This window comes from Streptomyces flavalbus (assembly GCF_042674625.1).
Classification (GTDB): Bacteria; Actinomycetota; Actinomycetes; order Streptomycetales; family Streptomycetaceae; genus Streptomyces; species Streptomyces flavalbus.
Genome location: NZ_JBHTEB010000001.1, coordinates 2,840,166 through 2,896,710, shown reverse-complemented (window position 1 = coordinate 2,896,710; position 56,545 = coordinate 2,840,166). Strand labels below are relative to the sequence as shown.

The window sequence follows — 56,545 nt, the reverse complement described above, 5'->3', positions numbered from 1 at the left end:
GATCGCGGCCGGAACCCTGCTGTACCGACGCGGACGCGCCACCTCCCCCAGGTAGGCACCCGCACCCCGACGCCCCGGGCGACGGCCACCCCACCGGCCGCCGCCCGGGGCGCCGTGCGTCGCCGGGACGGTGAGCGACGCCCACCGCCCCCCGGCGCCCCGGCTAGCCCCGCGTCGCCGTCTCCCGCTCCCGCTCCCGCGCCGTCCGCCGCCCCGGCACCGGGATCGCGCCGACGCCCGCTCCCGCGCCCCCGCCCGCCGCCAGTCGGCGCCGTACCCCCCGTACCAGCGTCGGTGCGGTGAACGCCGTGCCGTGGACGAAGCGCATGGCCGGACCGAAGGCGCTGGCCGTGACGAGCCCGGCGAGGAACAGGCCGGGGTGGGACGACTCGAAGTCACGGCCGACCGCTGGGGACCCGTCGGGCAGCCGCAGCAGGGAGCCGCGCAGCTCGGCGGTGAGCGGGGCGAGCCGGTCGGCGGTGGCGCGGAAGCCGGTGGCCGCGATGACGTGCTCGGTCTGGAGGGACCAGGCCCGTTCACCGGAGGCACCCGGGCCCGGACGGTGGCGGACCACCTCAAGCCGTACCCCGTTCCCTTCCGGGATCGCCGCCGCGACCCGGTGGCCGAGGTGGATCTCGACGGACGGCTCGACCCGGTCCCGTACCCACCACGCGCCCGCCGGTCCGAGGGCGGTGGCGGCGATCCGGGCGCGGGTCGGCGCGGGCAGGTGGTGGACGAGGCCGGGGTGCTCGGCGTACAGCCAGTTGCGCCAGCCGCGGCCGAGGGCGGTGTGCGGGGCGCGGACCGCACGCCACCAGGGCCGCGGCCGGGGCGGCGGCGCGTCGTTCCAGCGCAGTTGGTCCGCGCGGGCCAGGATCCGCACCCGGCTGCCCTGCTCGGCGAGGAGCGCCGCCGTCTCCAGGGCGGCCTGCCCGGCGCCGACGACGGTGACGTCCCGGCCGCGCAGCGGGCCCAGGTCGGCGTGGTCGCCGCTGTGCGTGACGAGGTCGGGCGGCAGTCCGCGCAGGGCGGTCGGGACCTCCGCGAAGGGCATGACCCCGACCGCGAGGACGACGGTCCGGGCGGTGAGCGACCGCCCGTCGTCGAGGCCCGCCTCGAAGCCGCCGGGGCAGGGCGCGAGACGGGTCACGGCGCGCTCGTCGACGTCGGGGACGGCGTGGCGCGCGAACCACAGGCCGTACTCGGTGAACGTCTCCACCGGCACCGGCTCGCCGTGCCGGGCCACCGTGCCCCGGCCCGCGCAGTAGGCGTCCAGGCGCCAGCGGCCCTCGGGATCGGACAGGTTGGACGCCCAGGGCTCCGACTTCAGGAACATGCCGCGGGGCATGTGGTCGCGCCAGGACGCCATCGGGCGGCCCAGCACCCGCAGGGAGAGCCCGGCGCTCGCGGCGTGGGCGGCGACGGACAGGCCGTAGGGGCCCGCGCCGACCACCAGCAGGTCGTACATCAGTGGCTGCTCGCTTTCTCGTCGGTGGGCCGGGCCGCGGGGGCGTCCCCCGCGTCGTCGGCCGGGGCGGTGGCCTGCCGGACCACGCGGGGCTGGGTGCGCCCGCCGCCCGCCGGGGCCCGGTGGCGCAGCCGGGTGCGCAGCCGCCGGGAGACGTGCCGGGACCACAGCCCCCACAGCTCCCGGCCGGGCCCCCGGTCGTCGTCGGCGTGCCAGGCCAGCTCACGTCCGGCGGGCGCCGGGCGCAGCGTCGTCAGGGGCGCGTAGTTCTCCACCACGAACGTCCGCCCGTGCCGCGGCGCCCCGACCGGCAGCGGACGGTGGGTCAGGTCCAGGTGCAGGGCGCGTACGACGTCCAGCTCCGCGGTGTCGCTGAACAGCCGGAACTGGGCGCCGGGGCGCGGGTTGAAGTCGAGCAGGTGGTAGCGGCCGGTCCGGCCGCAGCGGCGGAAGTCGAGGTCGAAGACGCCCCGGAAGCCCACCTCGGCGGTGAGGCGTTCGGTGAGCGCCAGCACGTCCAGGTTCGGCGTCCACTCACCGACCGCCGTCAGGCCCGCGCCGCGCGGCCAGGAGCGCAGCTTGCGGCCGGGTCCGCCGCCGCGCACCGCGCCGGAGCGGTCGGCGTAGCCGTGGCAGAACCAGTCGAGGCCGGAGCCGGGCGGCAGGAACTCCTGGAGCAGCAGCCTGCTCCCGGCGTCCGCGGCGCGCCCGTACAGCTCGCGGGCCTGCCGCGGGGAGCGGAGCAGGGTCGTGCTGCGCAGCCCGGACCCGGCGGGCAGCAGCCAGGGGCGGCTCCACTTCGCCACCACCGGCACCCCCAGCCGCCAGGCGGCGTCGGCGGCCTGCCGGGCGCTGTCGGGGACGACGGTGTGCGGGTGCGGCAGGTCGAGGGCCGCGCACAGGGCCGCCAGCTCCGCCTTGTCGGCGAGCCGCTCGGGCAGCGCTGCGGGGACGGTGGGCAGCAGGTAGGCGGGCGCGAGTTCGGCGTGCAGCCGCCCCACCGCGACGGCGCTGGCGTCGTCCATCGGGATCAGCACCGCGGGCCGGGCGATCCGGGCGGCGACCCGGCGCAGCGCCAGCGCGAACTCGTCAGGGCCCGCGCCCGGCCGGGGCGGCGCGTGCACCTGCCGTACGTAGCGGGAGGCGCGGACGGGACTGTCGGCGCAGTCGGCGACCACGTGCACGTCGAGCCCGGCGCGGCCCAGGGAGCGGGCGGCGCCAAGGGTGCCGTGGTGGAAGGGGTTCCGGTCGGTCCGCAGCAGGACGGCGGGGACGCGGGTGTCGAACAGCGACACGGTCGTACTCCTCGGGTCGGTTCACCCGTGCGGGCGCGCGGAACGCTCCAACGCCGCAGCCGCACTGGCGGACCTCGTAGTGATGTGACTGGGTGTCAGTGAGTGCCGGACATCAGTGGAGAAGACGGAGCAGGTGGAGAAGGGAGCGGGCATGGCCCCACAGCGACGAGGGGCGCGGTCCCGGCGGCTCGCGCTGCTCGCGGCGACGGTCGCCGCGTCGGCCGCGCTGGCGTCGGTCCCCGGTTTCGCCCTGGGGCTCGGGGTGGTGGCGGAGGCCGAGCCGCCCGCCCCACCGGCGTCCGCCGCGCCCGCCGAGCCCGCGGCACCCCCGGCTCCCACCGCGCCCGTGGCGGCTCCCGCCTTCGGCGCCTACCTCGACTACGGTCCGCGCGGGGTGGCCCGGATGGCCGAGCTGAGCCGCTGGCTGGGCGGTGCCGACCTGCGCGTCGGGCACACCTATCTGCCCGGTGACCGGTGGAGCAACATCGCGGGCGCCCCGGCCTTCCTCGACGACTGGGCGCGCTGGCGGAACGAACGGGCGGACCGGGTGTTCGTCCTCAACGTGCCCATGCTGGAGCGCAACGAGGAGGGCCTCCCCGACGACGAGGTGCGGCGGCACCTGCGGCGGGGCGCCGCCGGGCGCTACGACCACCACTTCCGCGCCCTCGCCGAACGGCTGGTCGCGCTGGACGTGCCGGACACCGTGATCGTGCTCGGCTGGGAGATGAACGGCTCCACCTACACCCACCGCTGCGGGCCCGACCCACAGGCGTGGAAGGCGTACTGGAACCGGATCGTCGCCGCCATGCGCGCGGTGCCCGGCCAGCGGTTCCGCTTCGACTTCACGCCGAGCCGCGGCCGGGACGCCGTGCCGTGGACCCGCTGCTACCCGGGGGACGGCGTCGTCGACATCGTCGGCATGGACGCCTACGACCAGCCCGCCGGGCTCTCCTTCGACGAACAGGTCAGCGAGCCCTACGGCCTGAGGGACCACGTCGAGTTCGCCAAGGCGCACGGCAAGCCGGTCTCGTACCCGGAGTGGGGGCTGTTCCGCAACGGCGACAACGCGGAGTACGTGCGCCGCATGATCGCCTGGATGGACGAGCACCGGCCGCTGTACAACACGCTCACCGACTACTGCCCGCACGGCGTCTGGCAGTGCGACGACAACCCGAGGTCGGCGGAGGTCTACCGGGCCGCCCTCTCCGGGAGGGGGGAACAGCCCGCACCGACCCCGACACCCACCCCGACTCCCACTCCGACACCGACCCCGACGCCCACTCAGCCTTCGGCGGACTGCTCGCCCGTCGACCTGGGGGAGTGGGTGGAGCACTGGCTCGGCGGGAAGGTGTGCGTGCGGCCCGCCTGGTGGTCGCGGCGGGGCTGATCCGGGGCGCGGGCGGCGGTCCCGCTCAGGAGCCGCCGTCACCGTCGTGTCCTCTCCGTCGGCGCCACTCGGCCTGGCGGCGCAGCAGTTCCTTGCCGTGCCGCCGTACGGCCACGTCGCACGCGGTGGCGGCGAGCAGCGGGGCGGTGCGCCGCCGGGCCAGCAGCAGCCGCTGGTTGACGACGGGTTCGGGCCGCCAGTGCCGTTTGTACGGCTCGTCGCCGCGCAGCAGGCTCAGCGTGCCGCGCGCCTGCTCGGCGCAGGCGTCCAGCAGCATCACCGCCACGTCGGCCCGGCTCTCCCGCAGGCACGGGTGGGCGCCGTACAGGTAGCCGCCGGTCAGACAGCGCGAGCGCAGCGTCAGGTCGACGGCGACCACGTCGTCCGCGAGTCGGAACTCGGTGACGACCGCGTCGCCGGAGCGCACCATGGGCCCGACCGAGCGCACCAGGTGCTCACGGAACCGTGTCCGCAGGTGCTCGGGGGTCACCTTGCGGTCCTGCCACTGCAACCGGTGCAGTTCGAGGAGGCGCCGCAGGGCCTTGTCGACCTCGTCGGCCCCGACGACGTGCCGTTCCACGCCGAGCGCGGCCAGCCTGCGCAGCTTGGCGCGCGCCCGCTGCCGGGCCTTCGCCGACGGCAGCCGGGCGACCAGCTCGGCCATCGGCGCGGCGGGCAGTTCGAGGCAGAGCGCGTCGGGCACCCGGCGCCGGGGCCCGGACCAGTGGTCGTAGACGCGTTCGGCGGCGCCGCCCGGCCGGACCTCGCGCAGGTCGATCAGGGCGCCGCGGGCGGCCCGGGTGAGGGCCCCGGTGAGCGCGGCGACCGCCGCCGTGCCGTGCGCGTCGTCCAGCAGCACGTCCCCGTAGTCGGAGATCGCCCCGCCGAGCGGCACCAGCGACGGCACCGGCGTGTGCACGAGCGTCAGCGGCGCGGCGGCCACGAGGTCCGTCCCGTCCCGGACGACGACCAGCCGCAGCCGACCGGGGCGGCCGTACGACAGCCACCAGGAGTGCAGCCAGGCGTGGCTCTGGAACGGCGTCGCGGCCCGGCAACCGCCGTACAGGCGGGCCCAGTCGGGGGCCAGGGCGGCGAAGGCGCGCTCGTCGGTGACGAGTTCCGTCGTGTACGTCACAGCGGCCGGTGGGCGTCGGCGGCCAGCGCGGGTCCCGGTACGGCGGCGGGGGCGCCACCGCCGTCGTCGGCGGACCCGCGGGGCCGCACCAGCAGCGCCAGCCCGCCGAGCAGCCCGCCCGCGCTGGCCCCGACCAGCCCGGTCAGCCCCGCCGAGGCGGAGGACGGCTCGGTCGGCTCCACCGCGCGGGCGAACTGGCGCAGTTCGACGCGGGTGGCGTCGGCGCTGTCGTCGGCGTGCCGGGTGAGGGCGCGGGCGACCGCGTTGGCCATGTCGGCGGCGAGGTCGGGGCGGGCGGAGCGGGCGGTGACGGCGACCATCGGCGCGTCCGGCGAGGTCGCCGTGCGCACGCTGTCCCTCAGGGTGCCGACCGGGACGCCCGCCCACACCTGGGCGTCCCCGAGCACCGCGAGCTGGGTGGCGACCCGGCCGTACGCCTGCGCGAGGCCGAGCGCGGCGGACGGGTCGGACTTCTCCTCCGGTACGGCGACGACGTAGCTGGTCGCCGTGTACTCGGGGGTGCGCAGGGCGCCGTACGCGCCGCCGAGCAGTCCGCCGGTGAGGGCCCCGGCCACCAGCAGTGACCAGGGCGGCAGGGTCCGGGCGCGGTCCAGGGCGGCGCGGGCCGGGTGGCGGCGCGCTCCGGTGGGGTTCTCGGTCATGAGGGGGTGACTCCCTGGGGGGACGGTTGCGGGGTTTGCTGCGGCGGGGGCGGGACGCGCACGCGGCTCGGCGGGAGGCGCAGCGGCTCCGCCGGGTCCGGGGCGAGCGTGGTCCGGTACACGCCGAGGAGGCGGGCGGCGCTGCGGGCGATGCCGTAGTGGTGGGCGGCGTCGGGGGCGGTGCGGGGGTGCGGGCCCGCCGCGCGGACCTCGGCGAGGGCGTGCGCGAAGGCGTCCGGGCCCGCGTCCCCGGCGACCCGGCGGGCCCCGGGCGCGGCCCGCGCGGGCAGGTCCTCGACGGCCGGGCAGGAGGCGTACCGCACCGGCAGCCCCGAGGCCAGCGCCTCCACCACCGCGAGCCCGAACGCCTCCTCCGGGCAGGGCGACGCCAGCACGTCCATCGCGGAGATGAGCGACGGCAGGTCGGGGCCGGGTGAGCCGTCCGGCACGGCGGGGCGTTCGCCGGTGAACAGCACCCGGTCGGCGACGCCCGCCTCGTGGGCGGTGCGGCGCAGCACGTTCTCCTCGGGGCCGCCGCCGACCAGCAGCAGCCAGTGGTCGGCGGGCAGCCGGGCCAGGGCGCGCACCAGCACGCCGAAGCGCTTGGCGGCGGTGAGCCGTCCGACGCCGCCGATGACGTACGCCGTGTCGGGCAGGCCGAGCCGTTGCCGGGCGCGCAGCCGGGCCCACGGGTCGAAGCGGAAGCGGTCCAGGTCGATGCCGTTGGGCACCACCTCGATCCGGGGCGCGGGCACCCCCCACCGCTTCAGCCGGTCCGCGACGGTGGGGGAGACGGCGACGGTGGTCCGGCCCAGCCGCTCCCCGGCGAGGTACAGCGCCCGCACCCCGGCCGTCAGCGGGCGGCCCTCCATCTGGGAGTCCCCGAGGGAGTGCTCGGTCGCCACGATCGCCCGCACCCCGGCGATCCGGGCGGCGATACGGCCGTACAGGCAGGCCCGGTAGAGGTGGGTGTGGACGAGGTCGTAGCCGCCGTCCCGGATGACCCGCACCAGCCGGGGCAGCGCGCCGAGGTCGCGGTTGCCGGTCATGCCCAGGTGGATCACCCGCACGCCGTCCGCCTCCAGGCCGTCCGCGACCGGCCCCGGGTTGGTGAGGGTGACGACGTCGCAGTGGACGGGCAGGTGCCGCAGCAGCAGCCGCAGTTGCTGCTCGGCGCCGCCGACGCCGAGCCCGGTGATGACGTGCAGCGCCCTCACCGCACGGCCTCCGCCCCGGCCACGGGCCGTCTGCGCAGCCGGTGCAGCTTGTACTTCAGCAGCAGGCGTACGGCGGTGTCCCGCTGGCCGACGTGCAGCCGGGGCAGGGCGTGCGGGCCGGTGAGGGGGCCGGGGTCGATGGCGCAGGCGTAGGCGTACCCGGCGGCGCGCACGGCGTCGACGGCACGGCGGTCGAGGGTGCCGTACGGGTAGCAGAACCCGGCGACCGGAGCGCCCGTCAGCTCGGCCAGCAGCGCCCGGCTTTCGCTGACCTCGGCGCGCAGCGTGGCGTCGTCGGCCTTCGTCAGGTCGACGTGGGTCAGCCCGTGGGAGCCGATCTCGACGCCGTGCGCCGCCGCGTGCCGGACGCCGTCGGCGGTCAGCAGCGGCTTGCGCGGGCCCAGCGGGTCCCAGGCGTTGTCGCCGCCGAGCCGTCCCGGCAGCACGAACAGGGTCGCGCCAAAGCCGTGCCGGTCAAGCAGCGGCAGCGCGTCGGTGACGAAGTCGGCGTACCCGTCGTCGAAGGTCAGCCCCACCAGGTCGCCGCCCTCCCCGCGCGCGCGGGCCGCCAGCAGCTCCGCCACCCCCACCCCGCGCAGCCCGCGCCGCCGCAGCCAGCGGAGCTGGGCGTCGAGCCGGTCGGGGGTGACGGTGACGCGGTACGGGTCGTCGGTGGGGTCGCCGACCGAGTGGTACATCGCCACCCACGGCACCGGGCCGGGCGCCGGGGCCGGGCGGCCACGTCGGCGGACGTCAACGGGAACGGACATACGGGAGCCTCCGGATCGCGGAACGCAGGGAAGTCACCGCCAGCGCGCAGCCCCGGTCGCCCAGGGCCCGGCCGAGCGGCACGTAGACGACGGCGACGGTCACGGCACCGGCGGCCAGGCCCAGCACCGCCGAGCCGGGCCAGTCGGCCGCGCAGGCGCCCGCCGCCGTCGCGGCCACCGCCGCCCACACCGGCCTGCCCAGCTCGGCCAGCACCGCCCGGCGGCGCAGCGGTACGACACCGGAGGGACCGCCCGGCCGGGCACCGGCCAGCAGCAGCGCGGCGGTGGCGGTGATCCCGGCCGCGTTGGCGGCGGCGATCCCGGCGGTGCCCCAGGGGCCGACCGCCCAGGTGCCGAGCCAGGCGGTGGTGACGATGCCGACGGCCATCGCGGCCAGCGGGTACCAGGTGGGGCGGCCCGCGCCGAAGTAGCAGCGGACCAGCGCGCCGACCAGGGTCTGGCCGAGCAGACCGAGGGCGTACACCCGCATCACGGACGCCGTCGCCGCCGTGTCGCGGGCGGTGAACGCGCCGCGCTGGAACAGCACCTCGATGATCTGCGGGGCGCAGGCGACGACCACCGAGGCGCCCGCGAGCACCACGCACGCGGCCAGCGCGAGGTCCCGCTGCACGCGCTCCCGGGCCCGCGCGGTGTCGCCCTCGGCGAGCGCCCGCGCGACCACCGGGAAGGTGACCGTGCACAGCATCAGCGACAGCGTCATGGGGAGCTGCGCCACCTTCTGCGCGTAGTTCAGGTGCGAGATCGCCCCGGCGGGCAGGTGCGAGGCGAGGAACCGCTCGATGAGCACCTGCGACTGACGGCACAGCGCGAACAGCAGCACGGTCCCGACGAGGGCGAGCCCGACCCGGGTGGGCGCGGCGGGGGACCCGGGCGCCGCGCCGACGACGTCCGCGCCCTCGCGCAACCGCCGCCACAGCACCGGCAGTTGCACCGCCACCATCAGCAGCCCGCCCACCGCGACGCCGACCGCCGCCGAGCGCACCCCCCAGCCTCCGCCGAGCAGCAGCATCGCCGTGATGACGGCGGTGTTGTACGCCACGTAGATGCCCGCCGGGGCGAGGAACCTGCGGTGCGCGCGCAGGGCGGCGCTGGCGTAACCGGCGAGCCCGAAGCTGAGCAGGCAGGTCGCGGTGAGGCGGGTGCAGTCGACGGCCAGGGCGCGGTCGTCCAGGCCGGGGGCGAGCGCGGCGACCAGGTGGGGCGCGGCGACGACGGCCAGGACGGCGACGGCGACCAGGGCGAGCGCGAGGCGGGGCAGGGTGCCCACGACCAGCGCGCGCACGGGGTCCCCGGCGGCGCCCCGCGCCCGCTGGGCGAGGGCCAGGCTGAACGCCGGGACCAGCGCGAAGGCCAGCCCGTCCTCGATCAGCAGCGTCGCCGCGAACTCCGGCACGGTCCAGGCCACCAGGAACGCGTCCGTGTCGGCCCCGGCCCCGAACAGCCGCGCCAACGCCTGGTCCCGCACCAGCCCGAGCCCGGCCCCGGCGACGGAGAGCCCGGCGGTGAGGAAGGCGGCCTTGGCGAGGAAACCACGGGAGTCCTGCGGGGGGACGGTCTCGGGGGCGGCGTGGGGTGCGTGGGGTACGTGGGGCGGGTGGGGCGCCAGGTCGGCCGGAGACGTCACGTCGGGCGCGGGCATCACGTCGGGCGCGGGTGCCGCGTCGGGCGGAGACGTCACGTCGGGCGCGGGCATCACGTCGGGCGCGGGTGCCACGTCGGGCGCGGCCATCCCGTCGGGTGCCTCAAGGGTCTCCTGAGCGGGCGCCTCCCGCCCCGCCCCGGTCGTCACCGCGCCCCCGCCCTCGTTCCCCGCCGTCACCGCGCCCCCACCCCCGCCACCGCACGCCCGCCCCCGACGGCGACCGCCTCGCCCGCGGCCCCCGGCTCCCGCCCGCCGACCAGCGCCCACCACGCCGCCACCCCGAAGGTGACCGCCGTCAGCACGGTCGAGGGCCCGCCGATGTCGGCGTAGGCGAAGTCGGTGAGCTGCCAGGTCAGCAGGCCGAAGGCGAGGAGGGCGCAGTCGAGGCCGGACCCCGTGCGGCGGGCGCGCACCAGCCCCCGTACCGCGCACACCAGCAGCGCGAGCCAGCTTCCCGCGAGGGTGAGCAGGCCGATCAGCCCCTGCTCGCTCAGCACCAGCAGGTACATGTTGTGCGGGGACAGCAGCGGCTGGCGCCGGAAGCCCGCGCCCGCGCCCTCCGTGTCGCTGGCCGAGGACAGCGCCAGGGAGGCGTGCGCGTCCCGGTACTCGGGGAACCGCTTCAACCCGACGCCGGTCAGCGGCCGTTCGCGCCACATCCCGGCCGCCGCCCCCCACAGCGCGTACCGGTCGGTCACCGACTGGTCGGGCGCGTCCGCGACCTGCGTGATGCTCGCGATCCGCTCCTCGAGCAGCGCCGTACCGACCCCGAACCCGCCCACCAGCAGCACCCCCGCCGCGACGGCCACCGCGCCCACCGCCACCGCCCGCCGCGCCCCGGCGAGCACGAGCTGCGCCGCGCAGGTCACCGCCGTGGCGATCCACGCGCCCCGGCTGAAGGACAGCGCCAGCGGCACGAGCAGCGCGACCGCGCACCCGGCGGCCACCACCCGCCGCCGTACCGGCGCCCGTCCCAGCGCGAGGGCCAGCGCGCAGACCAGGCCCACGGAGACCGCACCGGCCATCCCCATCACGTCCTGCGGCCCGAAGGTGCCCACGGCCCGCACCGGCTGCCCCTGGTACGAGGCACCGGTCCCGGTCAGGTACTGGTGCACGCCGACCGCCCCCTGCCATACCGCGAGCCCGACGCACGCCCAGGCCAGCGCCCGTACGTCCCGCCGGTCGCGGATCAGCAGCAGTACCGCGGCCGGGACCAGCACGAAGACCTGCGCGTAGCGGACCAGACCGCCGACCGCCGACTCCGCGGACGCCGCCCCCGCCGCCGCCAGCGCCAGCCCCGCCACCGGCAGCCCGAACACCAGGGCCGCCGTACGGGACAGGGGGCGTCGCCGCTGCCGTAGCAGCCGCACCGCGCACCAGCCGACCAGCAGCGCGGACGCCGCGTCGGCCGGGGTCGGGCCGCCGTCGGGTGCGTGCGGGAGCGCCAGCAGGGCGACCACGGCCACCACGGGCAGGACCGGCACGGCGAGGCTCATCCGCGTTCAGCTCCCCGTGGGCCGGAGCAGCGCGGCGGCGGTGCGCAGCAGGATGCACACGTCCTGCCAGAGCGACCAGTTGTCGATGTAGGCGTTGTCGAAGCGGGCCCGGTCCTCGATCGAGGTGTCCCCGCGCAGCCCGTGCACCTGCGCGAGGCCGGTGATCCCGGTCGGCATCCGGTGGCGGGCGGCGTAACCGGGGTGGGCCTGGCTGAACCGCTCGACGAAGTAGGGGCGTTCGGGGCGCGGCCCGACCAGGCTCATGTCGCCGCGGAAGACGTTCCAGAGCTGGAGCAGCTCGTCCAGCGACGTGCGCCGCAGGAAGCGGCAGAACCACGGCATGTCCCGCTGGTCGGCCACGCTCCACCGGGTCGCCGACTCGTGCGCGTCGGCCGGGCGGTGGGTGCGGAACTTCAGCAGCGTGAAGGGCCTGCCGTCCCCGCCGATCCGCTCCTGCCGGAAGACCACGCCGGGCCCGCCGGTCAGCCGCAGCACCGCCGCGCACGCCAGCAGCAGCGGCGCGCAGGCCAGCAGCAGCACCCCGGACACGGTGACGTCCAGCGCCCGTTTGCCGAGGCCGCCGCGCCGGGCGGGCGCCAGCTCCAGGCGGCGGCAGGCGAACCCGGCGAGCCGCTCGGGCGTCCGGTACGACGGCGAGTCGGCGTCCAGCTCCCACACCGCGCACCCCGACACGGCGAGCCCCCGCAGCAGCGCGGCCCGCTCGGACCGTACGGCGGGGTGCACGGCCAGCACGTCGCGGACGCCGTTCTGGATGAGCGCCCGCTGCACCTCGTCGTCGGTGGTCAGGACCGGCAACCGCTCGGCGCCGTCGGCGGTGCCGGGGTGGTCGTCGTCGGCGACGATCCCCACCGGCCGCACCCCGCACGCCGGGTGGCGCAGCACCGCGGCGGCCACCCGGCGGGCGGTCGCGGCGGGGCCGACGACGAGCGCGGCGCGCGGGTGCCGCAGCAGCGCGGCGCGCCGCCGCCGGTGCACCAGGGCCCGCCCGGCGCAGTCCGCCGCCGTGTGCAGCAGCAGGCCGGTGAGCAGGGCGCGGGCGGACAGCAGGTGCTGCGGGGCGTACGCCGCGACCAGCGCGGCGAGCGCCAGCCACAGCACGGTGATCCGCCCGCACAGCGTGGGCAGTTCGTCCAGCACGCCCTGGCCGCGGCGCGGCGGCCGGTGCGGACGCAGCAGCATCGCTCCCGCCAGCAGCAGCGCCCCGAGCAGGGGCCGCCGCCCGGCGAGCGCGACGGCGCCGGGCAGGGCGGCGCCGAGGTCCACCAGCAGCAGCGGCACGGGGGAGGCGTACGGGGCGGCGGCGGACCGCGGCACGGGGAACCGGAGACCCGGCACCCGCGCACGCCCCCGCGCCTGACCACCGGGGGAGGGGACGGTTCCCGCCGCCGCGGTGTCCGCCGCTGCCGCCGGGCTGGCGGCCGTACCCGCCGCAGTGCTTTCCGCAGTCACGAGTGGATCGACTCCTCGAACTCGTCCCCGTACGCGTACTCGTCGGCTCGCGCCGCCGCCCGTTCCGCCGCCCGCCGTTCCGCGAGCACCTCGCGGTACACCCGCGCGACCGCCTCCGCCGTGTGCCGTACGTCGTGCGCGGCGCGGACGTGGTGGTGTCCCGCCGCGCCGAGCGCCGCCCGCAGGGGCGGGGCGTCGAGCAGCGCGGTGACCGCGCGGGCCAGCGCCGCCGGGTCGGCCGCCGGGACCAGGCAGTGCGCGACGGCCGACGGCGGCAGGCTCTCCCGGGCGCCGCCGACGTCGGTCACCACCACCGGCCGCCCGCACGCCATCGCCTCCAGCGGGGCCAGCGCCATGCCCTCCCAGCGGGACGGCAGCACGACCAGGTCGGCGGCCCGGTACCAGGGCACCGGATCGGCGACGGCCCCGGGGAACAGCACCGACTCCGGCGCCCGGGCGCGCAGCCGGTCCCGGTCGGGCCCGTCGCCGACGAGCGCGAGCCGCGCCCCCGGCACCGACCGCACGACGTCGTCCCACGCCGTCAGCAGCACGTCCTGCCCCTTCTGCGGGCAGAGCCGCCCCACGCACACCACCAGCGGCGCCCGCGTCCGGAGCGCCGGGACGAGCCGGGCCCGCAGGGCGTCACCGGGCGCGGGCCGGAAGCGCTCACCGTCGACGCCGTTGGGTACCACGGCCCAGGCGGCGCGGATTCCGGCGCGTACGCCCGTCGCACGCTCCGCCTCGCTGACACACACCACCCGGTGCGCCCAACGCGCCCCGAACCGCTCCCAGCCGACCGCCAGCGCCGCGGTGACCCCGCCGACCGCCTCGAACGACCAGGCGTGCGGCTGGAACACCGTCGGCACCCGCCCGCGCACCGCGAGCCGCCCCGCGAGACCGGCCTTCGCGCTGTGCGCGTGCACCAGGTCGGGGCGTACGGCGGCCACGATCCGGGCGGCCCGCCGCACCTCACCGGCGAGCGCCGCCCCCGGCGCCCGCGTCGCCGCCCAGCACCGCACGTCCGCGCCCAACCGCCGTACGGTGTGCGCGAGTTCACCGTCCGGGCAGCCGACCGTCACCCGCCATCCGGCGGCGAGCTGGGCCCGCGTCAGCGCGGCGACGACCTCGGCGACCCCGCCGTGGGCGGGCTGGGTGAGGTGCAGGACCCGCGGCGGGGGGTCGGTGGCTGGCTGGTGCATACGCGGGCCTTCTCGTTCACGGGGGTGCTCGGGACGGGCGGAGGAGGCACGCCGTTCAGTCGCGGGCGTCGACGGCGGCGAAGAGCACCCCGGCCCAGGCCGACTCGCGCCGGGCGACGAGCCGCGCCCCCGGCAGGTCACCGCGGCGCCGGGGCGCGGCCCCGAGGTCGTACACGTCGGAGTCGTAGCCGAGCGTGTGCGCGTACGACGGGACGCGGGCGCCCGTGGCCCCGCTGATGGTCGAGTTCAGTACGTCGTCACGGGGGTTGGCGGCGTCCGACAGCGTCGCGCCGGAGACGGTGAGGGAGTCGCCGGTGCGGCCCCGGTCGCCGTTGTAGGCGACGAGACCGGCGTGGCCGCGGGAGCCCTCCGGCAGCCACGGGCCGGGCAGCCGGAGCCCGCGCCGCCCGTCCAGCGACTCGAAGCCGTCCCACACCGACAGCCGCCGCAGCGGCTCCGCCGCCTTCTCGTACGCCGCGACCAGCGTCCAGCCGCCCCACGCCCCGGCCGCCGACCTGCCCATCGCCACGTTCACCTGGGCCACCGTGTAGAGCCCGGCGCCGCTGTCCCGTACCAGGTCGGTGACGTCGGCCGACGCCTGGAAGGCATCGGCGCCGCGCGCCACCCGGTGCCCGACCACGGTGTCCGCGAGGACCTCCTTGTACGCGCCGCCCGGCTCCGCGACCAGCACCCGCCCGTTGTCCGCGGGCGGCTTCTGCTCCCCGACGCGCAGGTTGCCGCCCCAGTACAGCCGGGCGTACGTCACCCGGGCGCCCGCGGGCAGCCGGACCTCGGCGCGGGAGGAGTTGTAGGTGTTGGGGTCGCGGTCGACGTCGACGTAGAACATGTCGAAGTCGCCGTTGGCGGCCACCGCGCCCCGCCGCGCGGACGCGCACCCGGGCGCCGTCGTACGGCAACTGATGGAGGTGTTGGCGGCGCGGACGATGCCGCCGTGCTGGGTGGCGCGGTAGCGCTCGGTGAAGGGCAGCCGCTCCGCCTCGGCGGCGGACGCCGGGCCCGTGGCGGAGGTCCAGAAGGTGGCGAGGGCGAGGACGCCGACCGTCGCACGGCGCAGCAGCGGACCCGGGGAATTGCGCATGACCGGCAGTGCCCTTTCGGAAAACGACAGTGCGATTTGCTGGCTATAGGGATGCGTCGGACGGTCGGCAACTCTAGCCGCGATACGGATTAATGCGGCGAAACAGACAAGTGTGTCGGAAGGGTGAAGGTCGGGCGCGGTGTGAGATCACTCCATTGGCGGCACAACTCCCGTGATTCCCAGGCGTTGACACAACGCCGGGCATCCCGCCCGGATGTTTGTGTCAATCCCAAGGAGCACCTCTCCATGTCGCGTATCGCGAAGGGCCTGGCCCTGACCTCCGTCGCCGCCGCCGCTGTGACGGGCACCGCCGGTGTGGCCAGCGCAGACGCTGGCGCCCAGGCTGCCGCAGCCCACTCCCCGGGTGTGCTGTCGGGCAACGTCCTGCAGGTTCCGGTCCACGTGCCGGTCAACGTCTGCGGCAACACGATCGACATCATCGGCCTGCTGAACCCGGCGTTCGGCAACAAGTGCGTCAACGACTGACGTCGAGCCGCGTCTCCTCGACCGGCCGCCCTCCCGCACGGGAGGGCGGCCGGTTCGCTGTGCCCGGTGCCCCGAACGGGTGGCTGCGGTTGCGGGCGGTGACGCCCGATTTCACGGTGGGACGCACGAACCCGTGCACCACACGCACCCCACCCCGAAAGGAACCCCCATGCGTGATCTGCCCATACGGCGTCTCGCGTCCACCGCACTGTGTGCCACCCTCGTCCTCGGCGTCGCCGGGCCGTCCGCCCTGGCCGCGGACGGCGGACCGGCCCGGGACCGCGGCACGGCGGCGTCCCGTGCGCCCGTCCCCGGCGCGGACACGCTCCTCGACCAGAGCGGCGCCCTCGCCGACCTCGGCGCCGTCCTCACCCCGGCGACCGCCCTGCTCAACGCCGTGGCCAGGGCGGAGGACGGCCAGCTCAGCGCCGACCAGGCGACCAAGCTCGGGGAGGCCGTCAAGGAGGCCATCACCCAGGCCAACGGCACGACTCAGGTGACCCCGTCGGCCCAGACCCTCCCGGCGGAGGTGGAACCCGAGTCCTCGGACGCGCCCACGTCGGGGGTGAGCGTGTCGGGCCTGACGGGCCTGACGGGGCTCAACGGCCTGGACGGCCTGACCGGTCTGAACGGCCTCAGCGGACTGACGGACCTGTTCGGCTCCGGGACCGATGACGCGGACGACGCGGATGACGCGGATGACGCGGACGACATCGACGACGCCGACGACGCCGACGACGCGGATGACCTCACCGCCGATGCCGCCGCCGACGCCTCCGCCGTCCTCGACGACGACAAGGCGCCCGCCCCCGACCTCAAGGCCGACACCCTGGAGGCCGTGCAGACGGCGGTCGACGACCTGCTCGCGGCGACCACCTCGGGCAGCGCGGCGAAGGCGCAGACGGCGTCCCAGGGACTCGTGTCCGCCCTGGTCAACCTGGTGGCCGCGATCCAGCTCAGCGGCGGACTGCCGCAGCCGACCCTTCAGACGCCCCCGGCCTCCTGAGTCCGGATGATATGAGGATGCGCGCCCGGGGTTTCCGGGCCGCGCGGGGCTCGTTAGGCACGGCGTCAGATTTTCCTCCGGCGGTTCGAGTCGCCGAAGAAAGGAACACGATGAAGTCCCTGAAGGCTGCCGCTGTCGTTGCCGGGTCCCTGGTCGCCGCCGGAGCCGCCGCGCCCGCGTTCGCCTACGACACCGCCGACATCACGCCCACCAGCCTCAACGGCGCCGTGAACGCCCTCACCAAGGGCCCCATCGACCCGATGCCGCTCAAGCAGCAGTCCAACGCCCTCGACACCGAGAACAAGGACTCCGTGCTGAGCACCGTCAAGGGCGCCACCCGCGCGCTGAACTCCAAGAACGGGCTCCTCGGCGGCCTCCCGGTGGCCCGCTGACCCACCCGGCACACCGGCAGCGGCACCCGGCCGAGGACGGGCCCCAGGGCCGGTTCCCGCACTCCGTCCTTCCCCTCCCCCGACGGACCGCGGGTACCGGCCCTCGGTGTCCCCCTATCGGGTGGCGGGCCCCGGCGCGCTCCGCCGCCCGGGTGACAACCCGGCCCCGCCGCCCCGGCCCGTGGATAGGGTCCCGCGGGTGACCACAACTCCCCCCGAAACCCGCCCTTTCCCCACCTCCGACCTGGGCACGCTCGTCATGATGGCCTGGAGCGGCGAGGCCGCCGACGGCAAGGACATGCCCTACCTCCTCGCCTGCACCCTCGGTGACGCCCCCGACGGGCCCGGGGCCGCGAGCGCCGCCGTCGAGAAGATGCTCACCGACGCCGGGCTGCCCCTCGGCGGTGACCTCGTCGACGGCCACCTCAAGCCGAGCCTGCCGGTCAGCCTGCTCGTCGTGGCCGGGCAGGCCGTCGTCACCATGCCGCGCCTGAACGCCCAGTGCACGGTCGGCGACGAGTGGCTCGCCGCGGTGGCCGAACGCGGCTACGCCTGCCTGATCTTCACCACCCGCCCGTGGCCCGGCGAGGCCCCCGGCGCCACCGTCGCCCGCGAGGAGTTCACCGCGTTCGCGACCGCCGACGCCACCCTGGAGTCCGCCGCCCGTGTCGTCCTGCCCGCCCGCAGCCTGCGCGGCTGACCCCGGGAGCCGGGCCGTGGGCCGGTGCCGTATGACTGCCGTACTACTGCGGCACACGGGGGAATCCCGTGTTCGTGCTGTTTCCCGGCTCGTTACTGGTACGCACGCACAGCTTCCCGACATCGGAAAGGGACCGCACCCCCATGAAGCCCACCACCCGAGGAACCCTCGCCGCCGCGCTCACCTGTGTGGCCGCCGCGGCGGCCGGTGCCGCGAGCGCGTCCCCCGCCGCGGCGGTCACCGTGGTGCCCGTCCCCGTGCCGCTGGGCGGCGTCGAGAAGTCGCTGAACGTCGAACTGCCCGAGGTCAGGGGCGAGTTGCCGGTGCCCGTGCCGGGCGACCCGGAGGGCCCGCGCTATGTCGAGGGCCGTCTCCTGCCGGACCGCGCCGTGCCGCAGTTGCCGGTGCGCGCCGGAGTACCCGGCGGTGAGGTGCGGGCGCCCCTGCCGCACGTCCTCGGCGCCGAGTTCGACCACCTCGCCGTCCACGCCCCCGCCTCCGACCTGCGCACCCTCGCGCCCGGCCTGACCGTGGACGCCCCGGTCACCGCGCCCGACGCGGACCGTTACGGCCTGCCCGGTACCAAGCTGCCCGAGGCGGGCGTGGTCACGCCGATGCTCCAGGCCGTCCCGGCGGCGAGCGTGGTCACGGGGCCGGGACTGTAGGGACGTACCGCCCCCCCGGGCGGACCGCACGAGGAGGCAGCCATGGGCCGACCGCCCGACGACGACCCCGCGCCGCCCCACGCCGGGCGGCGCGACCTGGTGCGCGGCCTGGCCGCCGCGGTGGCGCTGGCCCCCCTGGTCGCCGCCTCCCGCCCCCGGCCGCCCGCGCCCGACCTCGCCTTCGAGGAGACCTACCGGGGCCGCCGTATCCACGGCGTGCCGCCGTACGCCGCCGCCCAGCAGTCGGCCGTCGCCGGACGCCTGCTGGGCGGCGACGCCTGGCAGGTCACCGTCGACGGACGGCCCCTGCACCTGATGCGCCGCGCGGACGGCGGCTGGCTGAGCGTCGTCGACCACTACGCCTCGTACGACACCCCCCTGGACGCGGCCCGCGCCGCCGTCGACGAACTGGGCCCGGGGCAGCACCTGCGCGCGGCCGGAGGGAACCACCATGGTGTACGTCCGTAAGGACGTCAGCGCCCTGACCGCCGCCGAGAAGCGCCGGTTCGTGACGGCGCTGCTGACGCTGAAACGCCGCGGCGAGTACGACCACTACGTGCGCACGCACATCGAGTACTACGTCGCCGACGGCGAGGCCGGACTGCGCACGGCCCACATGACGCCGTCCTTCCTGCCCTGGCACCGCCAGTTCCTGCTGGAGCTGGAACGGGCGCTGCGCCGGGTCGACCCGGCGGTGACGGTGCCGTACTGGGACTGGACACGGCAGCGCGGCACCGCCTCGACGCCCTGGACGCCCGACCTCCTCGGCGGCACCGGGCGGCGCTCGGACCTCCAGGTGACGACCGGGCCGTTCGCGTACGCGGAGGGCAACTGGCCGCTGCGGGAGAACGTCACCGACGCCGAGTTCCTCACCCGGGACCTCGGCCGCCCCCGCGACCCGATCGAACTGCCCCCGGCCGCCGAACTGGAGTGGGCGATGAAGGACCCCGCCTACGACAGCGCGCCCTGGGACTCCACGGCCGGGCGGGGCTTCCGCAACAAGCTGGAGGGCTGGGGCGGCGGCCGGGGCAAGGGGTCCTGGCGCAACCACAACCGGGTGCACCGCTGGGTCGGCGGCGTCATGGTCGGCGGGGCGTCCGTCAACGACCCCGTCTTCTGGCTGCACCACGCCTTCGTCGACCTGCTGTGGTCCCGCTGGCAGCGACGCCACCGCGGCCACGGCGACCACCGGTACCTTCCGGCCACCCCGCCCGGACCGGGCCACGCCCAGCACGGGCGGGTCGTCGCCCGGCACGAGCGGCTGCCGCCGTGGGACGTGACGCCGGACCAGTTGGAGGACCACAGCCGGATCTACCGGTACGCGTGAGGCGGGCGCCGGCGCCGGGCGCGCTGGCGGTGCCGGACACGCGGTCGGTGCCGGACACGCGGTCGGTGCCGGACACGCGGGAGCCCCGGCGCTCGGGGAGGGGAAGCCGGGGCTCTCGCGGGGGTGACGGCGGGTGGGAGTCAGCCGCCGTAGCCGCCGTCGCCGTGGTGGCCGCCGCGGTGCTTGCCGTGGTGGTGGCCGCCGTCGTTGACGCACTCGTTGCCGAAGGCCGGGTTGAGCAGGCCGATGATGTCGATGGTGTTCCCGCACAGGTTGATCGGGATGTGCAGCGGAACCTGGACGACGTTGCCCGACAGGACACCCGGCGAGTGGGCGGCCACGCCCTCGGCGCCCGCGTCCGCCGCGGCCAGTCCGGCTCCGCCGAGGACCATGGCGCCCGTGCCGAGAGCGACACCGGTCGCCTTCGCGATGCGAGACATCACGTTCTCCTTATGAATATCGGTGAGCGCGACGGCAGGACGAGCCGCCGCACTTCCCGTTCAACGCGGCGGATCTGGCCGGGTCACGGCGATTCCCTCCGGATCACCCTTTTTGAACAGGGAATTCGCCGCGGACGCGCCCGGGCCGGGAGCGGGGCCGACAACCGACGGTGTGGCGCGGGGGATGCCGATCGACGGATTTGGCGTACCGAATCGCGGGGAAGTACCTGCCATGCTGGACAACTCGCGGTCGGCGCACGCCGTGCTCGTCGGTGTGGAGCGCTACGCGGGTGGCCCCGACTGGCGCCTGGACGGCCCGGTGCGCGATGCCCTCGGTCATGCGCGGCGGCTGCTGGACGCCGGGCTGCCCGCGGAGCGGATCACCCTGCTGCTGTCCCCGCTGCCGCACAACGCGCGGGCGGCGGCGGACCTCGGCCTGACGTGCCGCCCGGCGACCCGGGACGCCGTGCACGAGGTCCTCTTCCGTGAACTGCCCGGGTCGGACGGCGAGTCGCTGCTGCTGGCGTGGTCCGGGCACGGCCTGCTCGACAGCGGCGGACGGCGCCGCCTGCTGTACGCCGACGCGGTCGCGGAGGACCTGCGCGGCCTCGACCTGGACGCCGCCCTCGCCGCCTGGCGCTCCGACCTGGTGCCGTCCTTCGCCCGGCAACTGTGGCTCCTGGACGCCTGCCAGCTCTTCACCGACCTGCGCACCGAGCGCGGCACCCTGCCCCCCGACCCGGTGCCGACGGGGCAACTGCGGGAGCGTCCGGGGCAGTACGCCTTCTTCGCCGCCGCACCGGGTCAGGCGGCGCGCGCCAACGGCACCGGGGGGTACGGCGTGTTCACGTCCTGGGTGCTCGGCCAGCTCGACGACCGCGCCGCCGCCGGGCACGCCTGGCTGACCGACCCCGAGGGCTTCGCCAAGGCGCTGCGGGCCGCCGTGGACGAGGGCGGGGCGTGGGACGGCGAGCGGCGGCAGACCCCGACGTACTTCTGGCACACGGGACCGGACGGCCAGCACGAACGCTGGACCAGGCCCCGCGCCACCCCCTCCGCCCCGCCCACCCGCGACCAGCGACGACGGCTGGTCGAACTCCTCGAACGGCTCCCGGCGATGACCAGCCCAGGCGACCGGTCACGCCTGATCAGACAGTTGCCGCCCGCCATCGCGGTGAGCGTGCCGCAGTCCGACGTCACCCGGTTCGCGCTCCTCGACCTCGTCGACACGTGCGCGGAGTTCCCGGGCGGCCTTGACGAGTTGCGCGCCGCGCTGGAGATGGTGGACGCGGGCACGGCGGCCTTCGCCGCGTTCGCGGACGCGGTGCGGGAGGTGACGGGGATGGGGTGACTGACGGAAGAATCCTGGTTTGGCCTGCTCAGGGGGCGGTGACGAGCCATCGGCTCGAAAGGATGTCTGAGACACGGGCTTCCTGCGCCTGCGTGACGCGGCGATGATGGACATCAGTTGGGTCGGCGTCGGCGGCATCGGCCCGGATGCTGGGAGGGCAACGGCACCATGGAACACGCCGACAGCATTGTTGAGTCGGACCTTCTTGATCTCGGGGGAGTGACGCTTGATCAGCTACGCGCGATTAGGGACCAGGACCGCGCCGAAAGCAAGCGGAGGCTGCTGCGCAAGCTCGAACAGCGGGATGTCAACTTCGGCGGCGATGAGAGCTGATCAACGACTCGCGGGGCCGGGGAGCCCCAGCAGGTGATCCGCTACGGGCTGAGCGTCGCGGACTTCGACGCCGTGCTCGCTGGCGGCGGCACGACGAGCACCCTGCGGCGCATCCTGGAGGGTGAGCGAAGCCACCGGCTGCTCCAGTTCGACCTCCTCCTCGATCTGCTGCACGACCGCCCCGAGACACTGGGCCCACTGCCCCCCGCGGACACCGCCTGGCAACTGCTGCTCGACGCGGAGCGACGGGACCGGACCGGCGTCGGCGAACTGCTGCTGGCACCCGAGACGGGCCTGTGGCTCGCGGCGACCCTGCGCAGACTGGGCGGGTCCGCGGACGCCGAGGCACCCCTGTGGGCGGACGCCGGAGAGCTCCACGCGCTGGCGGTGGCCGCCGCCGTACGGGCCGGGCTGGACTGCACGCTGACGGTCCCCGCCCGACACGGGACCGTGTGGCTGCCGTCGCTGGGCCGCGCCGTGGCGCCGGAGACCGCCCGGCCCTGGGGCACGGCCCGGGTGACCTGCGCCCAGGGCGAACTGACGGTCAGGATCGGTGGTCGGACCATACGGGTGCCTCCTCCGTACGACGACGAGAGCGCCCACTGGCAGCCCGCGCGCGGCATCCCCGTGACCGTGCGGGGCCTTACCGCCACCGTCCTGCTGGACGACCTCGGCACCCACCGCATCGACCCCGCCGCGACCGGCGGGCCCCCACCGCGGCTGTCCGAGCCGGAGGCGCGCGCCTGGGAGGGCCTGCTGCGGGACGCGCTGGCCCTGATCGAGGAGACGGACCCGCAGTCCGCCACCGACGCGGCGGTACTGCTGCGCGGCATCGAGCCGCTGCCGTCCCCCGCCGCCGCCCGCCCCGTGAGCGCCACCTCCGGCGACGGCGTGGGCCGGTTCGCCTCGACCCTGCCGCCGGACGCCGTCCAGCTCGCCGCCGTCCTGGCGCACGAGATCCAGCACAGCAAGCTGGGCGCCCTGATGCACCTGTACTCCCTGTACGAGCCCGGCGACACCAGCCTCTGCTACGCCCCCTGGCGCGACGACCCCCGGCCCATCCGCGGCCTCCTCCAGGGCATCTACGCCTTCACCGGCGTCGCCCGCTTCTGGCGGGGGCGGGCGCTGCACCCCGACACCAGCGGCGCGGACGCCGACGCGGCGCACTTCGAGTACGGCCTGTGGCGGCGGCAACTGCTGCGCGTCTTCCCGGAACTGCGGGTCCACGCGGGCCTCACCGACCTGGGCAGGCGCACGGTCCAGCGGCTCAGCGAGACGGTCCTCGGCTGGGGCGAACCGGACCGCGCCAAGGGCGCGTACACCCTGGCGGAGGACGCCGCCGACCAGCACGCCGCCGGATGGCGGCTGCACCACGCCGTACCGGACCGGGGGGTCGTCGAGGCGCTGGCGCGGAGCTGGCCCGGGCGGCTGGAGCCGCCGACGCGGACGGCCCCGGCGCGGGTGCTGCCCAGTCCGCGGGTGCCCCGCCTTGACACCCTGGCCAGCCTCTACCGGGTCCGGCTGCGCGACGAGCGGGCCCTGGAGCGGGCCGGTGACGGTCCGGAAGCGCTGGCGGCGCTGGTGCCGGGGGCCAGGGTGACGGAACTGCTGCACGCGCTCGGGGACAGCGAGGGCGCGGTGAAGCTCGCCGTGACCGCCCTCCAGACCCGTGAGCCGGACGCCGACTGGATGTGGGCCGACCTGCTGGTCGCCCTGCGCGCCACCGGCCACCAGGCGGCCGGTCGGGTCCTTGGGCATCCGGAGCTGGCGCGGGCGGTCTATCAGGAGCTGGGGCGGGCCGAGGGGAACCCGCCGGACCCGGTCGCCTTCGTCGGATGGCTGGACGACCAGACGGAGCGCCTGGACGGGCGCGCCCCCGGCGACTGAGGCCACCGGGAACGCGCGCGTCGCGCCCTAGATGGGCATCGGGTCGATGTCGCAGTTGGCGCGCTGCCAGGCCACCGCGTCCGCGTGGGCGGGGTGCTGCTCACCGAGCACCTGGGCGATGCCGGTCAGGGCCTTCTGGTGGTAGGTCTCGGCCTCCTCCGTGCGGCCCAGCGCCTTCAGGTCCTGGGCGAGGTTGCTGGTCAGCACCAGCACGGTCGGGTGGGTCTCGCCGAACACCCGGGTGGCCGCCTGCAACGTCTCCTCGTCCATCGCCAGCGCCGCGCTCACCTCGCCCTGCGCGAACATGTCGCTGGCCAGGTTGATCCGGCACACCAGCGTGTCGGGGTGCTCCGCGCCCAGGGTCGCCGTGCAGCGGCTGAGCGCGGTCTCGTTGAGCTCCCGCGCCGCGCCCACCTTGTTCAGCAGGCGGTAGGTGATGGCGAGGTCCATCTCCGCCTCGGTGGTGTGCGGGTGCTCGGCGCCGAACACCTGGATGTACAGGTCCCGGGTCTGCTCGCCCAACTGCACCGACTCCTTGAGGTCGTTGAGCTGGCGCAGGTCCACGGAGAGGTTCAGGGAGGCAACCAGGGAGTCCGGGTGGTCGGGACCGTACCGGTTGATGAGTTCCTTGCGGGCCCTGCGGGTGAGTTCGGCGGCGTCGGCGTGTCGGCCCGCCTTGCGCACGGTCACCCCGAGCCGGGCCAGGTTGCGCAGCGTGTTGGGGTGGTTGTCACCGATCTGCTGCCGGTAGCGCTCCGTGATGCTCTCGAAGAGCTGCACGGCCGCGAGGTACTCGCCCAGCTCCCGGCGGTCGAGGGCGACACTGCTCTCGGTGAGCATACTGCTGAGCGCTTCCTCGCCGTACATCTGCGTCTTGAGCTGCCAGGTCTGCTGGTCCAGCTCCAGCGCTTCCTTGAACTTGCCGTTGACGCGCAGGCTCACGGCCAGGTTGTGGGCGTGCAGCAGGGTCTCCGGCTCGTCGTCGCCGTACCGGAGGGACCGCTGGTACACCTCTTCGTTGATCTTCAGGGACTCCCGGAAGTTGCCCTGGGCGCGGCGGTCGGCCGCCACCAGGCCCAGCACCCGCAGGAGTTCCTCGTCCGCGTCGGCCTCCGGCCGCTCCAGGACCGAGCGCATCCCCTGGGTGACGGACGCGGCCTCCTCGTAGCGGCCCATCGTCCACAGGACGTAGCGCAGGTGACGGCCGAGCGTCAGCGTCTGGCCGTCGCCCGAGCCGTGCAGTTCGCCCCAGATGTCGTAGGCGTTCTGCGCGAACTCGCGGGCTCCTTCGTGCTCACCCCAGTAGAAGAGGTACTCGGCGACGCTCTGCACCATCTGCCGGACGTGCCGGGAGGGCGACCGCACGGCCTCGGACACCAGCACGTGCGGGTACAGCTCGCCGAACTTGGGCCAGTTGATCGGGTCCTGGGGGTTGCCGGGCGTGTCCCCCGCCAGCAGCAGGTGCGCTCCGTGCTGCATCCGGTCCCGCTGTTCCTGCGACATGCGGGCGACCAGCACCGCCTGGACCAGACGGTGCATCTGGATGGAGTTGGTGCGGTGGTCGATCTTGGCGAGGGAGTAGCGGTTGATCTCGCGGATGGCGCGGCCCAGGCGCAGCGGGTCGGTCAGGGCGCGGTCCAGGTCGGGGGCGATCGGCTCGACCGGGGCGCGGGAGAACAGGGAACGGGAGATCGGTTCCGGCGCCAGGTAGGCGCAGACCTGCAGCAGTTGGAGGGCTGCCGCGTTCTTGCGTTCCAGGTGGTCGAGGGAGACGTTCCAGGCGGTGGCGACCGTCTCCTCGTAGTGGGTGGGCTGGGAGACCGTCATCAGCTCCGCCCGCTTCTCCTCGAACAGCCGGAGGTACTCCGCGGCGGGCATCCCCGTCTCCGCGCGCCACGCCGACGCCTGCTCGACCGCGAGCGGGAGATCGCCGAGGACGGCGGCGAGCTGGTCGGCCTCGGTGTCCGGCAGGTCGGGGTTGCGGCGCTGGAGGAGGTGGATGGACTCCTCGCGCTTGAACACGTCGACCTCAAGCGGGTGGGCCAGGGTGTTCCACTGCGGGTTGCGGGAGGTGACCAGGATGGAGCCGACCGGGCCGCTGCCGGGCGTGGTGGGGAAGTAGTTCCGCACCGCCTCCGGGCTCTCGGCGTTGTCGAAGACGAGGAGCCAGTTGCCGTACGGCTGCCCCGTGCGCAGCGCCTCCAGGACGGCGGGCACCGCTGTGTTGGCCTCCGAGGTCACCCGCAGGCCCAGGCGCTGGGCGAGTTCCACCAGGGCCTGCGCGATCTGGGTGGGCCGTTCGGCCGGAATCCACCACACGACGTCATAGCGGGCGGCATTCCGATAAACGTACTCAAGGGCCAGCTGCGACTTTCCGACACCGCCCATTCCGTGCAGGGCGTGCGGCAGTACGGCCGTGGGGCCCTGCCCGAGATTCCGTTCCAACATGCGCAGCAAATCGTCCCGCCCGGTGAAGAGGGCGTTGCGCGGGGGCATGTTGTTGAGGACCGCGGGACGGAGCGAGGAAACGCCTTCCTGAGGCTTGCCCAGCGTCACGCCCGTGGAATCGGGGGCCGGAGTGTCGGTCCCTTGGGCAAGAGTGGTCACTGGTGTGCCTCCTTGGCGTGTGCTGCTGTCGTCCTGCCCGTGGATATCAGAAACGAAGGGCAGGGGCTCAGTCGTGCTCCGGCTCTCTGGAACGTCGGCTGTATTCATGGTGCCGGAATCTTTTCGTAAATGATCGGTTACGGCTTCGGTGTGTACGACGGCACCTGTCAGTTCATCCGGTTGGATGTGCGCTGAAAGGAGACCGCGAATTCGGTGCGCACGGCGCAGATGGGGTCCCGCGAGCGAACTGAGAACGACGTATTCGGTAGTGCGGAAACGGAGGTTGTCCGGGGTGATCTCGGTACCGCCCGTGATCTCCCGGCCGTCGAAATAGTCGAGCAGTTCCCGTGCGGCGCTGTTCTTCGGCGCGAGCACCTCCGCCGCCCGCCGCGAGGCCCGCAGCGTGGCCCGCTTGGTGCTCGCCGCGAGGAGTTCCGCGCGCACCCCGGGCAGGAAGGCGTACGACTCCGGGCGGCCGGGGCGCGGTTCGATCAGCCCGCTGACCAGCACCTCCGCCAGCTCCACCGGCCCCGACGGCGGCACCATGTCCCGCTGCACCGCCCGCATCACCGCGAGGTCCAGCTCCACCGCCGCCAGCCGCACCGCCAGCTCGAAGGACTCCTCCGACGCCCACACCCGGAACCGCGCCACCCGCTGCGCCGGGCTCTCCTCCAGCGGGCCGGTCTCCATCACCGGCAGCGGTTTGGCGCCCGGCGCCACCAGCGTGGCCGCGGCCTCCGCCCAGCGCGGCTCGGTACCCGCCACGAACCGCGCCCAGGGCGCCAGCCACTCACCGGCCGTCTCCAGCACCGGCACCGGGAACGACCGGCGGGGGCGCAGCGGCGCCGACCACTCGCTCGCCCCGTAGGGGTTGAGCAGCTCCCAGGACAGCGCGCCGCCCGCCGCGCCCGGTCCGGCGGCGTGCATCCGCACCCGCTCCGGGAGCAGCCCCGTGCGGTCCCACAGGCGCTGCGGCAGCGGTGTGAGGACCGCCAGCGGCTGGTGCCTGCCCCACACCGCCAGCGCCGCGCGCACCGCGCCCGTGTGCCAGGCGGGCGCCATCCCGTCCGTCAGCACCAGCACGATCCGGCGCCCCGACAGGTCCACCAGGCTGCGCACCGGCTGCGGACGGCCCGGCCGGTCCGGCTGGCCCGGGGCACGTAAGACGACGCCGTCGGGCGTGCCCGCCGAGGTGTCCAGGAGCCGGGTCTCCACGCCCCGGAAACCGCCGTACAGCCGCAGGTCCCGGGTGAGCGCCGCCGCGGTGCCGCGCCAGGCGACCATGTGCGGGGCGGTGTCCACGACCAGGACGACGCTCCAGTGGGCCTCGTAGGCCGGTCGCAGCACCGGCGGCAGCCACGGCGCCTCGGCGAGCCGCTCGCCGGTGCGCTCCTCGTCGAGTTCGCCGTAGGGCGAGGTGCGGCGGCGCTGGCGCAGGGGGCGCAGGGCGCGGCCGAGGGACGGGGTGGCGGGCGTGCGGGCGCCTCGGCGGCGGCGCGCTCGGCGGCGTAAGAGGGATCGGGGGGTTGTGGTGGGGGTGGGGGGCTCCGGGGTTTCGGTGGCCTCCGCGGTTTCGGTGGCCTCCGGGGTTCCAGTGGCCTCCGGGGTTTCAGCGGCCTCCGCCGGGTCTGAGGTCTCGGGGTGGTCAGAGACCTCGGCGTGGTCGGAGGTGTCCGGCGTCGTGGCCTCGTCCGCCTCGTCCGCCTCGTCCGCCTCGGCCGCTTCGGGTTGGGGCGTCTGCGTCGGCGCTGAGGGGACGGGGGCCCGCTCCCGGTCGGGAGTGCTCGGGTGGCCGGGCTCGTGCACGGGCGCGTGCCCGGCCGGTTCCACAAGGCCGGGGTGTTCCTGGACGAGCCACAGCGCGTCGGCGACCTCCCGCCAGTGCAGGTCGCCGACGCGCAGGCGCTGTGGGTCCGGGGCCGGGAGGTCCGCCACCCGGCCCTCGGACGCGGGGTGGTGTTCAGTCACTCCGCCCAGCCCCATCGGCGTCCAGTGGGTGCCAGATGGCGCTCAGCACCGACTGCCACTCGGCGTCGTCGCCCTCGGCGTAGGTGTACGCGCCCGAGGTGACGAGGTGCGCCGCGTTGAGCAGCATGTCTGCGGCCAGCCCCGAGGATTCCTCGCTGTGGGACCTGAAGGCGCGGATCAACTTTCCCTGCATGTCACCGAGTCGGTCGGAGAAGTGGGCGGAGAGCAACTCCGCCAAGCCTTCCGCATCGAGGTCTGCCATGTCCAAACGCAGACACCGTCGCATGAAGGCCTCCGGGAAGGCGCGCTCCCCGTTCGAGGTCATGATCACGATGGGGAAGGCCCGGGCCGTGACCACGCCTTCGTCGACGCGCGCGAAACCGCCCGGATCGGCGGTGTGGACGGTGACGTGGGGATGCTGCTTCCTCACCCGAACGAGTGGCGGGATGGAGTACCAGCCGTCCTCGAAAAGGGTGAGGAGGTCATTGGGGAGGTCCGCGTCGCCCTTGTCTATCTCGTCGATGAGCAGGACGCGGGGCAGTCGGTAGGGGAGCAGCGCGGTGCCGAGCGGGCCGAGCTGGATGAAGTCGCCGATGTCCGCCGTCGCCGCGTTGTCGGCCGTACCGTCCGCGCCCTCCGCGCCGTCCGCCTGTGCCGCGGACTGCTGCGGGGCCGCCGCCATGAGCCAGGGGTTGTGGGACTGGGCGCGCCCGATCGCGTCGTACTCGTACAGGCCGGAGGCCAGGGTGGTGCGGCTGGTGATCGGCCACTGCAGGACGCGGCCCAGGCTCAGCTCGCGGGCGATCCGGTACGCCAGCGCCGACTTGCCCACGCCGGGGCGGCCGGTCACCAGCAGGGGGCGGCGCAGCAGTATCGCGGCGTTGACGAGCCGCACCTCGTCCGGCGGGGGCTGCCGGGGGACGGTGACCGGGCCGAGGCGGCGGTCGGCCTCGTCCTCGGGGGGCGGTTCCGGCATGGGCGGGCCGCCGTCGAAGCTGCGCCAGCGCGGACCCTCGGGCCAGCTCCGCTCCTCGTACGGGGCGTCGGGTAGTGACCGTCCGGTGCCCTTGTAGGGCAACGCGTTGGTCTGCTGCGCGTTCAATCCGTTCCCCCTATGAAGGCAGCGGGAGCACAAGCGTCGCCATCGAGGAGGTGATGCGGGTCGTCCCAGATGACACCGAGGTGTCTGATCAGGGTCTTGTCGCGCTGGCCGGCGGCACCCGCGGCGGCGTCGCCCCTCCACTGTCGTGCAGTCTCGGGCAGGTTGGCCAGCCCCTGACCGGCCAACAGCTCCTGAACCAGGCTCCGGAACGCCTCCGAGGCGGCGGCCTCCCGGTGGAAGACCAGCACCGGCACACCGTGGTCGAGCCCCACCCGTAACTCCCGCGGTCCCAGGCCGCTCCTGGTCCGCGGGGTGTCACTGAGCACCATGCAGACCACCCCCTCCTCTTTGCCGATCCGGGCATCCAGCAGCTCAAGGTGCTCGGCGGCGGGTCGCCCCTGGGGGTCGCACCAGTGGGCCTGGCCGCTCCCCGGGTCGCTCCGCCACCGTGTCCATCGTCTGCGCCACACGTGATGCAGATCGCGTCGCTGCATACGCTCCAGACTATGGATAAAAACCGAAGGATATTTGCTCAACAGCGGGTTGGGGTGGCTGAGTTGAGGGTTTCTGTCCCACCACTCCACCGGTTCTGCGAGTAGCTCGGTCGGCAGGAAGATCTCCAGGACCACGTTCTCGTCCCGAGCCTGCCACAGCTCGGCCGTTGCGGACAGCAGTTCGGCTACGGCGGTCGGTACCTTGCCGCGCGGAACGGGGTCCTGCGGGTCGCGGCCCTCCTGGTGGAGCCGGGTCGACTCGACGTAGCGGACCCGGGAGGAGATCCGGTAGCGGGGCTCGGGCCGCCTCCTGCGCGGGCCGGTGGCGTCGAACGGGGTGAGGTCCGGGGCCACCTTGATGAACATGCGGATCACCGGGGGCGCGGGTCGGGCATCCGTCTCGCCGTCGGGCTCGGCGGCCACCTCGGCGGCCCTCGGGGGCGGGACCGTGGCGGGCGGGGCCGCCGCCGAGGTGGCCGTGGCGGGTATGAGCTGCGCGGTGTGCTGCTTCTTGTCCATCGTGTGGGCCGGGTGCCCGGTGTGCGCCGGGTCCACCGTCAGGGCCGGGTGCCCGGTGTGCAACGGGTCCACCGTCAGGGCCCGGTGCCCGGTGTGCGCTGGGTCCGCTGTCAGGGCCGGGTGGGGGCGGTGCCGGGCGGCCAGTCGGGAGCGCAGGGCGCGCAGTCCGGACGGTCCGCCCGCCGTGCCCCAGGCCGCCGCGAAGTGGTCGTTCCACGCGCGTATCTCCCCGACGAGGTCGGCGGCCTCCGCGCGCAGCATCAGGTGCTCAAGGAGCACCATGCTGGGCTCCAGGCCGCCGACGGGCGCGTTGTGGCCGGCGAGGTGGACGAAGGCGTGCCACACCGAGGTGCAGTACGCGGGCAGCCGTACCCGGTCACCGCTGATCTCGGCGATCAGCGTCGGTAACTCGGGGAGCGAGAAGTCCAGTCCGGCCCGCAGCGCCGTCCAGTCGCGGCCCTCGTACAGGTCGGTGGCGTACCACTCGTCGAGCAGCGGGCGCAGCCGGGTGGACAGGGCCGGGGCGAGGAACTCGGTGATGTCCACCAGCCCGTCGAGCCCGCCCTCGGTACGGCTGCACAGCCGCACCGCCTCCACGAACTCCTGGCGCGGGGTCGGGAAGCCGGTGAGTTCCAGGCCCTCGAACTCCGCCGCGAGTTCCCTCGCCCACTGGAGCCGCCCCCGCGGGTCCGCCAGCGCGGTCGAGGTGCCGAGCGCGTCGACCATGGCGCCCAGGACCCGTTGCCGCGCCGAGTGTTTCCACGACCTTTGCTGCACGTGCGTTCCCCCTCGCACTGCCCGACACTCCCATCATCCCGGAACACCCGCGTCATCCGGGAAGGGCCTGTGCCAGAACTTCGTAGAGGCGCGGGTTGGCCCAGTACGCGCTGTGGGCGGCCGACACAGGCTGTCCATTGTCCACCTCCACGTCACGGACGCGGGAGCCGAAGATCGGCGAGCCGAGGAAGGACAGCAGATCGCGGCGGTCGTAGACGTTGAGCCACTCGGGGAACGCCGCGGGCAGACCGGTGCCGTAGGGGCGGGAGGGGAGAGCGTCCAACTCGTACAGAAGAGGGGCCTGGGAGCCCACGGTGATGAGTTGGGCGACCGGTGGGGGCGGCAGTGGCCCGCTGGTCCCGCCCGCCATCAGGTCGAAGGCGATCACCCCGCCGAGGCTGTGGCCCAGCAGCACCACCGGCGCGGGCACTCGCCGGGCCAGGTCGGCGACGTAGGCGCGGACGGCCGCCCCGCGGACGAGGTAGCTGAGGATGTCCCCCGAGAAGCCGAGCGAGTGCCCGCTGATCGGCCCGCGCTGGCTGACCACGAGCCGTGAGCCGCCCGCCCGTTCGGCCAGCCGCGCGAACGCCCCCAGCGAGCGGCCGAGGACCTCCCCGATCCCCCGCTCGTCCCCGCCGAGCGCGTCGGTGACGGCGTCCACCGCCGCGTCCCGCGCCGCCACCGGTACGGCGCCGGGGCCCTCCGGCAGTTGGGCCAGGGCGCGGGCGACGAGCGAGCGGCCGGTCAGCCGGGGCAGGCCCCGGTCGGTTCCGCCGCCGCCGTCGTCCAGGGCACCGCACGCGGACCCGAAGACGGCCGACGACCGTAACTCGCGCAGTGCGTCGCCCAGTTGCCCGGCGAGCCCGGCGGCCTCCCACGCCTCCCGCACGGCGGGCACGTCGGCGAGCCCGGCCGTCTGCCGCCGCAGCCGCTGCCCGGCGGGGACCCGCCCCGGCACGAAGGGCGCGGGCGCCGTGTCCGCCGTGGGCCCGCTGAGGGCGAACAGGGTCAGCTCCGCGTCCGGTTCGGCGTAGAGGAGCGCCCAGCGGGCCCGTTCCTCGTCGTCGGGGGCGCGTCTGGGGGTGGTGTCCGTCTTCCGCGGGCGGTACCCGGGGATCGACATGCCCTCCGCCCGCAGGTACGACCCGAGCGCCGACCCCCAGTCGCACTCGGCCACGGTCACGTCGGACCGCACCCGCGCGAGCCCAGCCCGCACCGTCCGCAGGGCGGCGGCGTACTCCGGGGCGCGCACGCCCGTGCCGTGGATGAAGAGCACGCTGGTCATGGGGGCGCCTCCGAGGTGGTGGGTCCGGGGCTGGGGCGGGGGTTGGGGGGCTGGTGCTGGGGGGCTGGGGCTTGGGCTTGGAGCCTGCCTGATGGGGTGCGCGGTCACAAGAGGAGACCGGGCGGAAGCGGACTGGCTGGGAGCCCGCTGTTACGGTGATCTGGAGATCCTCGGAGGAGTGGACATGGCGGACGCGCGGCTGACGGCTGACCTCAGGGGTGATCTCTACGAGCAGTTCGCCCGGGTCGGGAAGGCCCTCGGCAGTGGCAAGCGCCTGGAACTGCTGGACCTGATCGCGCAGGGCGAGCGGACCGTGGAGGCGCTGGCCAGGGCGGCCGGGCTGGGCCTCACCACCGCCTCCGCCCATCTGCAGACCCTCAAGCGCGCCGGTGTCGTCACCACCCGCCGGGAGGGCACGCGCGTCTACTACCGGCTCGCCGGGGACGACGTCGCCGTCCTCTACGTCGTGCTCCGGGGCGTGGCGCAGCGGCACCTCGCGGAGACCGAGCGGGCCCGCGCGGCCTACCTCGGCGCGGAGACGGAGGCCGTCGGCAGGGACGAACTGCTGGCCAGGGCCGAGGAGGGCGGTGTGGTCGTACTGGACGTGCGCAGCCCCGAGGAGTACGCGGCCGGGCACATCCCGGGGGCGCTCAGCGTCCCGCTGCCGGAACTGGAGCAGCGCCTCGCCGCCCTGCCGCCGGACCGCGAGGTCGTGGCGTACTGCCGGGGCACGTACTGCGTCCTGGCGTACGACGCCGTACGGCTGCTGCGGAGCCACGGGCGCCGGGCACGGCGGCTGGCGGACGGGATGCTGGAGTGGCGGGCGGCGGGGTTGCCGGTGGCGGTGGGGGCGGGGGACTGACGGGGTCAGGTGGGGGCAGGGAGTGACGGAGGTCAGGCGGGGGCGTGGCGGACGTTGATCGCGCCGGGGGCACCGGCGGTGACCCGTCCGATGCTGGCCGCGGGCAGCCCCTCCTGCCTCAGCGTGTCGATCAGCTCGGTGTCGTCCCCGGGTACGGCCAACAGCAGCCCCCCGGAGGTCTGCGCGTCGAAGAGGACGGTGGCGAGGGACGCGGGCACGGACTCCTCGACGCTGACGGCCCCGACGACGTCTCGCAGACGGCTCATGTTGGCCCGGGTCCCCCCGGACACGTAGCCGTGTGCGACGAGATCGGTGACGCCGGGCAGCAGGGGCACGGACGCCGCGTCGACGGTCGCGGCCAGCCCGGCGGCGCGCAGCATCCGGTGCAGATGGCCCAGCAGGCCGAAACCGGTGACGTCGGTCGCCGCGCGGACCCCGGCCGCCTGGGCCGCCGTACGGGCACCGTCGTTGAGCCGCGTCATGGACTCGACGGCGACCCGGACGGTGGCGTCGTCGGCGGCGCCCCGCTTCAGCGCGGTGGAGACGACGCCGGTGCCGAGGGCCTTGGTGAGGACGAGCCGGTCGCCCTCGGCGACGGCGTCGAGGGTGAAGAGCCGGTCGGGGTGGGCGAGTCCGACGACGGCCATGCCGTACTTGGGGACCGGGTCGTCGACGGTGTGTCCGCCGACGACGGCGCAGTTCACGGACGCGGCCACCTCGGCACCGCCGCGCAGCACCTCGCCCAGCATCTCCAGGGGGAGTTCGGCGCCCGGCCAGGCGGCCAGGTTGACGGCGATGAGGGGGGTGCCGCCCATGGCGTAGACGTCTGAGAGGGCGTTGGCCGCGGCGATGCGTCCCCAGTCCCCGGGGTCGTCGACGATGGGCGTGAAGAAGTCGGTGGTGAGGACGACGGCCCGCTCCCCGTCCAGCCGGAACACCGCCGCGTCGTCCCCTTCGAGCGCCCCGACGAGCAGGTCCCCGGAGGCGCCGTGAAACCCGGTCGCCAGCGGCGCCAGCACCTCCTCCAGCTTGCCCATGGGCAGCTTGCACGCACAGCCACCACCAGGAGAGAGGCTGGTCAGACGCGGATACTCACCGGGGGCGTGGGACGGCGCTGACGGCATCGGAACTCCAATGACCTCGGGTGCGTGGGCGACGCTAGCAACAACCACGTTCCCCACGGCCCGACGCCGACGCGACCGTGCACTCGCCGGACACGAAAGAACGCCTCACGCGCATCCGCAGGTGAGGGGTTGGGTACGCCCCGGCAGGGACCGCGACGGGACTTGCGGCCCGCGGAGAGCGAATCCAGCCTGCACAGGTGAAGGCGCTTGGCCAGGGCGACGCGCAGAGGGGGCCTGAAAAAGCCCCACCGGCACCTTCGCTGGTGAGGCGGGGTTTGCGCCCCCGGCAGGACTCGAACCTGCGGCCAAGCGCTTAGAAGGCGCCTGGCGAGGGCACGACTGCTGTGCCTGTGACCTGCTCTTACGTGATGCCCTGACCAGCCGTCAGTGAATCTTCCGGCGTTTTCGGGAAGGGTCCCGCTGGTACCGACTACTACTGGCGAATCTGCAACGTGACCACTGAGCTTCTTCAGCGTTGCAGCTCCAGTGTGAGGACTGCCTTGGCGATCGACGTCATGCGATTGGGGCTGCAGCGGGACCTGCGGAAGATCCGCCAGGACTTCAGGCGGGCGACGCCGCGTTCGACGAGGGCTCGTGCCGTGGCCAGGGCGCGGTTGCGGGTCTTGTCGGTGGGAGTGAGTTCCTGGAGGGGCCTGCGCTTGATGCCGGTGGTCAGCCACGGGCCGGCGCCCTGGTAGGCGAGATCGGCCAGGACGGGTACGACCTGGCGCTCGCAGATGCGGATGATCCGGTGGGTGCGGGCGGCGGTCAGGTCGTGGGTGCGGCCCGGCAGCGCGGGCGAGAGCCACAGCAGCCGACCGTCCGGATCGGTGACCACCTGAACGTTCACCCCGTGCCGGCGGTGTTGGTGAGAGTAGTCAGCGCGGCCGTCGCCGACCCGGTCGCACTCGGCGAGGGTGCCGTCGAGCAGGACGAAGTCTGGATCGTGTTCGCGCAGCGTCTTGAGTAAACCCGGTGCACGTGCGGCGAGCAGGCCGACGACCGCGCTGGTGTAGGCATGGGCGGTGGACTCGCTGATCCCGAACCCGGCTGCGATCTTCGCCAGGGTGGTGTGCTCGCGCAGGTACACCAGTGCCACCATCGCGCGCTGAGACGGACGGAGCTTGCAGCGCCGGTCACCCTCACGGGTGACGATCAGCATCGTGACCCACTCCACGAGTGCGTGCGGCAGGTCGAGTGCGGCAGGATGGATGACCAACGAGGCCCCCGAGCAGCGTGGTTGAGACGTAAGACATCTCGATCAACAGCCCGGGGGCCTCGCTCGTTGCGCTTCACGCCCATCACCCGATCGGTGGCCTACTCGAAGAAGCTCACTGACCACAGCGGACAGCAAAAAGGCCCGGGTCGATGACCTGGGCCTGAGTCGTGGAGCGGGTGACGAGAATCGAACTCGCGCTCTCAGCTTGGGAAGCTGCGGGCATTTGCGACGGGTAGGGCTGCTGAACTGGGCGTTCACCTGGCACCGGGTCTCATCGCCCTCGGTCGCTTTCACCGTGGTTCCCCGCTGTTCCCCGCTTGATCTGGTGCGCTTGTGGTGCGTCGGTCATGTCCTGGCCCGGCGCCGTCGACTCGTCGGCTCCGCCGTACAGATCGGCGCGGAGACGCTCCTTGGCTGCCTCAAGGCGTGGGCCGTAGTCGGGCATGAAGATCTCGCTCAGCGTCTTGTCCAGCGTTCCGGAGATCGCGTAGATCGGCGACCAGACGGCTCGGTCGCGCACGATCCCCTCCAGGTCGTCGGACTGGAGTATGACTTGGTAGAGCCAGTCCGACAGCACGAACGCTTGATCGCGCGTGAGCCTGATGGTGATCGCTTCCTCGTCCACGCCCTCAACGTAGCCGTCCCGGCTGGCGGTGTCTTGGGCCGAGCTTCCGTGCGGACCAACACGCTTTCCAACTGTGTTGGTGTCCGGCAGGGCCGCGACCAGGGGCGTTCACCTGCGTTCACAGGCGGTCGGTTACCTGAGCGGCTACCGGCTTGCGTCTTGACTGAACGGCCGTGAACGGCGCTGAATGAGACGGAAACTGAGACGGGACCGAGCCGGGCGAACGCTGAGGTCCGGTCAGCGGATCCTCCGAAAGGCCCCCATGCTACGGGTGCTGTAGGTCACACTGGGCGCCCGGTGGAGCCAAGGGGGAACCATGAGCAGCCCGCACATCACTGCGCCCATCCGAGCACGCATGTACGCGAACACACCGCACAAGGTGATCTGGGTGGTTGTGGTCGTGGCGTCGGCCGGCCTTCTTGCCCCGCCCCTGTTCTTCATCGCCGCCAAGAAGCGTGTCGTCAGCATGGCCGTGCCTGCTGTGTACGCGGTGATCATCTACGGGTCCGCTGTTCTGGGGTCGGTTCTCGGTAACCCGAAGAACTGGGTGGGTGGCGTCCTTGCCATCACGATGATCGTTGCCGCCGTGCATGCCGCAATCCTCGATGCGGACTGGAAGCCGGGCCGGTAACGGCCGAGACAGCAGCGTCCGTCCTCATGCCACAGAGAAGCGGTGGCGCCTACAGGCCCCTATTCAGCGCCCTCAGCTTGGGAAACTCGGGTCAGCTGCGGGCGGTTGTTGGCCTGACCTGCGGCAGAGCCGACTCCAACTTTGAATGGGGGCCGACGCGTTCTCCGGTGTCCCCCGTGGCTTCCCGCAGGATCTGGCACGCAACTGGCACGGAGCAGGACGAGGTGACCAAGCCCGAGGGCACAGAGGAGCCACCGCCCCCGGCGACGGTCTCGGCAGAGGACGACGAACAGCCCCCCACCGCCCCGTAGGTCACCCCACCCTGCCTCCTGCGACGAGGCGGGGTGACACGATTTCAGCATCTCACCGCCCAAATGCCCTGTATCGAGGCATAGTTCAGCGGCAGTGCGCTATGCTCGCGGAGTGTCCTGAGGAGCTGCGAACTCGCTTAGGACACCAAGCAAGATCGCTTCTCCGTTCTTGGCGGCGCCCGTATCTAAGAGTGCGGACCAGTCAGTGGGCGGGCTGTTGGGCGGGTTCCCTACAAAACTCACCCATCCGATGTCAGCCAGCCGTAGCGGTGTGTGATCTGTGCTTGCCAACTGATGCCTAGTTTTTGAAGTTTGATCCACGGCAGGGCTTGACCCTGTCGCCTGAGATCCCGGCGAACGTCGGCGCAGGGCTTCTCAGTTCGAACCACGACGATTTTGTTGTGGTCGAGCTGAGGAAGTGCCCTGCACATGAGCCCCCAGCTCGGCCACCTGAAACGGAAGGTACCGAGACCGTTGGACGGGGCCACGCTCACCATCCTCGCCATTTTCGGCGTTCTGGCGATTGCGCTGTACGGCCTGAAGGGCTTCGTGCACGCCCTCAAGGACTTCATTGATCAGCTGCCCGAGTTCTTCGCCTCCATCCGACGCGCCTGGGAGGCGTGGCAGGAGCTGAAGCGTGCCCGACGGGAGGCAGCCCAGCGTGAGGGATCGCAGTCCCACCCATCCGCGTAGGGCCGTCGCGGGCTCCTGTGGGCTCTCGGGCGCGGTGATCACGCTGGAGAACCACTTTAGTAGAGAGGCTGCGTGATCTACGGGCTGAGCTGCGGCTTCGCCGGCCGAGGAAGCGGGCGGCTACTCGACCGCGTGGCACCGGCGTTGACCGTGGCTGACCCTTGCATCTGGCACGGTTGTGGCACGAACCTCAGCCGACGACAGTCAGCCACGACGGTGGGTGCGCCGGCCGACCCGGCACGCGTGTGCCTCGCTGTACCCTCATCGGCCTGCACCACGCTGCAGTGCCGTCGACCAGAGCAAGCCACGACGGCAGTCACGCGATGACGGTGTCTGAGCCTCAGTTCGGGAAGCTTGGGTGCTCCAGTACGGGATGCCTAGCTGACCTGCGGCGTGCGCCTGCCGACGTTCATCCGCTGACCTCATATCTGACGCGGACAGAGCATCAAGCTCAGACGGGGACACTATGCTAGGCGCTCTGAGCGAGGGGGAGACTGTTGACTGCATCTCAAGTAGTTACTTACATGCTCGATGACGCCACCACTGTGCGATTCGAGATTGAGCCAACGAATGACTTCCAACCCGTGAGTGCAGATGGCGTTGCAGGTCGCGTCCAAGAGGCAGTGCGTCCTGCTGTCCAGGCGGCTCGCATAGTGATGCAAAAGGTGGCCGAAGTTGCACCGAGCGAAGTGCAGGTAAAGTTTGGGATCAAAGTAAACGGCACAACCAACTGGATCGTGGCAAAAACTGGCGTGGATGCCAATTTTGAAGTCACGCTGACTTGGAAGCCTGACGGCAGCAGTAGCGCAGCAGCATAGGTAGCGCTACATGTCCGGTCGAGCGTGACGCTAGACCGCAGGCAGCGATGTGGGTCGCAGCCATACACGCGTCAGAGGATGACCTGCGCCCTCTCGGATCAGGATTCGTCGCTGATGTTGATCGAGTCGTAACTTGCGCCCACGTTGTATTGCCCCTGTTGACCAGGGAAGATAAACCCTGGGTTGCATTCCCTAAGTCAGATCACATGGGACCTCGCAGAATTCGGGTTCGCGAGGTAATAACGCCACCGCAGCCCCAGATACAAGATGTTGCTATCCTGTATCTGGAGGAGGCTCTGCCTGACGACATGTCTGCCAGGTTGAGATGCCCCAGCGCTGGAGACCTGGTGGGCGGGGACTGGTGGTCTTTTGGTTTTCCCGACGGACAATGGATAGGTAATTCGTCCAGTGGTCTGATCGGCGAAGAGTTGAGTTACGGGTGGGTGCGCCTGGATACAGATTCGCGCTATCCCGTTCGCCCAGGGTATAGCGGGGCGGCGCTTTGGTCCCCTGACTACAATGCAGTAGTCGGCATGGTGGGACAAGCAAGCGGTGTAAGTGGCGATGCCTGCGCTATTTCACTAGCCCAAGTGGATCGATGTCTCCCTGAGCAAAAATTCCGAACCCTCAGCCAATGGAATATCGAAGCAGCAGGTGAGGCAGCACTTGCAGCCTGGGGTTGGAAGCTCGAAGAAGATCCCGAGGCAGGAAGACACTGGAAGCCGCGTGCACGCGGTGTAACTGTGGACACGGAACACGGCTACAGGTTCCGCGGCCGTGTAGCAGCGCTTACAAAGCTTATTCATTGGATCGGTGGGCGTTACGAGCGCCGAGCTGTCGTGGTCACTGGGTCACCCGGCGTCGGAAAGTCCGCTGTACTAGGCCGGATAGTCACGACAGCGGATGCGGCAATCGCCGCGTCCCTGCCATCTGAGGACGACGGTATACGGGCCCCCATCGGCTCCGTTGCCTGCGCTGTGCACGCCAAGGGAAAAACTGCTTTGGACGTGGCATGTGAGATTGCCCGAGCCGCGTCGGCTACTCTGCCGACGCAGATAGACGACCTCCCCGCTGCTCTACACAGTGCGCTAGTTTCCCGTCCGGGCAGAAACTTTAATATCGTTATCGATGCGCTAGACGAAACTGTAAGTGCGGAGCAAGCACGTATTACAGTTGCGCGAATTGTCCTTCCCCTTGTGGAGACTTGCTCGGACGTCGGGGTCCGCGTCCTTGTTGCCACTCGACCGCGTGACGACGAGGGCAACTTGTTGGACGTCTTCGGACCCGCTGCGGAAGTTATTAACCTTGATAGTTCTGAGTTCTTCGAGCAAGCGGACCTTGCGGCGTACGCGGAGGCCACACTACGTCTTCTAGGAGATGAGCGACCAGGAAATCCATACCTGGATCAGAAGGTAGCAAACCCTGTTGCTCTTCGGATTGCTGATCTTTCTGAAAGGAATTTTCTAGTAGCCGGACTCGTCGCCCGCACGCATGGCTTGTATGACGACGTTGCAATTAAGCCCGAGGACGTTTCCTTTACGCCAACAGTCGAAGCGGCTCTGAGGAACTACCTGCAAAGGCTTCCCGACGTTGGAGGGGTCAGGGCAGAAGTCGCACTTTCAGCTCTAGCGTACGCCGAAGCCCCCGGATTTCCTCTTGATTTGTGGAAAACAGCGGTGGCGGCGATAGCAGGTGTCGATCTGAGTATCGCGGCAGTGAAGAATTTCACCCGGTCATCCGCCGCTAATTTCTTGATCGAAACTAGCAATGTGGGCGAGGTGAGTCAGTATCGACTTTTTCATCAGGCATTGAACGATGCGCTGATTTCCCGTCGCCGTGATAAATCCTCGCGGGAAGAGGATGAGCGCGCCATTGCTAGGTCGTTCATGGCGGAGGGGCGATCTTTGCGATGGCAGAACTGCCCATCGTACCTTTTCAGGTCTCTCGCTGGCCACGCTCATCGGGGCGGAATTCTCGATGAGGTTCTTATGGATGACGAGTATCTGCTGCGGGGAGATCTGAGACGGCTCATTCCACTAGCAGATGGTGGAGCAAGCGAGGCTACTCGCCACCGCGCCCAACTTCTCAGAAAAGCGCCACAGGCGATTGGTGCCAATCCTGCTGAGCGTGTTTCTCTATTCAGTGTTACTGAACTGCAGGAGCGTCTAGGCAGTAATTTCAAGGAATACCGGGCAGACACTCCTTACAGAGCTGAATGGACCACGGTAGCGCCTAGATCAGAGGAGGTTACGCTCGAGTGTCATGCCGGCGGAGTCGGAGCGCTCTGCGCCGTTACGGCTGGGGGGCGCCAGCTCCTAGCAAGCGGTAGCCGTAATGGGAACCTCCGGTTGTCTGATCCTTCGAGTGGCGAAACGGTCAGGGTGCTAGAGGGCCATGCAGGTACTGTAATCGCACTTTGCAGTATTCAGACGGGAGGGCGAACCCTACTCGCAAGTATTGCGGATTCAGCGAGCCGAAGGGAAAACGAGGTATGGCTTTGGGATCCGACAACTGGTATCAAAATCCGTTCACTCAACAATGACTCCAGAGAAGCTGAAGACGCAGACGCTACTGACGCCTTTACGCTAAGAAGCGTTCGTGTTGGGGGCGAAGATATCCTCGCGATTGCACACTACAGTGGACGAATCTCGATTTGGCATCCATCGTCTGGGCGGCATCTCCGTACGGTTTCTTCCGTAAATTGGGCGGAGGCGATCTGTACGGCAACGCTGAAGGGGAGAGAATTTCTTGTATGCTCGGAATCTGGAGACATAAGTGTAATCGACCCCCGCTCTGGGAAAGTCGTGCGACGGCTGGGAATGTCGGATGAGGGTGAATTGAATGAAGACTACTACACCGACGAACAAGAGATAAACGCGATATGCCAAGTTGTCGTTGACGATATCCCATGTGTGGCAAGCGCTTCAACGCAAGGAGTGACTCTCCGCCGGCTAGACAACGGCAAGGCGACGCTGACAATCGAATCTCCCGACGACCCCGTTCGCGGGCTTTGTGTCGTAAGCGACGGAGAGTCGGATCTAATAGCAGGGTTTTGTGACGAAAATATTCTGCTTTGGAGTCCGAAAGATGGGCGATTGGTCCGTCGTTTGAAAGGGCACACCGAGGATGTTCTCGCCGTGTGCAGTGTTCAAGTCGGCCAGCGCTCCATGTTGGCGAGTAGCGGGATCGACAATTCGGTCCGCCTGTGGGATCCGAATGTGGCGATGGGGCACACACTCTCTGAGATCTCGCACGGGGTTTTCTCAGTTCAGAGCTTCTCACTTCGGTCGCGTCCTTCGGTATTGTCTTGTGATTACAATGGATCAATTCGCCTGTTGAGCGTAAAGACGGGAAACGTCGTACGTCGCGTCCGACGTGAGCCGCAAGGCGTCTTGTCAGCACTCTCTATCCAAGTGGCTGGCAGACAAGTGGTTTTGGCGGGTGGGTTTGATGGGGCTATTCGGATGCGCGAACCCCTTGCTGTAGGTGACTTTGTGCCGGTCTTTCACTCCCATACGTCACCGATCGTTGCAATGTGTCACGTTAATGTTTTCGATTGGTCCCTCGTTGTGAGTGCCGATCAGAGCGGACTTGTATGTGTCTGGGACCCGATTTCTAGAGAATGTGTACTTCGAGTCGAAGACTGGTACAAGGAGACCTACGATGTGTGCAGTCTGCTGTGCGAAGGAGAACCGCTTATTGCCTGCGCGGGTGAAAGCTTTGCTGGTGGTGCCCTTGCGCTAATGAACCCGGTGACGGGCGAGGTTGTGCGTAAGCTCGGCGCGCGGCCTGATAATGTTTTGTGTGTCGAGGCATTCGAAGTAAATGGCAGTTCGCTGTTGGTCACCGGAGGTAGGGATGCTTTGGTTCGCATTTGGGATCCATTGAGTAGTACCTCCGTCGCTACATTTGATGGGCATACGGACTGGGTCAGGGGTGTTGCTGTTTTTCACTCCAAGGGTAAAACGATTTTGGCCAGTGGGGGTGACGATAGAACTGTGCGACTCTGGGACCCACTTGAGCGTACGCGATTGATGGAGATCCCCGTTTATCATCCCGTCACGTCGATTTCTCAAGTTGGGCGGTCCCTTGTCGTGGGATCTAGCGCTGGCCTTCTGTCATTGTCGGTCGATCCGTACTGGCATGAACGGCGGCGATAAGCCTGATTTTGCGGTTTGCGAGTCGCACGTTGGATTGACAAGGCGGAGCGGGTTTGGCCGGTGGCCTGCCAGGTCTGGGGTCGAGCATGATCAGGGGGCCGTACGCTGGTCGGCAACTCGGGCAGGCTTTGGACCTGCCCGCAATGGGCACGAGTGGCCCCCTGGTCTTGCTCGACGCGGGACCCGGACCGGGGAGGTGGCTAAAGCCGTGGAGCCGACCGACCTCAGCCACGACGCACCCCCTTGACGTCAGGCGGCTGATTGGTGTGCGCGCGGCACGGGCGCCGGCCGGGCTGGAGCGGGGCGGAGACAGGAGCGCAGGCCCGGCCGGGGGCCGGGCCGCGTGCGGGGAGCGGAGCGAGCCGCCTTGAACCCGTGAAGGAAGTTGTTACTCAGTACGGGTCGGCTGTGCTTGAGGCGGAGGCGGACCAGGGCATGGGACGCGAACCTGGCGGGCATGGAGCCGTTCATGGACAAGGTGACGCTGGGGTGGGCACGGCGCATTGCGGAGGCGGAGCTCGGTGAGTCGTTGCCTCGGCGGTTGGTGCATAGTCAGGGCGTAGCCGCTAGGGCGGAGGAGCTAGGACGCCTCCTGGGTACTGACGCCAACCTGCTGAACGCGGCTGCCATCCTGCACGATGTGGGTTACGCGCCTCGCCTGGCGATCACAGGGTTTCATCCGCTGGACGGAGCGCGCTTCCTCCGGGACGAGCACGGTGCCGACGAGCGGTTGGCCCGGCTGGTGGCGAACCATTCGTTCGCGCTGCTGGAGGCGGAGGAACGCGGGTTGCGGGAGGCGCTGGCTACGGAGTTCCCGCTGCTGGACGATCCGCTGCTGGTGGATGCCCTCGTGTACTGCGACATGACGACGACCCCCGACGGCGGCCGGACGACCGCGCAGGACCGGGTCGCGGAGATCGTTGGTCGCTATGGCGCGGACAGCGTGGTCGGGCGGTTCATCCGGCGGGCGGCGCCGGAGATCTTTTCCTCCGTCGAGCGGGTTGAGGCTGCCTTGGCGGCTCAGCCCAGGTAGGGGTAGGTGCCAGCGAGGTAGTCCCCGATCTGCTGGCGCATACTCGGGTGGATGTCGTACTGGTCGAGGTCGGCGGGCTGGACGAAGCGGACGCCGTCGGCCTCGTCGTTGACCGTGGGCGCTCCGCCGACAGGGCGGCCGATGTACGTGTTTTCGTACTGCTGGCGGATCTCGCCGTCGGTGTAGGCGACGATGTGGTTCGGGTTGGTGTAGACGCCGAGGAAGCCGGTGACCTCGGCGATGATGCCGGTCTCTTCCAGGCACTCGCGTACGGCGCACTCGGCGGCGGTCTCGCCGATGTCCTGGGCTCCGCCGGGTAGTGCCCACTGGCCGGTGTCGCGGCGGCGCTGGAGGAGAATGGCGCCGGTCTCGTCGACGACGAGGAGGTTGCTGGCCGGGATGAGGGTGTTCGCCTTAGGGGCGGTCGGGTCGTTGTAGTACTCAGTCCTGCCCATGGTCGGCGGTCCTCTCCTGGTCGGGTACCCAAGGCCGCGCGGCGGCCCAGACGGCGTCGAAACTCTGAGCGTAGTTGTCGAACCACCCTGTGCCGTCAGCTCTTTTGAGGTGGAGGAGGGGGTTGGCGCTGGCCGGTTGCCCCCAGATGTGGGGGTTGACGAGCAGGTCGTCGTCGTAGCGGAACATGGATGTGTAGAGCGTGGTGTCGTGGAGCCGTACGGCACAGCCTGTCTCGCCGAGCAGGGGCCGGTAGTACGTCAGCGAGGCGCGGATCTTGGCGGCGAGGGTGTCGCCGATTCCCTCCTCGCGGCCCCGGAGGGCGACTGCCTGGCCGTCGGGGTCGCCGAAGCACAGGCGCACCCGCACGCCCTCGGCGGCGCGTTCGGAGAGCATCTTCGCGACGTGGGGGTTGGACTGGGCGAAGAAGGTGCCGGAGAAGACGAGGACGCTGATCTCGTTCCGGGCCTCTCGCAGCAGCGTGAGCCAGACGTCCCGGGGCACGCTGGCCCGGTTCTGGTAGGTGCTGACCAGCTCGGTGCCTAACCCGTCCCGCGGCGGGCCAGAGCGCTTGGACGGCTCAGGCCAGAGGAAGGTCTCTTCCACGCGCAGGTGCCGCGCGACACGGAAGCGGTGCCGGGCATGAGGGGTCCGCCCACCCAGCCACCGGCTCACCGTCTTGGGGTCCACCTCGCAGACCTCGGCGAGAGACTCCGGTGAGACACCCCGTTGGCCGAGCACTGTGCGCAGTCGGTCGTTCACGGCAGTCATCGAATCGGTGCGGTGCGTGATCGCGCAAGGACGTTTTGGGACGCGGTCGCTGAAGCGCGTCCCCGCTGACTGCCTACTCTGGCCCCATGGAGCTCATGGTCCTGTGGGACATCGACCACACCCTCATCGAGAACGCGGGGGTGAGCAAGGAGATCTACGCCGCTGCTTTCTCGGCCCTCGTGGGACGCGAGCCCATGGAGCCGGCGCGTACCGAGGGGCGTACGGATCGACTGATCATGCGCGACATGTTCGTCCGCGAAGGGCTGCCCGTGCCTGACTGGCATTCCATCGAGACCGCGCTCGCCCAGGCGGGCGAAGCGCGCCTGGGTGATCTACGCAGACGGGGCACCGCCCTGCCTGGTGTCCATGAAGTGCTGAAAGCCGCCTCCGCCCAGCGCAGGTGGGTCTCCTCTGTCCTGACCGGCAACATCGCCCCCAACGCCCGCGTGAAGCTGTCAGCGTTTGGCCTCGACTCGCTGCTGGACCTGCCGGTGGGCGCCTACGGAGCGGACGCCGAACTCCGTCCTCAGCTTGTCGCTGTCGCTCGCGAGCGCGCGCGGCGGCTGCGCGGCGTCGCGGCGGACGTGCCCACCGTCCTCGTGGGAGACACCCCCCGCGATGTGGAAGCCGCCCTGACCTCGGGCTCCGGGGTCGTTGCCGTCGCGTCGGGCATCCACGGACCGGAGGAACTGGCCGCCGCTGGCGCTGCTGAAGTCCTGCCCGACTTGTCGGACACGAAGCGCGTGCTGGGCATTCTGGAGTCCTTCGCGGGTCGCTGAAAACGTCCCAGGACGTCCCAGGACCGTCCCTGAACGCGGTGACGAGGTCCCGGGCCACGAAGCCACCATCGGAGTTCCAACAGGCAGCCAGCCAAAGGAGCCGATGTGATCGGGGAAGTCACCGGGATCAAGAAGATCCGGATGCTGTACCTGCAGCTGCTCTACCGCTGCAACTTCACGTGCCTGCACTGCTTCCACGGCAAACGACTCCAGTACGCCGACGCCTTCACCGCCGAGGAAGCGGCCAGCCTCCTCACCTTGATGCGGGACGAGTACGGCACGGAGGCCGTGACCCTGCTCGGCGGAGAGCCGTTCCTTCACCGGGACCTCGCCCAGGTCGTCCGCCACGCCAAGGAGGAGCTGGGCCAGCGCGTCGAGATCTGCACCAACGGTTACCGGATCGAACGCCGACTGACCGAGGTCTCCCCGTACCTGGACCTGCTCAGGGTCTCGCTGGAGGGCGTCGGATCGACCAACGACGGCATCCGCCGACAGGGCAGCTACCACAGCGCCCTCAACTCGCTCAGTCTGGCCCGGGACCTCGGCGTTCCGACGGGCGCGACCATGACCGTCACCTCGCGCAACATCGGCGAGGTCCTCCCCCTCGCGGGCGTCCTGGCGCAGCTCGGGGTCCGGCAGCTCAAGCTCCACCACCTTCGGCCGGTCGGTAACGCCGCCGACCACCCCGAACTCCTGGTCACCGAACCCTCCGCCTACGTCCGGCTCCGCGAAGAGCTGGCCTCGGCCGACCTGCCCCTGGAGGTGATCGTCGACGAGGACCTCTCCGAGCACGGCGCCCCCCAGGTCTGCGCACCGTCGGGCGGGCCACGCGAGATCGACCGCATCGAGGCCGACCCGCGCGGCGCGCTGACCATGTCCTGCAAGGCCGTGGGCAAGGACTCCCACGCCTTCTGGTACGAGAAGGCGGCCGGACGCATCGTCCACAAGCCCTCGTCCGCCGACGAGCTCACCCTCGCGGTACCAGACGTGGTGTACGCCCGTGCCTGATCACCCGCGCTTTGAGAGCCTGGAGGGCTTACGGGGCACCGGCAAGTCCACCCTGGCGCCGATGCTCGCCGCTGCCCGTCAAGCCGTCCTCGTCCCCACCGTCCCGGCCCTCTACCAGCCCGTCAGGCAGGCGGTGGACGCGCGGACGAACGTAGAAGCACGGATGTGCCTGTACCTCTCCGCGCTGTTCACCGCAGCCGAGGAGATCCAGCGCCACCTCGACGCTGGCGTCTCGGTCGTGGTCGAGAGCTACTTCGCCCGGTGCCTCGCCAACCACCGCGCCTTGGGCGCCCGGCTCGGCGTCACGCTGCCGCGGTGGATACCGACACCCGTCACCTACCACCTTGTCTGCGCCGACGACGAACGACAGCGCCGCCTCGTCAGCCGGAACAAGCCCCTCTCGCGGTGGGACGCGCTGATCGAGACCGTCACGGACCGGGTGACGGACGCCTACCTCTCCTTCCCGATGCATCGCATCGACACCAGTGGGCGCAGTCCTGACGAGGTCCTCCGCGTGATCATGGACACCGATACGCAAGGAGCCCACTCCCATGCAGACACAGAGCCTGTGGGAGCACACCCTCACCTTCTTCCCCCAGTTCCTCGCCACTCTGCGGGAACGCGTCGCACCTGACGCCACCGTCGCGGTCGTCGGCGCGAGCGACGGCAAGTTCGTCCTGCCCTTGGCCGCCGCCGGTTACCACGTCGTCGCCATCGAGCGTGACGAGGTCGCCGTCCACGGAGGCGACGTCCATCTCCCGGGTGACAGCCAGGCACACGCGTTGGGTCTGGTCGATCGGCTGAAGCTCGAAGAACTCCAGGACCGCGTGCAGGTCGTTGAGAACGACTTCCTCGACGGCGAGCCGATGGGCCCGTATTGCGAGGCGGTCTGGACGAGCTGCTCGTGGCACTACAGTGCCAACCACCACCGCCCGCTCGCCGAGTTCGTCGACCGTATGCAGCGCCTGGTCCGCCCGGGCGGCGTGTTCGGCGCGGAGTTCATGATGCCCGTCGAAAGACGCCACCACGTGATCGAGCACTACACCTCCCCAGAGCGCCTGCGCCATCACTTCCTCGGCGACTGGGAGGTCGTGCTCACCCTGCGGACGAACGAGTTCATCGAGCGCCCCCACGTCGGCCAGCCGCACGACCACACGCACCGCATGGGCCTGCTTGTGGCGGCCCGAGCGTCTACCGTCACCGACCACTTCTGAAAGAAGGCCCCATGAAGCACGAGTACGAGGCGAAGTTCCTGGCCGTCGACACCGCCAGCCTCCAGGCCAAGCTGACCGCCCTCGGCGCCGTCCAGGCGTTCCCCCGCACACTCCTCACCCGCAAGATCTTCGAGAACGACTCCCTGGACGGCGGCCTGGCTCCGTCTGCGCGACGAGGGCACCCGCTCGACGCTCACACTCAAGCAGGTCACCGACGCCACGACGATCGACGGCACCAAGGAGATCGAGACCGAGGTCGCCGACCTGCACGCCATGGCCGACATCCTGCGCCGGGTCGGCCTCACCGAGGTCCGCTATCAGGAGAACTACCGCGAGGAGTGGCGCCTGGGCGAGGTCGCGTTCGACTTCGACACCTGGCCCGACCTCCCCACCTTCCTGGAGATCGAGGGGCCCGACGAGGCATCGGTCCGCCAGGCCGCCGCGCTGCTGGACCTCGACTACTCCGAAGCCCGGTTCGGCAGCGTCGACGAGATCTACAAGAGCGAGTCCGGCCGCGACATCCTCGCCGAACCCACCCTCCTGTTCTCCGACGCCGAGAAGCAGGAGACCACCTCCCCGACGGCGCAGAGCCGTTGACCGCGGAGGTGGACGAGCAGTGCTGACGGAAGTCGCCTTACAGCACAGGGTGATCCCCGGGATAGCCGAGTTCGCCCGCGGAGGACTGCCCGCTCCTGCGGCCACCGACGACGGAAACGCGTGGGTCGACGGACTCTGCTGGCTCTACTGCGGGCAGCGGTGGACGCGCGTCCTGTGGATCGGCCCCGCCAGAGTCGCCGGTGCCCAGGCGCCGATGTACGCGTGCGGCCCCTGCATCCGCGTGCTGCAGGAGCGGGTCTGGCAGTCCCTCCTCAGTGAGGACCACCCGGACCACCCCGCCCGGCCGAGCGATGCCCCCGCGGTGGGACAGCCGCCCTCCGGCAGGAGGACCGGCAGGCATCGAGGCCAGCGCAAGTTTCTCCGCCGAGGTTAAGCCCCCGTCCTGGTCACGCAGGTGCCCGCTGTCCCCCGCAGCGTGAGCCCCGTGACCAGGGCGGGCCTTGGCTTGGGGCGGGGGTGGCTGAGTTCACCACTGCCGTCGTCCTAGCGGAGGCCGTGGCTTCGGAGTATCGCCGTGTGGGTCTCAGTTCGCCGGAGGCAGACAGCAAAGGTCCACGAATGACTGGCCAACGCCGCAGCGGCATGTGAACCTAGACGACCTCCTTGCAAAGCAGCAGGTCATAGAGGTGATTGCCTGGGGCGGTGGCGTCCGCAGGCTCTGGCTTCACCACCACTGTCGAAGCCCTGCGGCTGCGTGATTGGCTGCTCGGCCCAGGACCCGGGTCACGCTCGTGGTGTTACCGGTGGCGCCGAGGTACGTGGCTACCGGATGTCCCTCGACACCGAGACGACAGCCGACGTTGATGGCATGGCGCGGTCACATAGCTAACCCTCCGCCGTTCGAGACTGCGGAGCAGCCAACCCAGCACACCGGTCCAGCCTTGGGCACCGCTAACGGCATCAAGATCTTCAAGCCCTGGGAGGGCAACTGCATTCCGACTTCCTGTCCGGTCCACCTGCCCCGGCCGATGTCCCGTCCGCGTACTGGGTCGGTCCCCGGCACCTGGCCGGTGACGACGCACGCCAGTACGACTCCGTTGCCGACGCACTCGCTGGCCTCGGCTGGACGAGCTTGACGATCGTCCGCGGGCGACGGGAGCTGAGCGAGGTGCCGGAGGACCGTGAAGTGGTGCGTAGCACCGTCCTGCACATCAGCCCCGACACCCTGCGGTGGGCGCAGTGGGTCCTGCCGGATGAGCCGTTCCACCTGGGGGACCTGCCGATCGCCTGGCACGTGTCCGCTCGTACGGACCTGAGCAGTCCGCTCGCTCATTGGTCGGCCTATTTCACCCCCGATGTCCCGGGGGAGGTCCTCGCCGACTTCCTTGCCGCGCTCGACGCCCGCGATCAGCCCACCATGCCGTGCGGCGGCCCAGAGCTGGTCCTCGACGCCGTTACGGCCCACGGCTGGCTCCGTGACATCGACCAGCCCGGCACGGGAGCGGTGGATCCGACGTTCGCCTCCCACATCCGCCTCGGTGAGGTGCCGCCCCTCATCCAGGATGACGATCCACAGGCCCTGGTGACTGAGACGGACGGGACGGCCCTGGCCGGGTGGCAGGCGTGGGCCGAGCCAGTGCTCGGCGGGGGCTACCTGTGGGCGGCTTCGTTCAGCAGCAGCGTGCCGCACGACCTTGTCGCCGCATTCACCGACTCCCTCGGTTCCAGCGCACCGGTGCTGCGCCGGGTGCTGCCGGAGAGCACACGTGACAGGCTCCTGCGCGCCCCAGCCAGCTGAGGGCCATCCAAAGCAATGAAGCCGGGCCTCCCCGCGGGGGAGGCCCGGCTTCATACTGCTCGGCCGTGGCTGGCGTCCTTGCGGCGACACGGTCTGGGGCTGCTGGGGGCGGTCCGCCCCCGCCACTATGGGTGGGTTCGGCGCGCCGAGTCCTACCGGCTATCGCTTGGAACGCACGCGCCTATGTGCCAGATGTCGAACCTGTGTTGTAAGCCGGTCACTAGCACGGTGGGAACGCGGTGACGCGGGGCCCAGGGTCAGAAGGTGTACGGGGTGAAGGGGCGAACCGGCCCTGTGATGAGGCGGAGCAGTCGGTCGAGCTCGGTCCGGTCGTCCTTGTTCATGAGCTGGACGGCGTTGCCGAGTGTCTTCTTGGTGAGTTGTTCCATGAACGGGGCGAGGAAGCGCTGCAGAGCCTCCGGTGCTTCGCAGCCCGTGCGCAGGTACTCCTGATAGCGGGTGAACTGTTCATTCATTTCTTCGAACTCGGCTCGGGTGGCGGTGAAGGCAAGGGCCTGTTCTTCCTTGCTGAACGGGCGTCCGTCGCGGTGGGTCCATGTGTTGGTGTCACGGCGGCGCTTGAAGTCGGCGTCGCAGAGCAGAGCGACGATCTCGGGGCGGGGCCGGGCCTCGGTTTCTGGCATACAGGTGCTCCTCAGGGGAGTCGGGGTGGGTGCAGGCATCAATGGTCCGGAGGATCGCCGGTTTGGCCAACCGGCGATCGTCGGCTATGTTCCGCCCGCCTTGCCGGTCAGCGCCGACGGCTGGAGTCGTTCACGGCGCTGGGCGCCGACTGTGCGCTGGGCGCCGAAGGTGGGGTCCGACGGTGGCTTCGGGCCGATGCATCGTGAGGACTTGCGGGCAGGTGGGCGCTGCGGCGTAGGCGCCAGACGAGGACGTCGCTGACGGACGTGGCGGTGTCGAGTTCGCGTCGTCGGGTGGCGTCGGCAAGCAGGGCAGCCGGGTAGTGACCGGCCCTTTGGACGTCGTCGAGGGTGGCGGCCAGGGCGGGCCAGCCAGGCTCGGCCCGGATCCGTTCGGCCAGCTCCGGCAGCACCTGGTGCAGAAGACCGGCGTGCCGCTGGCGGACACGCGGGGCCAGGCGCTGGCCTCGCTGGCTGAGGATAGCCATGGGGTGGGCTGCGGCGGCCTGGTAGGCGGCACGCAGGTGCTCGGCGGCTTGCCGGGCGGCGGCGGCCTGCTGGCCGTGGTGCCTCTTGGCGTGCCAGGTCGCCGCCGCGACGGCGAGGAAGAAGGCCATGTCGATGAGCATGGCGGTGGTGGCGCCGTCCTCGCCGCGGCCGAGGGCGGGCCCGCTGTGGACGAGGTCGCGGGCGGCCTGGCGCAGGGCGCGGTCGTGCCCGCGTACGGCCTTCACATGGGAGCGGCTGGCCCGCTCGAACCCGAACGCCGCCTCACGCAGTTCGGCGCGGGTGTGGGCGGCGGAAGTCTTGGCGAGCGCGTCTAGCACCTCCCCCGCCGCGGCGATGTGGGCTGCTGCCGCGCCGTCGTCGCCGTGGTCGATGACCAGCAGGGCCTGCCAGGTGGCGGCGGTGGCCCGGCGCCGCGCGAACGCAGGCCCTGCCACGTCCGGCAGGGCGGGCGCCTCCGGGCAAGAGCCGTCCGCCGAGGCAGCAGCCTGCGCGGGAAGGATCCAGCGTTCCCGGATGCGGGGCAGGGACAGGTCAGGGGCGAGCGTGGAGCCCGCGTAGAACACCGGTTCCCTCTCACCGTTGCGGTCGTCGGCCAGCGCGACCTTGTAGCCGAGCAGGTCACCAGAAGGGGCGATCCGCTTGCGGATCAGTACACCGGCGGCGGCCAGCCGGTCGAAGAACTCCTCCTCGCTTGCCGAACCGGCCACCGCATGGCGTACGGTCTGGCGCAGTTCCTCGCGCGCGGGGCGCTGTCTGCCCTGCCGTTCGGCTTTGTGCCGCTCCGCACTGGTGGCCCGCTTCGCGGCGGTGCCATCGCCTGGTGCGACGCGGCGCAGGCCGTAGTCGGCCTCGATGGCGCGGGCCTCGGCTTGGGCGCGGCGGGCCTCGTTGTGCAGGCGGGGCCGTCGGCCGTCGTCGCGGACCAGAGTGGCGATGATGTGGATGTGGTCGTCAGCGTGCCGGACGGCGGCCCACCGGCACGCGGCATCGTCGCCGTCGGGAGCGATGCCGGTGGCGGCGACCATGCGACGGGCGATGGCCGCCCAGTCCTCGTCTGTCAGGACCGGATCCTCCGGGCTGGCTCGCACGGACAGGTGCCACACGTGCTTCTTGGGGCGTCGGCCGTCGGACAGGGCGTTGACGGGCTGGTCGAGCAGCCGCTGAAGCTGCCCGTAGGTGGCCTGCGGGTCGCGGCCGGGGTCGGGGGTGAGCGGGTCGAAGGCGGCTACCAGGTGCGGGTCGGTGTGTTCCTCATGGGTGCCGGGGCCGTACAGGTAGCGGATCAGCCCGTACGTCTTGCTGCCGCGCTTGTGGATGCTGGGGATCACGCGGCGCCGCCGTCCCGGTGGGCGAGCAGAGCGTCGGCGGCGTCCTCCATCCGGCAGGCCGCGCTACGGACAGCCTGGGCCGCTGCGTTCAGGTGGGGTGCGTCGGCACCGGAGTTGAGGGCCCTGGCGACCTGGTTGAACAGGCCGTGCATGCGGCCCAGGTTTCGGCGGGCAGCGAACAGCTCCTCGATGACTTCCCGTTCGGTGGCGATCTCGGCGGCGGTGCGGGTCAGGTCGCGGGCGGCCTTGTCGACGGCGTAGGCGAGGAAGGCGGCGTTGGTCATCTGGCAGTGGGCGGCTGCGTCGGTGAAGCGTTTGTACTCGGCGTCGTTCATGCGGCAGCTGGGCTGGTGAAGGCGCTTGTGCTTCTTCGGCTGTCGGGCGCGCTGACGCCGCCGCGCAAGGGCCTCGGCTGGCCGTCCCTCTCCTGGCTGCGGTCCGCCCTCGGTCGCTGCCTGCCGGTCCGGCGCCCCCTGGCGCTGGACCGCCCCTGCCACCCCTGGGGCAGGGACTCCGGGAGCATTGCTCCCGGGACAACTTGCTGGCGCTGAGGTGGGGGTGTTGATCTCCTTCTGGACGTCGTGGAGTTCGTGGTGCGAGTCGTGCATCGAGCGGTCTTCCTGGGGGCTTGGGTGTAGGGGCGGTCTCACTACGGGTGGCTGGCTGGCCTGGTGCGCAGGTTGGCCTTGACGCTGCGGACGACTTCTCCGGCGGTGTCGCTGGCGACGCTGTAGCCGTCCTCGCGCACGGCGTTCTCCAACAGGTCACGGGAGAGACGTCCGGTGTCGCGGTGGAGGCGGTGGGCGTACTCGGTGAGGAGGTCCCGTGTCGCCCGCGGCTTGTGGCCCGAGCGATTTGGCTTCGCCCGCGCAGCCCTGCCCGGATCGACGTCCAGCGGAACCTCGCCCGGTTTCGGTTCCGGGCTGGTGGCGGTGCGGGCAGACTGGGGCGGGCGGTTTTCGGGCTGAGGGCGGGCTGCGCGGTCGGCGGCGTCATCACCCGCGACCTGCGAAGTCGGGCTGCCCGGGATCTCTGCCCGATTCGCGATGTTGGCCCGCAGGCTGGCGGTCGTGGATCCCTCTGTAGACCCCGGGGCGGGGTAGTGGGGCCAGCGGGCGGGCAGCGGGATGGAGGCCAAGGCGAGGGCCTGTTGGCGGGTGGCGAGTTTGCGCAGCAGCAACTCGTCCTGCTGTGCGTCGCGGTCGACATCGGCCTGCTCCAGTGCTTGGTGCAGGCGGCGGGTGAGGCGCTGGCCTCGCCGCTTGGTGCGTTTCTCGGGCTTCATAGCATCTGCCCGGAGGATCAGGGTGATGGCTCGGTCGAGGGCGCGCTCGCGGATGATCCGGGCGGCGTCCGCGTCCCGGTCGGCGATCCCCATGCGGGCCAGCAGGCGTTCGCGTGCCTGTCGGGCGAGGACGGCGATCAGGCTGCGGGAGGCGGAGCGCGGGCTGCGGTTGCGCAGTTCGATGCCCATGGCCAGGTGCCACAGCACGGCCGCCAGGACCGGGCCGACGAAGGCTCGCACGGTTCCGCCGACCAGCCCGGACTCGGCGTAGGCGGGCACGATCTGCACGCCGGTGATCATCCAGGTGAGGGTGCCGGGCAGGCCGGGCGACTGCTTCGGGCCGTTGAGGTTCGCCCGGGCCATCAGCGCGGTGGAGAACAAGGCGAGCTCGGCGACAGCGAACATCGCGGCGCGCTCGATGGTGCCGCCCATGTCGAGGTAGTCGGCGGCGAAGCGCCAGCTGGTGTCCGCGCTGTATGCGGTGCAGCCGATCGCGGCGACGGCGGCAACCGGGATCGCGGCGGTACGAGGTCGCTGTCCATTACCGGGCTTGCGGGCGCGTTGCCACCGCCATCCAGCGGTCAGGGCAAGGACCGCGAGCAGCAGTACGGCTGCGGTGGGCGAGGTGATCCAGTGCGCCAGGGATGCTGCCGGAGTCTCTTCGGCGCTTGTGGGCACGGTGTTGCCAGGTGTCATGCAGGGGCTCTCCAAGGGCTCGCGTGTGTGAGGGCATGTCTGTGCGCGGGCAGGGCGAGGTGGGGGTACGGAGCGGGAGACGCGGTGCCGCCCTCAGGGGGCAGGCGCGGTGCGGCGTCGGTCGGGGCCGGTGAAGACGACGCGTTCGGTCATCTCGGCGAGGCGGGAGGCGACGCGGTCGCCGAGCGCGGTGCGCAGCTCGGCGGTGGGGAGGTTGGTGGTGATGAGGGTGGGGAGCATGTGCTCGTACCGGTGGTTGATGAGCCGGTAGGTCAGCTCCTCGGTCCACTCGCTGGTCTTGGCCGCGCCGAGGTCGTCCAGGAGCAGCAGCGGGCAGCGGGCCAGCGTCTGCAGTTCCCGTTCGCCGTCGTGTCCGGCACGGGGGCGGAGGCGCGCGTGCAGGTCGGCGCTGGTGGTGGCCTCCCAGCGCAGGCGGACACCTCGGGTGAGGAGAGCGCGGACGGCGCCGTACGCCTGGTGGGTCTTGCCGGTGCCGGTGGGGCCAGCGATCAGCAGCGAGGGGCCCTCGGCGATGCCGGGGCCGCCGGGCCCGGGGCGTCCTGCTCCGGCGATGTGGTCGGCCCAGGCGATGATCTGCGAGTGATCGGCCAGTGCACGGCGGTAGCGGGCGGGGATCCGGGCGTCCGCGAGTTCCAGTGCCGTGACGGGCTCGGTCGGCGGATCCTCGGCTGTGACGCGGGGGTCGATACCGCGGGTGGCCAGGATCGTGTTGAGCCGGTCGGCGAGTGGACCGACCTGGCGGGGTTCTCGGACGAGGGTGGCGCTCAGAGGTCACCTCCGTAGGCGGCGTCGATGTCGCTGGGGTTCGTCCACGGCGTGTGGCCGACCGGCACGGGCGCGGCGTTCATGGCCTCGTGGACGAGACTCGGCAAGGTGCTGGGATGCAGGCCCTTGGCCCGGTGGCGTTCAAGTCCGGCCCGGATGTGGGCGGGGGCGATGCCTTCCGCGAGCATCTTGCGCACTTCCCGGCCGAGATGGTCCAGGACACCGGCTGGTGGACGGTGGGCGCAGGCGGCGACGTACTCGGCGATCAGATGCCGGGCCGAGACGGTGTCGGGTGTGTGGGCGCTCGCGCCCCCCGAAGGGGTACTTCCTAGGTCCATGATCCTAGGTCCTAGATCCGTACCCTGAGGCTTCACCGACGGCTCCGGGCGTCCTCCGTGAGCCGTCACGGAGGACGCCGTGAACCCCTCCTGACCTGCGGGTTCGTTACCGGTGCCCGGATTCGGTGCGGGCTCGCGCATCTCGCGTGCGTCTGCATGGAGGGCTTCGTGAGGCGGCATGGAGGGCTCCGTGAAGCGGACCCCCGTGGGGATTGGCGTGGCTGCGGCGGCCGGGGCGTCGTGGTGCGGGCAGGCGGGGAGGCGGCTCTTGCTAGGCCGGTTGATCTTCTGGTGTCGGCTCCAGGTGACGATGTGCAGGTACCGCTTGTCGTCGAACCCCGTGTAGCGGCAGATCAGTCCGGCGTCGCTGAGCTGGGCGAGGTCCGTCTCGACGTCCGAGGGCGCGTGTTCCGGGCGCAGCACCCACAGTTGTCCGGCGATGATCGCGGCGTGGTCGCGGTGGCGGTCCTGGTCGTCGGCCTGGGTGAGCAGGCCGATGAAGGTGCGCTCGGCGGTCAGGGAGACGGCGGCCAGGGACTCGGAGACGAAGGCTTCGGGCTTGATGGTGCGGATTCGGGCCAAGAGGGGCGGTTCCTCACTCGGTTGCGGGTGGGCGGGGACCCACGGCTCACCGTCGCCGTGGCGGGACGGGCATCAGGGGTGGGGGAGTTGACCAGCCGGTGGCGCGTGGCGCATTGGTG

At 71.7% G+C, this 56,545-nt stretch carries 50 protein-coding genes, 1 tRNA gene and 1 pseudogene (1 of these 52 running past the window's edge); 24 read left to right on the top strand and 28 right to left on the bottom strand.

Annotated elements, in window-relative coordinates; genetic code table 11:
• On the top strand, positions 1–55 hold the final stretch of the coding sequence (locus ACFQZ6_RS12875) for a chaplin (RefSeq protein ID WP_381607817.1). Its footprint begins 791 nt before the window's first position; only the last 55 of its 846 coding nucleotides appear in the window; its start codon lies beyond the left edge, outside the window; it ends in the stop codon at positions 53–55.
• A 108-nt stretch (positions 56–163) separates the two neighbouring features.
• Here the strand turns inward: ACFQZ6_RS12875 and ACFQZ6_RS12870 are convergent, their stop codons facing one another.
• Together ACFQZ6_RS12870 and ACFQZ6_RS12865 are read right to left on the bottom strand one after the other, a co-directional pair.
• Positions 164–1,468, bottom strand: coding sequence for an FAD-dependent oxidoreductase (locus ACFQZ6_RS12870; RefSeq protein WP_381607815.1), 1,305 nt, complete (start codon positions 1,466–1,468; stop codon positions 164–166).
• Positions 1,468–2,763, bottom strand: a complete 1,296-nt coding sequence (locus tag ACFQZ6_RS12865; protein ID WP_381607813.1) for a carboxylate--amine ligase — start codon at positions 2,761–2,763, stop codon at positions 1,468–1,470. The genes ACFQZ6_RS12870 and ACFQZ6_RS12865 overlap by 1 nt, the downstream gene beginning before the upstream one ends.
• Positions 2,764–2,914: 151 nt before the next feature.
• Here ACFQZ6_RS12865 and ACFQZ6_RS12860 point away from each other — a divergent pair, with 151 nt between their 5' ends.
• Entirely contained in the window at positions 2,915–4,150 is a 1,236-nt protein-coding gene (locus ACFQZ6_RS12860) for a glycoside hydrolase family 26 protein (protein ID WP_381607811.1), read from the top strand.
• 25 nt (positions 4,151–4,175) lie between these two features.
• Here ACFQZ6_RS12860 and ACFQZ6_RS12855 read toward each other — a convergent pair whose 3' ends face one another.
• The 9 genes from ACFQZ6_RS12855 to ACFQZ6_RS12815 form a co-directional block, all read right to left on the bottom strand.
• The gene (locus ACFQZ6_RS12855; protein ID WP_381607809.1) at positions 4,176–5,285 is read right to left on the bottom strand and encodes a GNAT family N-acetyltransferase; all 1,110 of its coding nucleotides are present in this window, start codon (positions 5,283–5,285) and stop codon (positions 4,176–4,178) included.
• Complete coding sequence (locus ACFQZ6_RS12850) at positions 5,282–5,947, bottom strand: lipopolysaccharide biosynthesis protein (RefSeq protein WP_381607807.1); 666 nt, start codon at positions 5,945–5,947, stop codon at positions 5,282–5,284. The genes ACFQZ6_RS12855 and ACFQZ6_RS12850 overlap by 4 nt, the downstream gene beginning before the upstream one ends.
• Positions 5,944–7,164: a glycosyltransferase gene (locus ACFQZ6_RS12845; RefSeq protein ID WP_381607805.1), complete on the bottom strand. Its 1,221-nt coding sequence runs from the start codon at positions 7,162–7,164 to the stop codon at positions 5,944–5,946. The genes ACFQZ6_RS12850 and ACFQZ6_RS12845 overlap by 4 nt, the downstream gene beginning before the upstream one ends.
• Positions 7,161–7,934: a polysaccharide deacetylase family protein gene (locus ACFQZ6_RS12840; protein WP_381607803.1), complete on the bottom strand. Its 774-nt coding sequence runs from the start codon at positions 7,932–7,934 to the stop codon at positions 7,161–7,163. The genes ACFQZ6_RS12845 and ACFQZ6_RS12840 overlap by 4 nt, the downstream gene beginning before the upstream one ends.
• Positions 7,918–9,684, bottom strand: a complete 1,767-nt coding sequence (locus ACFQZ6_RS12835) for a lipid II flippase MurJ (protein WP_381618255.1) — start codon at positions 9,682–9,684, stop codon at positions 7,918–7,920. Before ACFQZ6_RS12835 ends, ACFQZ6_RS12840 begins: the two co-directional genes overlap by 17 nt.
• Positions 9,685–9,770: 86 nt before the next feature.
• On the bottom strand, positions 9,771–11,093 hold the full coding sequence (locus ACFQZ6_RS12830; RefSeq protein ID WP_381607801.1) for an O-antigen ligase family protein: 1,323 nt from the start codon (positions 11,091–11,093) through the stop codon (positions 9,771–9,773).
• 6 nt (positions 11,094–11,099) lie between these two features.
• Positions 11,100–12,563 carry an exopolysaccharide biosynthesis polyprenyl glycosylphosphotransferase gene (locus ACFQZ6_RS12825; RefSeq protein WP_381607799.1) on the bottom strand — a complete coding sequence of 488 codons (1,464 nt, stop codon included), beginning with the start codon at positions 12,561–12,563 and terminating at the stop codon, positions 11,100–11,102.
• Positions 12,560–13,762, bottom strand: a complete 1,203-nt coding sequence (locus ACFQZ6_RS12820; protein ID WP_381607797.1) for a glycosyltransferase family 4 protein — start codon at positions 13,760–13,762, stop codon at positions 12,560–12,562. Before ACFQZ6_RS12820 ends, ACFQZ6_RS12825 begins: the two co-directional genes overlap by 4 nt.
• Positions 13,763–13,817: 55 nt before the next feature.
• Complete coding sequence (locus ACFQZ6_RS12815) at positions 13,818–14,861, bottom strand: DUF3344 domain-containing protein (protein WP_381607795.1); 1,044 nt, start codon at positions 14,859–14,861, stop codon at positions 13,818–13,820.
• A gap of 246 nt (positions 14,862–15,107) precedes the next feature.
• Here ACFQZ6_RS12815 and chpG point away from each other — a divergent pair, with 246 nt between their 5' ends.
• The 7 genes from chpG (at position 15,108) to ACFQZ6_RS12780 (ending at position 19,437) form a co-directional block, all read left to right on the top strand.
• Positions 15,108–15,347, top strand: a complete 240-nt coding sequence (gene chpG, locus ACFQZ6_RS12810) for a chaplin ChpG (protein ID WP_381607793.1) — start codon at positions 15,108–15,110, stop codon at positions 15,345–15,347.
• 169 nt (positions 15,348–15,516) lie between these two features.
• Positions 15,517–16,353: a hypothetical protein gene (locus ACFQZ6_RS12805; RefSeq protein WP_381607792.1), complete on the top strand. Its 837-nt coding sequence runs from the start codon at positions 15,517–15,519 to the stop codon at positions 16,351–16,353.
• 110 nt (positions 16,354–16,463) lie between these two features.
• Entirely contained in the window at positions 16,464–16,745 is a 282-nt protein-coding gene (locus ACFQZ6_RS12800) for a hypothetical protein (protein WP_381607790.1), read from the top strand.
• Between the two features lie 199 nt (positions 16,746–16,944).
• Positions 16,945–17,445: a DUF5949 family protein gene (locus ACFQZ6_RS12795; protein ID WP_381607788.1), complete on the top strand. Its 501-nt coding sequence runs from the start codon at positions 16,945–16,947 to the stop codon at positions 17,443–17,445.
• 143 nt (positions 17,446–17,588) lie between these two features.
• A complete protein-coding gene (locus tag ACFQZ6_RS12790; RefSeq protein ID WP_381607786.1) occupies positions 17,589–18,110 on the top strand; it encodes a hypothetical protein in 522 nt (173 codons plus the stop codon).
• A gap of 42 nt (positions 18,111–18,152) precedes the next feature.
• On the top strand, positions 18,153–18,578 hold the full coding sequence (locus tag ACFQZ6_RS12785; protein ID WP_381607784.1) for a tyrosinase family oxidase copper chaperone: 426 nt from the start codon (positions 18,153–18,155) through the stop codon (positions 18,576–18,578).
• Positions 18,562–19,437, top strand: a complete 876-nt coding sequence (locus ACFQZ6_RS12780; protein ID WP_381607781.1) for a tyrosinase family protein — start codon at positions 18,562–18,564, stop codon at positions 19,435–19,437. Before ACFQZ6_RS12785 ends, ACFQZ6_RS12780 begins: the two co-directional genes overlap by 17 nt.
• Before the next feature lie 140 nt (positions 19,438–19,577).
• Here ACFQZ6_RS12780 and ACFQZ6_RS12775 read toward each other — a convergent pair whose 3' ends face one another.
• A complete protein-coding gene (locus ACFQZ6_RS12775; protein ID WP_381607779.1) occupies positions 19,578–19,877 on the bottom strand; it encodes a chaplin in 300 nt (99 codons plus the stop codon).
• 232 nt (positions 19,878–20,109) lie between these two features.
• Here ACFQZ6_RS12775 and ACFQZ6_RS12770 point away from each other — a divergent pair, with 232 nt between their 5' ends.
• The 3 genes from ACFQZ6_RS12770 (at position 20,110) to ACFQZ6_RS12760 (ending at position 23,448) form a co-directional block, all read left to right on the top strand.
• On the top strand, positions 20,110–21,228 hold the full coding sequence (locus tag ACFQZ6_RS12770) for an effector-associated domain 2-containing protein (protein WP_381607778.1): 1,119 nt from the start codon (positions 20,110–20,112) through the stop codon (positions 21,226–21,228).
• Positions 21,229–21,396: 168 nt separating this feature from the next.
• Positions 21,397–21,561 (top strand): hypothetical protein, encoded by a 165-nt coding sequence (locus tag ACFQZ6_RS12765; RefSeq protein ID WP_381607776.1) that lies wholly within the window; start codon positions 21,397–21,399, stop codon positions 21,559–21,561.
• Between the two features lie 33 nt (positions 21,562–21,594).
• Positions 21,595–23,448, top strand: a complete 1,854-nt coding sequence (locus ACFQZ6_RS12760; protein WP_381607773.1) for an HEXXH motif domain-containing protein — start codon at positions 21,595–21,597, stop codon at positions 23,446–23,448.
• 27 nt (positions 23,449–23,475) lie between these two features.
• On the opposite strand, the gene fxsT is transcribed toward ACFQZ6_RS12760, so the two are convergent.
• The 4 genes from fxsT to ACFQZ6_RS12740 form a co-directional block, all read right to left on the bottom strand.
• The gene (fxsT, locus tag ACFQZ6_RS12755) at positions 23,476–28,023 is read right to left on the bottom strand and encodes an FxSxx-COOH system tetratricopeptide repeat protein (RefSeq protein WP_381607771.1); all 4,548 of its coding nucleotides are present in this window, start codon (positions 28,021–28,023) and stop codon (positions 23,476–23,478) included.
• Positions 28,016–29,125 (bottom strand): AAA family ATPase, encoded by a 1,110-nt coding sequence (locus ACFQZ6_RS12750; protein ID WP_381607768.1) that lies wholly within the window; start codon positions 29,123–29,125, stop codon positions 28,016–28,018. Before ACFQZ6_RS12750 ends, fxsT begins: the two co-directional genes overlap by 8 nt.
• Positions 29,122–30,864, bottom strand: coding sequence for a VMAP-C domain-containing protein (locus ACFQZ6_RS12745; protein ID WP_381607766.1), 1,743 nt, complete (start codon positions 30,862–30,864; stop codon positions 29,122–29,124). The genes ACFQZ6_RS12750 and ACFQZ6_RS12745 overlap by 4 nt, the downstream gene beginning before the upstream one ends.
• Positions 30,865–30,967: 103 nt before the next feature.
• Positions 30,968–32,200, bottom strand: a complete 1,233-nt coding sequence (locus tag ACFQZ6_RS12740) for a hypothetical protein (RefSeq protein WP_381607764.1) — start codon at positions 32,198–32,200, stop codon at positions 30,968–30,970.
• Between the two features lie 184 nt (positions 32,201–32,384).
• Here ACFQZ6_RS12740 and ACFQZ6_RS12735 point away from each other — a divergent pair, with 184 nt between their 5' ends.
• Complete coding sequence (locus ACFQZ6_RS12735; RefSeq protein WP_381607762.1) at positions 32,385–33,062, top strand: ArsR/SmtB family transcription factor; 678 nt, start codon at positions 32,385–32,387, stop codon at positions 33,060–33,062.
• 32 nt (positions 33,063–33,094) lie between these two features.
• Here ACFQZ6_RS12735 and selD read toward each other — a convergent pair whose 3' ends face one another.
• The 4 genes from selD to ACFQZ6_RS12715 all read right to left on the bottom strand — a co-directional run bounded on the left by selD (position 33,095) and on the right by ACFQZ6_RS12715 (position 36,030).
• A complete protein-coding gene (selD, locus tag ACFQZ6_RS12730; protein WP_381607760.1) occupies positions 33,095–34,186 on the bottom strand; it encodes a selenide, water dikinase SelD in 1,092 nt (363 codons plus the stop codon).
• Positions 34,187–34,464: 278 nt separating this feature from the next.
• A tRNA-Arg gene (locus ACFQZ6_RS12725) sits at positions 34,465–34,627 on the bottom strand.
• Positions 34,628–34,655: 28 nt separating this feature from the next.
• Complete coding sequence (locus tag ACFQZ6_RS12720; RefSeq protein WP_381607758.1) at positions 34,656–35,405, bottom strand: transposase family protein; 750 nt, start codon at positions 35,403–35,405, stop codon at positions 34,656–34,658.
• Between the two features lie 271 nt (positions 35,406–35,676).
• Positions 35,677–36,030 (bottom strand): hypothetical protein, encoded by a 354-nt coding sequence (locus ACFQZ6_RS12715; protein WP_381607756.1) that lies wholly within the window; start codon positions 36,028–36,030, stop codon positions 35,677–35,679.
• 316 nt (positions 36,031–36,346) lie between these two features.
• On the opposite strand from ACFQZ6_RS12715, the gene ACFQZ6_RS12710 reads away from it, so the two are divergent.
• From ACFQZ6_RS12710 to ACFQZ6_RS12690, 5 genes are all read left to right on the top strand, one after another.
• Entirely contained in the window at positions 36,347–36,661 is a 315-nt protein-coding gene (locus tag ACFQZ6_RS12710; protein ID WP_381607753.1) for a hypothetical protein, read from the top strand.
• Between the two features lie 740 nt (positions 36,662–37,401).
• On the top strand, positions 37,402–37,665 hold the full coding sequence (locus ACFQZ6_RS12705; RefSeq protein ID WP_381607751.1) for a hypothetical protein: 264 nt from the start codon (positions 37,402–37,404) through the stop codon (positions 37,663–37,665).
• 524 nt (positions 37,666–38,189) lie between these two features.
• The gene (locus ACFQZ6_RS12700) at positions 38,190–38,483 is read left to right on the top strand and encodes a CU044_2847 family protein (RefSeq protein WP_381607749.1); all 294 of its coding nucleotides are present in this window, start codon (positions 38,190–38,192) and stop codon (positions 38,481–38,483) included.
• Between the two features lie 47 nt (positions 38,484–38,530).
• Positions 38,531–42,643, top strand: coding sequence for a trypsin-like peptidase domain-containing protein (locus ACFQZ6_RS12695; protein ID WP_381607747.1), 4,113 nt, complete (start codon positions 38,531–38,533; stop codon positions 42,641–42,643).
• 457 nt (positions 42,644–43,100) lie between these two features.
• On the top strand, positions 43,101–43,676 hold the full coding sequence (locus ACFQZ6_RS12690) for an HD domain-containing protein (protein ID WP_381607745.1): 576 nt from the start codon (positions 43,101–43,103) through the stop codon (positions 43,674–43,676).
• Here the strand turns inward: ACFQZ6_RS12690 and ACFQZ6_RS12685 are convergent.
• Entirely contained in the window at positions 43,664–44,131 is a 468-nt protein-coding gene (locus ACFQZ6_RS12685; protein ID WP_381607743.1) for an NUDIX hydrolase, read from the bottom strand. The two genes, ACFQZ6_RS12690 and ACFQZ6_RS12685, sit on opposite strands and share 13 nt — an antisense overlap.
• Positions 44,118–44,891 carry a helix-turn-helix transcriptional regulator gene (locus tag ACFQZ6_RS12680; protein WP_360213264.1) on the bottom strand — a complete coding sequence of 258 codons (774 nt, stop codon included), beginning with the start codon at positions 44,889–44,891 and terminating at the stop codon, positions 44,118–44,120. Before ACFQZ6_RS12680 ends, ACFQZ6_RS12685 begins: the two co-directional genes overlap by 14 nt.
• A gap of 95 nt (positions 44,892–44,986) precedes the next feature.
• On the opposite strand from ACFQZ6_RS12680, the gene ACFQZ6_RS12675 reads away from it, so the two are divergent.
• The 6 genes and pseudogenes from ACFQZ6_RS12675 (at position 44,987) to ACFQZ6_RS12650 (ending at position 50,257) form a co-directional block, all read left to right on the top strand.
• Positions 44,987–45,679: a haloacid dehalogenase-like hydrolase gene (locus ACFQZ6_RS12675; RefSeq protein WP_381607741.1), complete on the top strand. Its 693-nt coding sequence runs from the start codon at positions 44,987–44,989 to the stop codon at positions 45,677–45,679.
• Positions 45,680–45,784: 105 nt separating this feature from the next.
• Positions 45,785–46,687, top strand: a complete 903-nt coding sequence (locus tag ACFQZ6_RS12670; RefSeq protein ID WP_381607739.1) for a radical SAM protein — start codon at positions 45,785–45,787, stop codon at positions 46,685–46,687.
• Positions 46,688–46,748: 61 nt separating this feature from the next.
• Positions 46,749–47,321 carry a hypothetical protein gene (locus ACFQZ6_RS12665; protein WP_381607737.1) on the top strand — a complete coding sequence of 191 codons (573 nt, stop codon included), beginning with the start codon at positions 46,749–46,751 and terminating at the stop codon, positions 47,319–47,321.
• On the top strand, positions 47,239–47,901 hold the full coding sequence (locus ACFQZ6_RS12660) for an SAM-dependent methyltransferase (RefSeq protein WP_381607735.1): 663 nt from the start codon (positions 47,239–47,241) through the stop codon (positions 47,899–47,901). Before ACFQZ6_RS12665 ends, ACFQZ6_RS12660 begins: the two co-directional genes overlap by 83 nt.
• A gap of 11 nt (positions 47,902–47,912) precedes the next feature.
• A pseudogene (locus ACFQZ6_RS12655) lies at positions 47,913–48,498 on the top strand (class IV adenylate cyclase).
• 949 nt (positions 48,499–49,447) lie between these two features.
• The gene (locus ACFQZ6_RS12650) at positions 49,448–50,257 is read left to right on the top strand and encodes a DUF317 domain-containing protein (RefSeq protein ID WP_381618253.1); all 810 of its coding nucleotides are present in this window, start codon (positions 49,448–49,450) and stop codon (positions 50,255–50,257) included.
• A 257-nt stretch (positions 50,258–50,514) separates the two neighbouring features.
• Here the strand turns inward: ACFQZ6_RS12650 and ACFQZ6_RS12645 are convergent, their stop codons facing one another.
• The 6 genes from ACFQZ6_RS12645 to ACFQZ6_RS12620 all read right to left on the bottom strand — a co-directional run bounded on the left by ACFQZ6_RS12645 (position 50,515) and on the right by ACFQZ6_RS12620 (position 56,426).
• Positions 50,515–50,901 (bottom strand): hypothetical protein, encoded by a 387-nt coding sequence (locus ACFQZ6_RS12645; protein WP_381607733.1) that lies wholly within the window; start codon positions 50,899–50,901, stop codon positions 50,515–50,517.
• Between the two features lie 107 nt (positions 50,902–51,008).
• Positions 51,009–52,739: a relaxase/mobilization nuclease domain-containing protein gene (locus tag ACFQZ6_RS12640; protein ID WP_381607732.1), complete on the bottom strand. Its 1,731-nt coding sequence runs from the start codon at positions 52,737–52,739 to the stop codon at positions 51,009–51,011.
• A complete protein-coding gene (locus tag ACFQZ6_RS12635; protein ID WP_381607730.1) occupies positions 52,736–53,074 on the bottom strand; it encodes a plasmid mobilization relaxosome protein MobC in 339 nt (112 codons plus the stop codon). Before ACFQZ6_RS12635 ends, ACFQZ6_RS12640 begins: the two co-directional genes overlap by 4 nt.
• 314 nt (positions 53,075–53,388) lie before the next feature.
• Positions 53,389–54,720, bottom strand: a complete 1,332-nt coding sequence (locus ACFQZ6_RS12630) for a hypothetical protein (protein WP_381607728.1) — start codon at positions 54,718–54,720, stop codon at positions 53,389–53,391.
• Positions 54,721–54,813: 93 nt separating this feature from the next.
• Complete coding sequence (locus ACFQZ6_RS12625; protein ID WP_381618250.1) at positions 54,814–55,509, bottom strand: ATP-binding protein; 696 nt, start codon at positions 55,507–55,509, stop codon at positions 54,814–54,816.
• The gene (locus ACFQZ6_RS12620) at positions 55,506–56,426 is read right to left on the bottom strand and encodes a hypothetical protein (RefSeq protein WP_381607726.1); all 921 of its coding nucleotides are present in this window, start codon (positions 56,424–56,426) and stop codon (positions 55,506–55,508) included. Before ACFQZ6_RS12620 ends, ACFQZ6_RS12625 begins: the two co-directional genes overlap by 4 nt.
• Positions 56,427–56,545: the final 119 nt, after the last annotated feature.

Bases quoted from the DNA above. Each gene is read 5' to 3' on its own strand.
- ACFQZ6_RS12870 (WP_381607815.1), bottom strand. From the start codon at position 1,468: ATGTACGACCTGCTGGTGGTCGGCGCGGGCCCCTACGGCCTGTCCGTC.
- ACFQZ6_RS12860 (WP_381607811.1), top strand. From the start codon at position 2,915: ATGGCCCCACAGCGACGAGGGGCGCGGTCCCGGCGGCTCGCGCTGCTC.
- ACFQZ6_RS12850 (WP_381607807.1), bottom strand. From the start codon at position 5,947: ATGACCGAGAACCCCACCGGAGCGCGCCGCCACCCGGCCCGCGCCGCC.
- ACFQZ6_RS12840 (WP_381607803.1), bottom strand. From the start codon at position 7,934: ATGTCCGTTCCCGTTGACGTCCGCCGACGTGGCCGCCCGGCCCCGGCG.
- ACFQZ6_RS12835 (WP_381618255.1), bottom strand. From the start codon at position 9,684: ATGGCCGCGCCCGACGTGGCACCCGCGCCCGACGTGATGCCCGCGCCC.
- ACFQZ6_RS12830 (WP_381607801.1), bottom strand. From the start codon at position 11,093: ATGAGCCTCGCCGTGCCGGTCCTGCCCGTGGTGGCCGTGGTCGCCCTG.
- ACFQZ6_RS12820 (WP_381607797.1), bottom strand. From the start codon at position 13,762: ATGCACCAGCCAGCCACCGACCCCCCGCCGCGGGTCCTGCACCTCACC.
- ACFQZ6_RS12815 (WP_381607795.1), bottom strand. From the start codon at position 14,861: ATGCGCAATTCCCCGGGTCCGCTGCTGCGCCGTGCGACGGTCGGCGTC.
- chpG (WP_381607793.1), top strand. From the start codon at position 15,108: ATGTCGCGTATCGCGAAGGGCCTGGCCCTGACCTCCGTCGCCGCCGCC.
- ACFQZ6_RS12805 (WP_381607792.1), top strand. From the start codon at position 15,517: ATGCGTGATCTGCCCATACGGCGTCTCGCGTCCACCGCACTGTGTGCC.
- ACFQZ6_RS12800 (WP_381607790.1), top strand. From the start codon at position 16,464: ATGAAGTCCCTGAAGGCTGCCGCTGTCGTTGCCGGGTCCCTGGTCGCC.
- ACFQZ6_RS12790 (WP_381607786.1), top strand. From the start codon at position 17,589: ATGAAGCCCACCACCCGAGGAACCCTCGCCGCCGCGCTCACCTGTGTG.
- ACFQZ6_RS12785 (WP_381607784.1), top strand. From the start codon at position 18,153: ATGGGCCGACCGCCCGACGACGACCCCGCGCCGCCCCACGCCGGGCGG.
- ACFQZ6_RS12780 (WP_381607781.1), top strand. From the start codon at position 18,562: ATGGTGTACGTCCGTAAGGACGTCAGCGCCCTGACCGCCGCCGAGAAG.
- ACFQZ6_RS12775 (WP_381607779.1), bottom strand. From the start codon at position 19,877: ATGTCTCGCATCGCGAAGGCGACCGGTGTCGCTCTCGGCACGGGCGCC.
- ACFQZ6_RS12770 (WP_381607778.1), top strand. From the start codon at position 20,110: ATGCTGGACAACTCGCGGTCGGCGCACGCCGTGCTCGTCGGTGTGGAG.
- ACFQZ6_RS12765 (WP_381607776.1), top strand. From the start codon at position 21,397: ATGGAACACGCCGACAGCATTGTTGAGTCGGACCTTCTTGATCTCGGG.
- ACFQZ6_RS12745 (WP_381607766.1), bottom strand. From the start codon at position 30,864: ATGGTCGACGCGCTCGGCACCTCGACCGCGCTGGCGGACCCGCGGGGG.
- ACFQZ6_RS12740 (WP_381607764.1), bottom strand. From the start codon at position 32,200: ATGACCAGCGTGCTCTTCATCCACGGCACGGGCGTGCGCGCCCCGGAG.
- ACFQZ6_RS12735 (WP_381607762.1), top strand. From the start codon at position 32,385: ATGGCGGACGCGCGGCTGACGGCTGACCTCAGGGGTGATCTCTACGAG.
- selD (WP_381607760.1), bottom strand. From the start codon at position 34,186: ATGCCGTCAGCGCCGTCCCACGCCCCCGGTGAGTATCCGCGTCTGACC.
- ACFQZ6_RS12710 (WP_381607753.1), top strand. From the start codon at position 36,347: ATGAGCAGCCCGCACATCACTGCGCCCATCCGAGCACGCATGTACGCG.
- ACFQZ6_RS12705 (WP_381607751.1), top strand. From the start codon at position 37,402: ATGAGCCCCCAGCTCGGCCACCTGAAACGGAAGGTACCGAGACCGTTG.
- ACFQZ6_RS12700 (WP_381607749.1), top strand. From the start codon at position 38,190: ATGCTCGATGACGCCACCACTGTGCGATTCGAGATTGAGCCAACGAAT.
- ACFQZ6_RS12695 (WP_381607747.1), top strand. From the start codon at position 38,531: ATGTGGGTCGCAGCCATACACGCGTCAGAGGATGACCTGCGCCCTCTC.
- ACFQZ6_RS12690 (WP_381607745.1), top strand. From the start codon at position 43,101: ATGGAGCCGTTCATGGACAAGGTGACGCTGGGGTGGGCACGGCGCATT.
- ACFQZ6_RS12685 (WP_381607743.1), bottom strand. From the start codon at position 44,131: ATGGGCAGGACTGAGTACTACAACGACCCGACCGCCCCTAAGGCGAAC.
- ACFQZ6_RS12675 (WP_381607741.1), top strand. From the start codon at position 44,987: ATGGAGCTCATGGTCCTGTGGGACATCGACCACACCCTCATCGAGAAC.
- ACFQZ6_RS12665 (WP_381607737.1), top strand. From the start codon at position 46,749: ATGCTCGCCGCTGCCCGTCAAGCCGTCCTCGTCCCCACCGTCCCGGCC.
- ACFQZ6_RS12660 (WP_381607735.1), top strand. From the start codon at position 47,239: ATGCAGACACAGAGCCTGTGGGAGCACACCCTCACCTTCTTCCCCCAG.
- ACFQZ6_RS12645 (WP_381607733.1), bottom strand. From the start codon at position 50,901: ATGCCAGAAACCGAGGCCCGGCCCCGCCCCGAGATCGTCGCTCTGCTC.
- ACFQZ6_RS12635 (WP_381607730.1), bottom strand. From the start codon at position 53,074: ATGAACGACGCCGAGTACAAACGCTTCACCGACGCAGCCGCCCACTGC.
- ACFQZ6_RS12630 (WP_381607728.1), bottom strand. From the start codon at position 54,720: ATGACACCTGGCAACACCGTGCCCACAAGCGCCGAAGAGACTCCGGCA.